Annotated in this window: 46 protein-coding genes; 14 read left to right on the top strand and 32 right to left on the bottom strand. The window is 73.4% G+C overall.

Annotation, left to right across the window (positions count from 1 at the left end; all coding sequences use genetic code 11):
* From kdpB to ACGF0D_RS36095, 7 genes are all read right to left on the bottom strand, one after another.
* Window positions 1–1,489, bottom strand: a 1,489-nt coding sequence (gene kdpB, locus ACGF0D_RS36125) for a potassium-transporting ATPase subunit KdpB (protein ID WP_392923628.1), incomplete at its 3' end; no start/stop codon positions are given.
* A gap of 47 nt (window positions 1,490–1,536) precedes the next feature.
* A complete protein-coding gene (gene kdpA, locus ACGF0D_RS36120; RefSeq protein WP_392923622.1) occupies window positions 1,537–3,201 on the bottom strand; it encodes a potassium-transporting ATPase subunit KdpA in 1,665 nt (554 codons plus the stop codon).
* Window position 3,202: 1 nt separating this feature from the next.
* A complete protein-coding gene (locus ACGF0D_RS36115) occupies window positions 3,203–3,292 on the bottom strand; it encodes a potassium-transporting ATPase subunit F (RefSeq protein WP_392883974.1) in 90 nt (29 codons plus the stop codon).
* Window positions 3,289–3,444 (bottom strand): hypothetical protein, encoded by a 156-nt coding sequence (locus tag ACGF0D_RS36110; RefSeq protein WP_392883976.1) that lies wholly within the window; start codon window positions 3,442–3,444, stop codon window positions 3,289–3,291. The genes ACGF0D_RS36115 and ACGF0D_RS36110 overlap by 4 nt, the downstream gene beginning before the upstream one ends.
* 99 nt (window positions 3,445–3,543) lie before the next feature.
* On the bottom strand, window positions 3,544–3,990 hold the full coding sequence (locus tag ACGF0D_RS36105; RefSeq protein ID WP_392923620.1) for a hypothetical protein: 447 nt from the start codon (window positions 3,988–3,990) through the stop codon (window positions 3,544–3,546).
* Window positions 3,991–4,441: 451 nt separating this feature from the next.
* Complete coding sequence (locus ACGF0D_RS36100) at window positions 4,442–5,263, bottom strand: SDR family NAD(P)-dependent oxidoreductase (RefSeq protein ID WP_392923617.1); 822 nt, start codon at window positions 5,261–5,263, stop codon at window positions 4,442–4,444.
* Between the two features lie 515 nt (window positions 5,264–5,778).
* On the bottom strand, window positions 5,779–8,166 hold the full coding sequence (locus ACGF0D_RS36095; protein ID WP_392923615.1) for a DUF4118 domain-containing protein: 2,388 nt from the start codon (window positions 8,164–8,166) through the stop codon (window positions 5,779–5,781).
* Between the two features lie 627 nt (window positions 8,167–8,793).
* Here ACGF0D_RS36095 and ACGF0D_RS36090 point away from each other — a divergent pair.
* Complete coding sequence (locus tag ACGF0D_RS36090) at window positions 8,794–9,012, top strand: hypothetical protein (protein WP_392883981.1); 219 nt, start codon at window positions 8,794–8,796, stop codon at window positions 9,010–9,012.
* Window positions 9,013–9,179: 167 nt separating this feature from the next.
* On the opposite strand, the gene ACGF0D_RS36085 is transcribed toward ACGF0D_RS36090, so the two are convergent.
* The 3 genes from ACGF0D_RS36085 to ACGF0D_RS36075 form a co-directional block, all read right to left on the bottom strand.
* On the bottom strand, window positions 9,180–10,037 hold the full coding sequence (locus tag ACGF0D_RS36085) for a choice-of-anchor K domain-containing protein (protein ID WP_392923613.1): 858 nt from the start codon (window positions 10,035–10,037) through the stop codon (window positions 9,180–9,182).
* A 681-nt stretch (window positions 10,038–10,718) separates the two neighbouring features.
* The gene (locus ACGF0D_RS36080) at window positions 10,719–11,189 is read right to left on the bottom strand and encodes a helix-turn-helix transcriptional regulator (RefSeq protein ID WP_392923611.1); all 471 of its coding nucleotides are present in this window, start codon (window positions 11,187–11,189) and stop codon (window positions 10,719–10,721) included.
* A gap of 200 nt (window positions 11,190–11,389) precedes the next feature.
* Window positions 11,390–11,974: a DUF6434 domain-containing protein gene (locus tag ACGF0D_RS36075; protein ID WP_392923609.1), complete on the bottom strand. Its 585-nt coding sequence runs from the start codon at window positions 11,972–11,974 to the stop codon at window positions 11,390–11,392.
* A gap of 314 nt (window positions 11,975–12,288) precedes the next feature.
* Here ACGF0D_RS36075 and ACGF0D_RS36070 point away from each other — a divergent pair, with 314 nt between their 5' ends.
* On the top strand, window positions 12,289–13,236 hold the full coding sequence (locus ACGF0D_RS36070; RefSeq protein ID WP_392923606.1) for an SDR family NAD(P)-dependent oxidoreductase: 948 nt from the start codon (window positions 12,289–12,291) through the stop codon (window positions 13,234–13,236).
* A 332-nt stretch (window positions 13,237–13,568) separates the two neighbouring features.
* On the opposite strand, the gene ACGF0D_RS36065 is transcribed toward ACGF0D_RS36070, so the two are convergent.
* Complete coding sequence (locus ACGF0D_RS36065; RefSeq protein WP_392923604.1) at window positions 13,569–14,408, bottom strand: SDR family oxidoreductase; 840 nt, start codon at window positions 14,406–14,408, stop codon at window positions 13,569–13,571.
* Window positions 14,409–14,500: 92 nt separating this feature from the next.
* Between ACGF0D_RS36065 and ACGF0D_RS36060 the strand changes: the two genes are divergently transcribed.
* Window positions 14,501–14,872, top strand: a complete 372-nt coding sequence (locus ACGF0D_RS36060) for a winged helix-turn-helix transcriptional regulator (protein ID WP_392923602.1) — start codon at window positions 14,501–14,503, stop codon at window positions 14,870–14,872.
* A 56-nt stretch (window positions 14,873–14,928) separates the two neighbouring features.
* Here the strand turns inward: ACGF0D_RS36060 and ACGF0D_RS36055 are convergent, their stop codons facing one another.
* The 3 genes from ACGF0D_RS36055 to ACGF0D_RS36045 all read right to left on the bottom strand — a co-directional run bounded on the left by ACGF0D_RS36055 (window position 14,929) and on the right by ACGF0D_RS36045 (window position 18,615).
* Window positions 14,929–16,422 (bottom strand): SDR family oxidoreductase, encoded by a 1,494-nt coding sequence (locus ACGF0D_RS36055; protein WP_392923599.1) that lies wholly within the window; start codon window positions 16,420–16,422, stop codon window positions 14,929–14,931.
* 265 nt (window positions 16,423–16,687) lie between these two features.
* Window positions 16,688–17,551, bottom strand: a complete 864-nt coding sequence (locus ACGF0D_RS36050; RefSeq protein WP_392923626.1) for a serine hydrolase — start codon at window positions 17,549–17,551, stop codon at window positions 16,688–16,690.
* Between the two features lie 116 nt (window positions 17,552–17,667).
* Window positions 17,668–18,615: a LysR family transcriptional regulator gene (locus tag ACGF0D_RS36045; RefSeq protein ID WP_392923596.1), complete on the bottom strand. Its 948-nt coding sequence runs from the start codon at window positions 18,613–18,615 to the stop codon at window positions 17,668–17,670.
* 147 nt (window positions 18,616–18,762) lie between these two features.
* Between ACGF0D_RS36045 and bla the strand changes: the two genes are divergently transcribed.
* From bla to ACGF0D_RS36030, 3 genes are all read left to right on the top strand, one after another.
* A complete protein-coding gene (bla, locus tag ACGF0D_RS36040) occupies window positions 18,763–19,722 on the top strand; it encodes a class A beta-lactamase (RefSeq protein WP_392923593.1) in 960 nt (319 codons plus the stop codon).
* Window positions 19,723–19,754: 32 nt separating this feature from the next.
* Window positions 19,755–20,891 carry an MBL fold metallo-hydrolase gene (locus ACGF0D_RS36035; RefSeq protein WP_392923590.1) on the top strand — a complete coding sequence of 379 codons (1,137 nt, stop codon included), beginning with the start codon at window positions 19,755–19,757 and terminating at the stop codon, window positions 20,889–20,891.
* Window positions 20,892–21,095: 204 nt separating this feature from the next.
* On the top strand, window positions 21,096–21,941 hold the full coding sequence (locus ACGF0D_RS36030) for a hypothetical protein (protein ID WP_392923587.1): 846 nt from the start codon (window positions 21,096–21,098) through the stop codon (window positions 21,939–21,941).
* Between the two features lie 4 nt (window positions 21,942–21,945).
* Here ACGF0D_RS36030 and ACGF0D_RS36025 read toward each other — a convergent pair whose 3' ends face one another.
* On the bottom strand, window positions 21,946–22,656 hold the full coding sequence (locus tag ACGF0D_RS36025; protein WP_392923630.1) for a hypothetical protein: 711 nt from the start codon (window positions 22,654–22,656) through the stop codon (window positions 21,946–21,948).
* A 181-nt stretch (window positions 22,657–22,837) separates the two neighbouring features.
* On the opposite strand from ACGF0D_RS36025, the gene ACGF0D_RS36020 reads away from it, so the two are divergent.
* The gene (locus tag ACGF0D_RS36020) at window positions 22,838–23,338 is read left to right on the top strand and encodes an HIT family protein (RefSeq protein WP_392923625.1); all 501 of its coding nucleotides are present in this window, start codon (window positions 22,838–22,840) and stop codon (window positions 23,336–23,338) included.
* A gap of 60 nt (window positions 23,339–23,398) precedes the next feature.
* Here the strand turns inward: ACGF0D_RS36020 and ACGF0D_RS36015 are convergent, their stop codons facing one another.
* The 5 genes from ACGF0D_RS36015 to ACGF0D_RS35995 all read right to left on the bottom strand — a co-directional run bounded on the left by ACGF0D_RS36015 (window position 23,399) and on the right by ACGF0D_RS35995 (window position 30,633).
* Complete coding sequence (locus ACGF0D_RS36015) at window positions 23,399–24,520, bottom strand: NADAR family protein (RefSeq protein ID WP_392923585.1); 1,122 nt, start codon at window positions 24,518–24,520, stop codon at window positions 23,399–23,401.
* A 92-nt stretch (window positions 24,521–24,612) separates the two neighbouring features.
* On the bottom strand, window positions 24,613–25,464 hold the full coding sequence (locus tag ACGF0D_RS36010) for a HEAT repeat domain-containing protein (RefSeq protein WP_392923583.1): 852 nt from the start codon (window positions 25,462–25,464) through the stop codon (window positions 24,613–24,615).
* Window positions 25,465–25,693: 229 nt separating this feature from the next.
* On the bottom strand, window positions 25,694–26,176 hold the full coding sequence (locus ACGF0D_RS36005; RefSeq protein WP_392923581.1) for a hypothetical protein: 483 nt from the start codon (window positions 26,174–26,176) through the stop codon (window positions 25,694–25,696).
* Between the two features lie 86 nt (window positions 26,177–26,262).
* Entirely contained in the window at window positions 26,263–27,012 is a 750-nt protein-coding gene (locus ACGF0D_RS36000) for a hypothetical protein (RefSeq protein WP_392923578.1), read from the bottom strand.
* Window positions 27,013–27,270: 258 nt separating this feature from the next.
* Window positions 27,271–30,633 (bottom strand): hypothetical protein, encoded by a 3,363-nt coding sequence (locus ACGF0D_RS35995; RefSeq protein WP_392923577.1) that lies wholly within the window; start codon window positions 30,631–30,633, stop codon window positions 27,271–27,273.
* A 188-nt stretch (window positions 30,634–30,821) separates the two neighbouring features.
* Between ACGF0D_RS35995 and ACGF0D_RS35990 the strand changes: the two genes are divergently transcribed.
* The gene (locus tag ACGF0D_RS35990; protein ID WP_392923574.1) at window positions 30,822–31,436 is read left to right on the top strand and encodes a TetR/AcrR family transcriptional regulator; all 615 of its coding nucleotides are present in this window, start codon (window positions 30,822–30,824) and stop codon (window positions 31,434–31,436) included.
* 50 nt (window positions 31,437–31,486) lie between these two features.
* On the opposite strand, the gene ACGF0D_RS35985 is transcribed toward ACGF0D_RS35990, so the two are convergent.
* The 5 genes from ACGF0D_RS35985 to ACGF0D_RS35965 all read right to left on the bottom strand — a co-directional run bounded on the left by ACGF0D_RS35985 (window position 31,487) and on the right by ACGF0D_RS35965 (window position 36,286).
* The gene (locus ACGF0D_RS35985; protein ID WP_392923623.1) at window positions 31,487–31,678 is read right to left on the bottom strand and encodes a ferredoxin; all 192 of its coding nucleotides are present in this window, start codon (window positions 31,676–31,678) and stop codon (window positions 31,487–31,489) included.
* Between the two features lie 35 nt (window positions 31,679–31,713).
* Complete coding sequence (locus tag ACGF0D_RS35980) at window positions 31,714–32,922, bottom strand: cytochrome P450 (protein ID WP_392923571.1); 1,209 nt, start codon at window positions 32,920–32,922, stop codon at window positions 31,714–31,716.
* Window positions 32,923–33,258: 336 nt separating this feature from the next.
* A complete protein-coding gene (locus ACGF0D_RS35975; protein ID WP_392923568.1) occupies window positions 33,259–34,488 on the bottom strand; it encodes a hypothetical protein in 1,230 nt (409 codons plus the stop codon).
* A 404-nt stretch (window positions 34,489–34,892) separates the two neighbouring features.
* Window positions 34,893–35,705 (bottom strand): isocitrate lyase/phosphoenolpyruvate mutase family protein, encoded by an 813-nt coding sequence (locus ACGF0D_RS35970; protein WP_392923565.1) that lies wholly within the window; start codon window positions 35,703–35,705, stop codon window positions 34,893–34,895.
* A 431-nt stretch (window positions 35,706–36,136) separates the two neighbouring features.
* The gene (locus tag ACGF0D_RS35965) at window positions 36,137–36,286 is read right to left on the bottom strand and encodes a hypothetical protein (RefSeq protein WP_392923562.1); all 150 of its coding nucleotides are present in this window, start codon (window positions 36,284–36,286) and stop codon (window positions 36,137–36,139) included.
* A 56-nt stretch (window positions 36,287–36,342) separates the two neighbouring features.
* Here ACGF0D_RS35965 and ACGF0D_RS35960 point away from each other — a divergent pair, with 56 nt between their 5' ends.
* Window positions 36,343–36,714, top strand: coding sequence for a VOC family protein (locus ACGF0D_RS35960; RefSeq protein ID WP_392923560.1), 372 nt, complete (start codon window positions 36,343–36,345; stop codon window positions 36,712–36,714).
* Between the two features lie 6 nt (window positions 36,715–36,720).
* Here ACGF0D_RS35960 and ACGF0D_RS35955 read toward each other — a convergent pair whose 3' ends face one another.
* The 5 genes from ACGF0D_RS35955 to ACGF0D_RS35935 form a co-directional block, all read right to left on the bottom strand.
* Window positions 36,721–37,668 carry a hypothetical protein gene (locus ACGF0D_RS35955; RefSeq protein ID WP_392923557.1) on the bottom strand — a complete coding sequence of 316 codons (948 nt, stop codon included), beginning with the start codon at window positions 37,666–37,668 and terminating at the stop codon, window positions 36,721–36,723.
* Window positions 37,669–37,786: 118 nt separating this feature from the next.
* Window positions 37,787–38,179 carry a hypothetical protein gene (locus ACGF0D_RS35950; RefSeq protein ID WP_392923554.1) on the bottom strand — a complete coding sequence of 131 codons (393 nt, stop codon included), beginning with the start codon at window positions 38,177–38,179 and terminating at the stop codon, window positions 37,787–37,789.
* Between the two features lie 367 nt (window positions 38,180–38,546).
* Complete coding sequence (locus ACGF0D_RS35945) at window positions 38,547–39,749, bottom strand: cytochrome P450 (protein ID WP_392923552.1); 1,203 nt, start codon at window positions 39,747–39,749, stop codon at window positions 38,547–38,549.
* 290 nt (window positions 39,750–40,039) lie between these two features.
* Window positions 40,040–40,456, bottom strand: a complete 417-nt coding sequence (locus tag ACGF0D_RS35940; RefSeq protein ID WP_392923549.1) for a peptidase inhibitor family I36 protein — start codon at window positions 40,454–40,456, stop codon at window positions 40,040–40,042.
* A 288-nt stretch (window positions 40,457–40,744) separates the two neighbouring features.
* Window positions 40,745–41,062: a DUF6191 domain-containing protein gene (locus tag ACGF0D_RS35935; protein ID WP_392923546.1), complete on the bottom strand. Its 318-nt coding sequence runs from the start codon at window positions 41,060–41,062 to the stop codon at window positions 40,745–40,747.
* 223 nt (window positions 41,063–41,285) lie between these two features.
* Between ACGF0D_RS35935 and ACGF0D_RS35930 the strand changes: the two genes are divergently transcribed.
* The 5 genes from ACGF0D_RS35930 (at window position 41,286) to ACGF0D_RS35910 (ending at window position 46,536) form a co-directional block, all read left to right on the top strand.
* Window positions 41,286–41,789, top strand: a complete 504-nt coding sequence (locus ACGF0D_RS35930) for a hypothetical protein (protein WP_392923544.1) — start codon at window positions 41,286–41,288, stop codon at window positions 41,787–41,789.
* Between the two features lie 157 nt (window positions 41,790–41,946).
* A complete protein-coding gene (locus ACGF0D_RS35925) occupies window positions 41,947–42,270 on the top strand; it encodes a hypothetical protein (RefSeq protein ID WP_392923542.1) in 324 nt (107 codons plus the stop codon).
* Window positions 42,271–42,620: 350 nt separating this feature from the next.
* A complete protein-coding gene (locus ACGF0D_RS35920; protein ID WP_392923539.1) occupies window positions 42,621–44,003 on the top strand; it encodes an erythromycin esterase family protein in 1,383 nt (460 codons plus the stop codon).
* Window positions 44,004–44,132: 129 nt separating this feature from the next.
* Window positions 44,133–44,774, top strand: a complete 642-nt coding sequence (locus ACGF0D_RS35915; protein WP_392923537.1) for a dihydrofolate reductase family protein — start codon at window positions 44,133–44,135, stop codon at window positions 44,772–44,774.
* A gap of 298 nt (window positions 44,775–45,072) precedes the next feature.
* Window positions 45,073–46,536: an alpha/beta hydrolase gene (locus ACGF0D_RS35910; RefSeq protein WP_392923535.1), complete on the top strand. Its 1,464-nt coding sequence runs from the start codon at window positions 45,073–45,075 to the stop codon at window positions 46,534–46,536.
* 93 nt (window positions 46,537–46,629) lie between these two features.
* Here the strand turns inward: ACGF0D_RS35910 and ACGF0D_RS35905 are convergent, their stop codons facing one another.
* Entirely contained in the window at window positions 46,630–48,420 is a 1,791-nt protein-coding gene (locus ACGF0D_RS35905; RefSeq protein ID WP_392923532.1) for a hypothetical protein, read from the bottom strand.
* The gene (locus ACGF0D_RS35900) at window positions 48,417–49,481 is read right to left on the bottom strand and encodes an ATP-binding protein (RefSeq protein WP_392923530.1); all 1,065 of its coding nucleotides are present in this window, start codon (window positions 49,479–49,481) and stop codon (window positions 48,417–48,419) included. The genes ACGF0D_RS35905 and ACGF0D_RS35900 overlap by 4 nt, the downstream gene beginning before the upstream one ends.
* Window positions 49,482–49,745: the final 264 nt, after the last annotated feature.

Below are 49,745 nucleotides of genomic sequence, written 5' to 3'. Positions count from 1 at the left end.
CCTCGGGCGTGGCCTCGGCGAGGAAGTCGTCCACGCCGGCCTCCTCCGCGATCGCCTTGGCGGTCAGCGGGTTGTCGCCCGTGATCATGACGGTCCTGATTCCCATCGCCCGGAGATCCTCGAACCGCTCCCGGATGCCGTGCTTGACCACGTCCTTGAGGTGGATCACCCCCAGGACACCAGCCGGCCCGGCACCGTGCTGCTCCGCGACCACCAGCGGGGTGCCGCCCGAGGCGGAGATCCCCTCGACCAGCGGGCCGAGTTCACCGCCCTCCGCGCCGCCGTTCTCGACCACCCATCGGACAACGGCACCGGCCGCGCCCTTGCGGATCCGCCGCACGCCGCCGTCCTCGTGGAGGTCGGCACCGCTCATCCGGGTCTGCGCGGAGAACTCGATCCACTCGGCCTGCCCGATCTCGCGCTGGGTCCGCGCCCGCAGGCCGTACTTCTCCTTGGCGAGGACGACGACGGAGCGGCCCTCCGGTGTCTCGTCGGCGAGGCTGGAGAGCTGCGCGGCGTCGGCCAGGCGACCGATGCCCACGCCTCCGACCGGGGTGAACCCGGCCGCCTGCCGGTTGCCGAAGGTGATCGTTCCGGTCTTGTCCAGCAGCAGCGTCGACACGTCGCCCGCCGCCTCCACCGCGCGCCCGGACATCGCCAGCACGTTGCGCTGCACCAGACGGTCCATGCCGGCGATGCCGATCGCGGAGAGCAGCGCGCCGATCGTGGTGGGGATCAGCGCCACCAGCAGGGCCACCAGCACCACGATGCCCTGCTCGGCTCCCGCGTAGGCGGCCATCGGCTGGAGCGTGACGACGGCCAGCAGGAAGACGATGGTCAGCGAGGCCAGCAGGATGTCGAGCGCGATCTCGTTCGGCGTCTTCTGCCGGGCGGCGCCCTCGACCAGGGCGATCATCCGGTCGATGAAGGTCTCGCCGGGCTTGGAGGTGATCCTGACGACGATCCGGTCGGACAGCACCTTGGTGCCGCCGGTGACGGCGGAGCGGTCCCCGCCGGACTCGCGGATCACCGGTGCCGACTCGCCCGTGATGGCGGACTCGTCCACCGTGGCGGCGCCTTCGACCACGTCCCCGTCGCCGGGGATCTGCTCCCCGGCTTCGACGACCACGTGGTCGCCGAGCCTCAGCTCGGCCGCCGGTACGGTCTCCTCCGCGACGTCCGTCAGGCCTGGACGCCACGGCCTGGTGATCCGCCGGGCGACGGCCTCGGTCCTGGCCCGGCGCAGGGTGTCCGCCTGGGCCTTGCCCCGGCCCTCGGCCACGGCCTCGGCCAGGTTGGCGAACAGTACTGTGAGCCAGAGCCAGACGGTGATCAGCCAGGCGAACACGCCGGGGTGACGGATCGCCGAGTAGGTGGTCAGCAGCGATCCGACCTCGACCACGAACATGACCGGGTTGCGGGCCAGGACGCGTGGGTCGAGCTTGCGCAGGGCGTCGGGCAGGGCGCGGAGCAGCTGCCCGGGCTCCATCAGCCCGCCGGCGACGCGGTGGGCCTGCTGTACGGGCGCCGGCGCCGTCACCGGTGCAGTCCTTCCGCCAGCGGACCGAGCGCCAGCGCCGGGAAGTAGGTGAGCCCGACGACGATCAGCACGACGCCGGAGAGCATCCCGACGAACAGCGGCCGGTGCGTGGGCAGCGTCCCGGCGGTCGCGGGCACCGGGCTCTGCGCCGCCAGCGATCCGGCCAGGGCCAGCACGAAGACCATCGGCAGCAGGCGGCCGAACAGCATGGCGAGGCCGAGCGCGGTGTTCCACCAGGTACTGGTGGCGGTCAGGCCGGCGAAGGCGGAGCCGTTGTTGTTGGCCGCCGAGGTGAAGGCGTACAGCACCTCGGAGAAGCCGTGCGGGCCGCTGTTGAGCATCGCGGCCCGCTCCGCCGTGAACGTCATCGCCGTCCCCGTACCGACGAGCACGATCGCCGGGGTGGTGAGGATGTACAGGGAGGCGAACTTCATCTCCCGGCCGCCGAGCTTCTTGCCCAGGTACTCGGGGGTGCGGCCGACCATCAGACCGGCCACGAACACGGCGACCACGGCGAGGACCAGCATGCCGTAGAGGCCCGATCCGGTGCCGCCGGGGGCGATCTCGCCCAGCATCATGTCGAAGAGCAGCACGCCTCCGCCGAGCGGCGAGTAGGAGTCGTGGACGGAGTTCACCGCCCCGGTCGAGGTCAGGGTGGTGGACGCCCCGAAGAGGGTGGAGGCGGAGATCCCGAAGCGGACCTCCTTGCCCTCCATCGCAGCCCCGGCCGCCCGCAGTGCGCTGCCGTGGTGCTGCCACTCGAAGAGCGCCAGCAGCGCCGCGGACGCGGTCCAGAAGAGCACCATCACCGCGACGATGGCGTGGCCCTGACGCCGGTCGCCGACCATCGTCCCGAAGGTACGGGGCAGCGAGAAGGCGATCACCAGCAGCAGGTAGAGCTCCAGCCAGTTGGTCAGCGGGTCGGGGTTCTCGAACGGGTGCGCCGAGTTGGCGTTGAAGAAGCCGCCGCCGTTGGTGCCCAGCTCCTTGATCACCTCCTGGGTGGCCACCGGCCCGCCCGGGATGGCCTGGGTGCCGCCGCCCAGCGTGGTGACCTCGTCGGCCGCGTGCAGGTTCTCGACCATCCCGCAGGCCACGAAGACCACGGCGAACACCACCGAGACCGGTAGCAGCAGCCGCAGCGTCACCCGGGTCACGTCCACCCAGAAGTTGCCCACCCGGTCCGTCCGGCTGCGCCCGAAGCCGCGGATCAGCGCGGCTGCCACGGCGATGCCCACCGCCGCGGACAGGAAGTTCTGCACCGCCAGGCCGGCCATCTGCACCAGGTGACCCATCGTCGACTCGCCCGCGTACGACTGCCAGTTGGTGTTGGTGACGAAGGAGACCGCGGTGTTCCACGCCGTCGCCGCGGGCACCGCCGGAAAGCCGAGCGAGAGCCACAGGTGGTTCTGCACGCGCTGGAAGGCGTAGAGGAACAGCAGCGAGACCGCCGAGAAGGCGAGCACGCCGCGCAGGTACGCCGTCCAGGTCTGCTCGGCGTCCGCGTCGACCCCGATCAGCCGGTAGGCGCCGCGCTCGACCCGTAGGTGCCGCCGGCTCGTCAGCAGGTGCGCCAGGTAGTCGCCGAGCGGGCGGTGGGACAGCGCGAGCGCCGCCACCAGGGCCAGGGCCTGGAGGAGACCCGCGAGCGCGGGATCCACGTCAGAACCGCTCGGGGAAGACCAGCGCCAGGACCAGGTAGACGACGATCACCCCGGCGACGGCCAACCCGAGGACGTTGTCGGCCGTCACAGCCGCTCGACCCCCTTCGCCACCAGCGCCAGCAGCGCGAACGCGAGGATCGTCACGCCGATGAAGGCGAGGTCAGCCATGTCGAGTACCCTCCGCAACCGATCGGCCACCCATCCGGTGAACCGATTCTCGACCGGGGCGCCCCACAGCACCGACCTCGCCTAGGCCATCAGGGGTCCGTGTGGACGACAGGGGCTTCGGGGTGCGGTCGAGGCGGGTGGTCGCTCACCCCTGCTTCCCGGGTCGGGAAGTCAGGCGAATTCGCGCGGGCGCGGCCGCACGCCCGGCACGGTCAGGGCGAGCAGACCGCCGGCCAGGATCCCCCACCGGTCGTCGGCCAGGGCGTGGCGCTGGTCGGCGTGGCCGCGCTCCACCACGGAGGCATCGGCCTGGGTCACGCCGTCGACGGCGGGCAGCAGCCGCTGGCGCAGGAGGTCGGTTGCACCACCTGTGGGGCGGCCTCGTGACCGATCACGTCCGTGCCGTTCCGGGCCCCGCCCAGGGCGTGTACCGGTCACCGTGCCGGCGGCCGGCAGCACGACCGGACAGAGTCCGGTCAGCCCGCGCACCAGACGCGGGGTGTTCCACCAGGCCCGGCTGAACCAGGAGCGGTCGAACCGGTGGCGGGAGGCGCGCGGCGCGGATGGTGGCAGGGCGGCTTCCTGGCGCACCGTCTCCGGTGTGACCGTGTTCCCCACGACCGCCGTACTGCCCGACGTACCCGTTGGCATCGCCGCGCGCCCCCTCCCCCTGTTTTCACTGGCCGCCGAACCTTCCCCGGACGAACCGGCCGGGGGTCGGGATTCGGCAAACGGTCCGCCGTTGGGCCCATGCCCGGGCGGCGAATCGTTTCCTCGCAGATGACGCTAGGTGCGCTCCGGCGCTCCGCCGCCCGCCCTGACGCACCCTTGACGCCTCCGAGGCCCGTCTTGACGGGGCATTGGCGCGGGATCGGTCCGGCCGCACCGCCCGACGAGGGCCTCGGCGGGCGGGGTGGTGCACCCGGTGCCGGTGGCACGCGGCACCGGGTGGGTCCGTCCGGCTACTGCCCGGCCTTGCGGCCGTGGTTCGCCTTCTTCTTCCGGCGGGCCTTCTTCTTGCGGGCACGCTTGGACAACGCGGTTCCTCCGCTCTCTCGGGTCGTACGGGTCAGGCGGCCTGGGCGACCAGCTGGTCGGCGAGCTTGGCCAGCCGCTTCAGCGAGCGCTCCTCCTGGGCGGCCGCCGCCGTCTGCGCGACCGAACCGCCGTCGTAGTAGGCGCCGTTGGCCACGACCGTCTCCGGCAGGCAGAGCCGCACGACGGCCGCCGCCCCCTCCGCGGCCGGCGCGCCGGCGCGCCCGTAGAGCGGCAGCAGCGCGGTGGCGCACTGGCCCGGGTTGAGGCTGACGGCGGTGATGCCGGAGCCGGCCGGGGCCATCTCGGCGGTCGCCATGGTGAGCGCGAGCTGCGACTGCGCGTACGCGGCGACCCGCGAGTACTTCTTCGTCCGGTGCGGGTCCGACCAGTTCATCGAGGCGGTGCGGTGCAGCGAGGAGGAGACGTTGACGATCCGGGCGTCGCCGGCCGCCGAGAGCGGTGCGCGCAGCAGCTTCGCCAGCAGGTGCGCGGCCAGGAAGTTGACCTGGAGCGAGACCTCGTTGCCGTCCTCGGTGAGGGTGCAGCGCTCGGGGGCCACCGCGGCGGCGTTGTTCACCAGCAGGTCCAGCGCCGAGTAGTGCTTGACGACCGTGCCGGCCAGCACCGCGACCTCCGCGAGGTGCGTGAAGTCGGCGGCCAGCTCGACGAGTTGGTCCCGCCGAACACCCGCGTCGACCAGCCGGGCGACGGCCGCCTCGGCCTCACCGGTGGTGCGCGCGTGCACGAGCACGGTCGCGCCGTGGCCGGCGAGCAGTCGGGCGGTCTCCCAGCCGATGCCGGACGAGGCGCCGGTGACGAGGGCGATGCGGGCGGACAGAACAGCGTCGGACATGACCCATCCAAGGGTGGAAGGGCACCGGCGGGGTGCGGAGGAGGTACGGCACGGAGCCGTACGCCTCCGGGGCCGCCGGTGCGAAAAGGGGGTTGATGCGATGGACCGCCGTCCGTTCCCCTGCCCTCGGAGCCCTCCGGAGCAGGGGAACGGACGGCGGTGACCCGCACGGGCACGACGAACGGCACCCGGCCCGTGCGCGCGGCCGGCGGAGAGCGGGAAGGGGCTCGGCCTACCGGACGACGATGGCGACCGCGACAGCGACGATCCGCGGCCGACTATGCGGCGGGCGGTCGTGGTGACGTGTCGAGCGGTGCATGCCCCCCATCAAAGCCCTCCCCGAGGCCCGGAGCAAGCTGCTCCACCCTCCCTGACGAACCCCTGACGGTCTCCTGACGCCCCGCCGACGACGCCCTGCCGACGACTCCTCGACGACGCAGCGGCTCCGGACCCACCGAAGCTGACGTATCGGGTGGGCCCGGCCCTCTCCCGCTGACACCGGTGCTCGACAGGCATCACGCCACCGCGCGGGCCAGGCTGATCACGTACGCGGTACCACCACCGGCCGCCTCTTCGACGGCCAGCTCACCGTTCATCGCCTCCACGAAGCCCCGCACCACCGCCGGACCCGTGGGCTCCGCGGCACCGGCCTCGCGGCCGTGGACGGTCACCCGGACGTCCACTCGCCCGGCCACCACGCCGGCGTCCACCACGGCCACCGCCGTCCCACCGGAGACCAGGACGTCCGCGATCGCCCGCTCCAGCAACCCCGGGTCCGCGAGCACCCGCGGCAGAGCCGCTCCGAGGTCGACGCGGACGCCGGGCAGCCCGTCGGCGGCGGCCCGCACCACCTCGGCCAGCACCGTCGGCCTCAGCACCACGGGCATCACCCCGGCTCGCAGCCGGCTCAGGTCCAGCAGGTTGGCGACCAGCCGCTCCATCCGTTCCACCTCGGCACCGATCCGCTCCCCGGCTTGCTCCGGCAGCCGCCCGGCCTCCCGACGCACCGTCGCCAGCGGCGCCCGCAGGTCCTTCCCGAGGGCCTCCAGCAGCGCGGTGTGCATCGCGTCGGTGTGCGCGAGCACCTCCGCCGCCGCCGCCTGCGCGGCCAGCCGTTCCCGTTCCCGGGCCAGCCTCAACTGCGTGACGTACGGCCCGAGCAGCCGGGTGTCCTCCTCGGTGAGCGGTGCGCCGCGCAGCGCGAGCACCGCGCCGTCGCCCAAGCCGACGGAGAACGACGCCTCGTCGGGCTCCGACGGCGCCTCCACCCCGGCCGAGGCCGCCGGTTGCCAGAGCGCATCCCCCGTACGCAGCAGCACGGCGGCACCGTCCAGACCGAACACCTGCCGCAGCTCCGCCACCAGATCGGACAGCACCCGCGGCCCGGACTCCACCGTCTCCCCCGCCAGCCGACCGAGCACCGCTGCCTCCGCCCGTGCCCGGTCCGCCTGCTGCGAACGGCGCGTCAGACCGTCGATCAGGTGCGAGATCACTCCGGCCACCGCGAGGAACACCAGCAGCGCCGCGGCGTCCGCGCCCCGTTCCACCGTCAGGCTGTGCCGCGGCGCGGTGAAGAACCAGTCCGCCGCCAGCGCCCCGGCGGCCGTGCTGCCCGCCGCCGGCAGCAGCCCGCCCAGCCGGGCGGTTCCGGCCACCACCAACAACAGGCACAGCAGCACCCCGGACAGCCCGAGCGAGTGCCGCGACGGGGACAACGCCCACGTCAGCGCGACCGCCCCCACCGGCCCCAGCAGCCACGCCAGGCGGCGCCGCCGGACCGGGAGCAGCGCCGGGCGCCGGCGCCGCGGCGAGGGCGGCACGGTCAGCAGCCCCGGCTCCGGCGGCGGCAGCACGTGCACGTCGATCGGACCGGCCAGCCGGATCACCCGGTTGATCACCGAACCGGAGAGCAGCTCGCGCAACCTGCTGCGGCTGGTCGGCCCCAGCAGGATCTGCGTGGCGCTCTCCGAGCGGGCGAAGTCCACCAGCGCCCGGGCCACGTCGCCGCCGCTCACCTCGACGTAGCCGCCGCGCAGCTCCCGGAGCAGGTCCCGCTGCGCCGCCAGCCCCGGCGGCTCGTGCTCGGCCGTGCCGTCGTCCAGCCGGACGTGCACGCCGAGCAGGTCCCCGTGCACCCGGGTCGCCGTACGGGCTCCCCGACGGATCAGGTGCTCGCCCTGCGCGGCACCGTTCAGGGCGACAAGGATCCGCTCCTTGGTCTCCCACGGCGCCCGGATGCCGTGTCGGGCCCGGTAGTCGGCCAGCTCCTCCTCCACCCGGTCGGCGAGCCAGAGCAGCGCCAGCTCCCGCAGCGCGCCGAGGTTGCCGGCCCGGAAGTAGTGGTCCAACGCCACGTCGATCCGGTCCGGCGGATAGACCTCCCCGTGCGCCATCCGCGCCCGCAGCGCCTGCGGGCTCAGATCGACCAGCTCGATCCGGTCGGCCGCGCGCACCACCTCGTCCGGGATCGTCTCCCGCTGGGCGACGCCGGTGATCTGCTCGACGACGTCGTTGAGGCTCTCCAGGTGCTGGATGTTGAGCGTGGTCGCCACGTCGATCCCCGCGTCCAGCAGCTCCCGCACGTCCTGCCAGCGCTTCCCGTGCCGCCCGCCGGGCGCGTCGGTGTGCGCGAGCTCGTCCACCAGCGCGAGCGCCGGGCGGCGCGCCAACAGCGCGTCCACGTCCAGCTCCGTCAGCTCCACCCCGCGGTACGGGACCGGCTTGCGGGGCAGCACCGGCAGGTCCCCCAACTGCTCCTCGGTCCCGCGCCGACCGTACGTCTCGACCAGACCGACCACCACGTCCAGCCCCTCGTCGCGCAGCCGGCGCCCTTCCCGGAGCATGGCGTACGTCTTCCCCACCCCCGGCGCCGCGCCCAGGAACACCCGCAGTTTCCCGGCCACTGCCGCCGCCCCACCGCCTCTCTCCGCCTCCGGTTCCACGCCCCGCCCTACCCGACGCGGACGCGCGGGCGCCAGGAGCGATCCGGCTCGGCCTCACACAGCCCCGCGCGGGTGACCGGAGCGACCACGGACACGCCCTCCGGCTGCCATGCCCGAAACCTCGTCCGCCGCGTCGACGCGGCGGCACCCGACGAACTCACCCTGTGCCCCTGTCCGCGTCCTCGGCCGGCGCCACCGCGGCGCAGGCCGCAAGGCTATGCGACCAGCCGCCGCGCTCCCGGCAACCGCCGGCGCGGATTCGCCCCGTCGGCCCAGCGGCCCCGGCAGGCAGCCACGCGGCGCGGCCGTGTGTCCGGTGTCGGCCCCGTCAAGAAGGCGTCAGCACGGCGTGCGACGCCGCCAAGCCCGCTCCGACGACCAGCCGCCGACCGCCCGTCCTGCGGCCGACCTGAATCGCGCTACCTGCCGACGGCCGGGGCGCCATCTTCAGCTCCGTGTCGGACGACCACGGCGAAGGTCCGCTGATGGCGGCCCTGGACAGCCCGTACCTCGCGGCGCTGCCCGCAGTGGCTGCCGGTGAACAGGTGAACGAGGGTGACCGGGCAAGGTGGGGTTCGTTGGCCGGACATGACCAACACCAGGCGCATCGCCGCCTTCACCGTCCTGGCCGCCGCCGTCCTCTCCCTGGGTACCGGTCCGGCCTCCGCCACCGGACAGGCCCGGCACCTCACGCCCGCCGTCACCGTCGAGCAGTGCGAGGAGGGCGGCGGCTGGGTGGCCGCCGACCTCCGCACCCGCCAACTGTTCTGCACCGACGGGGAATTCAAGGACCACCTCGTGATCTGAACGCGACGCCCCGAGGTGGCGCCAGGGCGGTGGCGTCACCTCGGGTGGCGGAGAAGCGGGCACCAGCGCTTCGGTTGGTGCCTCATCGCGCCTCTCCCCCAGCGCGGACCGGCCGAGGCGTCCGGGCCCCGCCGTTGGCCGGCCCCGGCCCGGCCGGGGCCGGCAGTTCAGTCCGCCTCGGTGCCGTAGCTGTAGTAGTAGACGGCTTCGCCATCGGCGTCGAAGAGGTGCGCGGTGTCCCCCTTGTCGGCCCAGATGGCGCGTCCGCTGCCGAAGGAGTAGCCGCCCCACTCGGCGTGGACTTCGTTGGTGTAGATCCGGATCCGTTGGCCGGCCTTGAGCGTGGTGCCGGGCGGGAAGGTGAAGTTCTGGCCGGGGTCGTCCGCGTGGAGGTTCCAGCCGGAGATGTCCGCGTGCGCCGTGCCCTGGTTGACGATCTCGACGTACTCGTCGGCCTGGGTGTACTTGACCTTGCCCTTCTGGCAGACGTCGGTGATGACCACCTCCGGGACGCCTACGCGGGAGAGCACGGCGACGATGTCGGCGCTGTTGGAGCCGTTCTCGGGGCTGAGGAACTTGTTGACGATCTCGCCGCTCCGCTTGAAGCCGGTGATCACGGCGGCGTACTCCTCGCCGTCGATGGTCACGCTCTCCGGGGACACCCGCGTGGGCAGATCGACCTCGTCGTCGGGCGTGGGGCCGTCGTTGGGCGTCTCGAAGTGGTGGAACCTGAAGCTGAACTCGCGGTCCTTGTCGTCCTCCTCGAACCGGATGCGCACCACGAGATCGACGTCGAACTGGTCGACGCCGCCGCCCAGGATGGGGAAGTTCCGGTGGGTGAAGGTGCCCAGGGTCGCCTCCGAACCGTCGGCCTTCATCTCGACCGTGCCGCCGGAGAACGAGTAACCGCTCTTGCCGCCCTCGACGGGTGTGCCCCAGGTGACGTGGCCGGTGTCGAGGCCCGAGACGTTGGGCGGGGTCGGGTTGATGGCGGTCCAGGTTCCCGACGTCGTGACTTTGGACATGCTCGGACAACTCCTCGCTCTGATGGGCACGCCGCACGAACGAACGGCTGAGTGCGTTTCGTCGGCGGCCGGCGCTGCGGCCGGCCTTGAGGGGCCTTCGCCGACCGACGCCCCCACTCTCCCAACAGCTCAGGCGAATCCTGGGCAAGGATGCCCACGCACCACTCGTCCGGGTGACGGGGCACTTGTCCGTGGAGCAGCCTCTCGCCCCCGCGCGCACCGCCGTCCCGCATCACGGTCGCGTCGCCGTCAGGGGCGGGTTCGATGTGCGGGACGGCGCGCTCCGTGTGGGCGTGCCGGGCCCACCAGGAGCGGGCGGTGTCGCGTCGGGCACGCCGGTACGGGTTCGAGGGACCGCCCTCCCTCTCCGACTATCCGCCCAGCCCCTCCCCGACCTCGCGGATGCCGGCCCCTGCGGTGCCGCGCCTGAGCGTTTCGAGCCCGAAGGCTGCCACGGGTCCGTGCGCACCGGGCCGGAGGTCGGCGTCCGGGGCGGCTGCGTGGACGGTGCCCCAGGCGAGCAGGGAGGCGGTCGTCGTGGCGACCAGGGTCGCGCGGGTTCCCGCGCTGTCCGGCCTGGCAGCCGACGGCGGCACGGCCGACGGCAACGTCCGCCCGTAAGCCGGGCACGCCCGGGGACATGGAGACGCACCAGTACCGGGATGCCGACGTCGGCGAGGGCTACCGACTCAGCGCGGGGTACCGCTTGCGGTACTCGCGCGGGCCGACGCCCTTCCACTGCCGGAACGCCTGGGAGAAGCTGGACACCTCGGCGTAGCCGAGCCTGCGCGCGATCTGCTCGACGGGCATGCCGGCGGTGATCAGCAGTTCCTCCGCGAGGTGCTCGCGGACCTCCGCGAGCAGGGCCCGGTAGGAGGTGCCCTCGGCGGCGAGCCGGTGGCGCAGCGTACGGCTGCCGACGTGGAGGAGCCGGGCGACCTCGTCGGCGTCAGGCGGGTCGACCAGCCGGGAGACCAGAACGTCCCGGACCTGCCCTGCCAGCCCCGTCCGGGCCCGCCGCCGGGCCAGCAGTTCCCGGCACTGGTCCAGTACGAGGGCCGCCGTGTGCTCGTTGGCCTGGGGAAGCGGTACGTCCAGCACGGCCGGATCGAGCGTGATCACGGTCTCCTCGGCGCCGAAGCCTCCTGACACCCCCGCTCCGGCCGCCGTCGGCGCGCCTCGGCGTCTTGATCGAGGGCCGCTCGCCCACCTGTGCGCGGCAGCCCCCTCCTCACCAGGTCACGGACGCGATCCCGGTGCGGCGGCGCTGCGGGCCGGTCGGATCCACACCCGACCGGCCCGTTCCCCGCCGGTGCGGATGCGGAACTCGAGTCGCCGGCGCTCGACCGGTGTCAGCCGCCGGCGGGGTGCTTGGGGAGGGCGCGGTGGGCGTACCAGGCGTCGCGGGCCTGGGCTCGGGTGCCGGCCGGGTTCGCACGGTGCCAGGCGCTGGTGAAGCGGTTGAACTCGAACTGCTCCCCGATCTCGCGGGGCCGGACCGTCTCCGGGCGGGTGGCGTGCCAGTGGGCGACGGCATCGGCCAGGGTCCGGCCGGCGCTCCGGGCGATGAAGTCGCGCATGAAGGCGTCGAAGTGGAAGCCGGGGCCGATCGTCTCGACGAAGTACCTCCGGAGGACCTGGCTGCACCGCTGGCCCGGCGGGATCACCGTGTCGCCGTCGACGGGCGCGGCCAACTGCGCGGTCGCCGGGGAACGGCGGGCCGGGGCGGCCGGTGGCGGCGTACCGTCCAGCGCCGCGGCGAGCCGGGCGGTGAGCGCTGCCTTGCCGCCGTGCCGCGCGACGCCCATCGATCGGGCGAGAGCCGTCAGCTCGTCCAGTGTCCAGTACCAGCGCAGCAGTTCGGAGCCAGTGAGGCCGGCCGTCAGTGGGGGCCTGGACTCGGTGGCTGCCGTGCCGGTGTTCCGGTTCTCGATCACGGCTGTGATTCTGCCGGATCGTGTTCCAGGGGTTCGTCCCGGCCTTGTTCCCCCCTCTCCCCCACTCCGCTGCCCCGGAGTGACGGCATCGGCGCTGCGGGCCGCCGAAACCCGAGTACCGGACCGACCGGCTGTCAGCAGGGGAACAGCCGACTGCCGGTGACCTGTGAGCGGAGCCTGCGAGCGTACGGACCGCGCGAACCGCGCCGGCCGCACCGCGCCGCACCAACCGCACCGGCCGCACCGCGCTGAACCACGCTGAACCACGCTGAACCACGCTGAACCGAACGATGCCGAACCACCGGGAGCCCGCCATGCCCTCCGTATCCGAGACCCCGCCGTGGAACGTCCACCGGCTGCCCCGCGCCGAGGGGCGGCGCTTCCTGGTCACCGGCGGCAACGCGGGCATCGGGTACTTCGTCGCCGAGCAGCTCGCCGCCACCGGGGCCACGGTCGTGCTGGGCAGCCGCGACCCGGCGAAGGCGCGGGCGGCGATCGCCTCCATCGGCTCGCGCGTCCCCGGCGCCGATGTGCGGCACCTGCCCCTGGACCTGGCCGACCTCGCCTCGCTCCGCGCGTCCGTGGACGCGCTCGGGCCGGACCGGCTCGACGCCGTCGTCCACAACGCCGGCGTGGCGCTCGACCACCCACCGCGCCGCGGGACCGCCGACGGGCACGAGCTGATGCTCGCCACCAACCACCTCGGCCACTTCGCCCTGACCCACCACCTGGCACCCCTGCTCGCGGCCACCCCCGGAAGCCGGGTCGTCACCACTGGCAGCTTCGCCGCCAAGTCCGAGCACCTGGATCTCGACGACCTCCAGAGCACCCGCGACTACCGGCCCAAGCGCGCCTACGCACGCTCCAAGCTCGCCCAGATGCTCTTCGCTCTCGAACTCGACCGCCGCCTGCGCGCCGCCCGCAGCACCACGCTGAGCGTCCTCGTCCACCCCGGCGGCGCACTCGACGCCCTCACCCCCTCGCGCCCGCGCGTCCACGTCCGCACCACCGGCGCACGGCTGCGCCACCTGCCGCTCGGCCTCGTCGTGCAGGGCAAGGACGCCGCCGCGTGGCCCGCCGTCCGGGCCGTGCTCGACCCGGGCGTTCGCGGCGGCCAGATGTGGAGCCCCCGCGCGTTCGGACTGCGCGGCACCCCGCGAACCGAACCCCTGTGGGACCACCTCAAGGACACCGCCACCGCCGCCCGGCTGTGGGCGGCCAGCCGCGAACTGACCGGCACCGATCCGTCGTTCGCCGGATAGCCGGCCGGGTGGTCGACGTCCGGCTCGCCCAGCGCCGCCGGAGCTGACGCCCGTTCCCCGGGGGTGCCGACGCACGAGCGCCGGCACCCCGCCGGGCGGGGCGACCGCGTCGGCCCGCCCGGCGCGGTCAAGGGCGCACCGCTCTCGGTCCGGAAGCCGCCGGACGACCGCTGGGCCCTCGCCGAGGCCTTCGAGTCCCACGAGCGCCTCGGCAAGGAACGCCTGACCGCCGGCATCTCCGCGTTCACGGCTCTGACGGGCCGTCCCCCGCGTGTGGCTTCCGTCCGACACCGGACAGTCGGGCTCCCGGGGTGCCTCAGTCGAGTCGTGCCTCAGCGGAAGGCCGCGATGTTGCGGGTGACCCAGTCGTCGAAGGGGCGGGGCGCACGACCGAGGACCCGTTCCGCGTCCGGGCTGATCCGCAGTTCGGCCGGGTTCGGGGCGGAGATGATGTCCAGGGTGTCGTCGGCGAGTTCCACCGGTACGAATCGGGTCATCTCGGCCTTGGCCTCGTCGCGGGTGAGCTCGTGGAACCGTACGGGCGAACCGAGCGCGGCGGCGATCGCCTCCGCCTGCTGACGCGGCGTGACCGCCTCCGGCCCGGTCAACTCGTACACCCCGCCGCTGTGCCGGTCGTCCAGCAGGCAGGCCGCCGCGACCTCGCCGATGTCCGCCGGGTCGATGACCGGCACCCCCACGTCGCCGAAGGGCGCGGCGACCGTCCCTCGCGTGCGGACGGACTCCGCCCAGGCCAGGGCGTTGGAGGCGAAGCCGCCCGGTCGCAGGACGGTCCAGTCCAGGCCGGACCCCCGCAACGCGTCCTCGACCGCGCGCATCGCGACCCGCGACCGGCCGAGCGGCCGGGTCGCCACGCCCTGCGAGGACAGCAGGACGACCCGGCGGACCCCACTGGCCGCGGCCAGGCCGATGAGGTCGGCGGGCCTGGCTCCGAGGGCGTGCAGATCGCCGGACAGCAGGAGGAACAAGGCCTCCGCCCCGTCCAACGCAGGTGTGAGGCTTGTCGGTTCGGCCAGGTCGGCGGCCACGTGCCGGACTCCGTCCGGCATCGCCGCAGCGTGCCGCGACACTGCCGTCACCTGCCGGCCGGCCTCGGCCAGGGCCTGCGTCAGAGGTCGGCCCACGTTCCCGGTAGCCCCGGTCACCACGATCATGTTCAGCTCCAAGTCGGTTGTGCGCTGCGGTCGTTGACACTAGGAGCCGGGCTTGCGTTTCGTAAGGACATACCCGGAGGTAAGCTCCGGACATGACGGAAGGTGCGCAGCCCGCGCAGGCCGAGACGGGTAGCCGGTATGAGGTGTTTCACACCGCCTGCCCCGCGCGCGACGTGGTCGACCACGTCACCAGCAGGTGGGGCATCTGGGTGCTGATCTCCTTGCGGAGCAACGACCTTCGGTTCTACGAGCTGCGCGACAGCATCCGGGGCATCAGCGAGAAGATGCTCGCCCAGACCCTGCGCGCGCTGGTCCAGGACGGCCTGGTCTGGCGGAAGGTGGAGCCGACGACGCCGCCCCAGGTCACCTACGGGCTGTCCGAGTTCGGTCGGGACGTCAGCGAGCCGCTGACGGACCTGTTCGACCGGATCACCCGGCGGCTACCGCCGCGCGGCTCGGGATAGTGCGGTGGTGGTCGGCCTCGACGGCGGACCCGGCGTGGCCGGGTGGCCTGGCGGTGTCACCGCTCCTGGCGGGCGCGTTCGGTGATGTTGCGGGCCATTCCCCCGAACACCACCGTGTGGAACGGCGCGACCGACCACCAGTAGGCGTGGCCGGCCAGGCCGTGCGGGTGGAAGAGCGCCCGCTGGCGGTAGCGCGTGCGGTGCTCACCGTCCGGTGTGACGGACAGTTCGAGCCAGGCCAGGCCGGGCAGCCGCATCTCGGCGCGCAACCGGAGCAGCCGGCCCGGCTGGATCTCCTCGACCCGCCAGAAGTCGAGGGAGTCGCCGACCCGCAGCCGGGCGGGGTCGCGCCGGCCCCGGCGCAGGCCGACGCCGCCGGCCAGCCGGTCGAGCCGGCCGCGCAGGGCCCAGGCGAGCGGGAAGGAGTACCACCCGTTGTCGCCGCCGATGCCTTCGATCACCCGCCAGACGGCGGCGGGTGACGCGGTCACGGTGCGTTCCCGGAGGTCCTGGTAGAGGCTGCCGCCGGCCCAGTCGGGGTCGGTGGGCAGCGGGTCGCTGGGGGCGCCGGGCAGGGAGGCCGAGGACCAGCGGGTGGCGACGTCGGCGTCCTTGATCCGGCGCAGGGCGAGGGCCACGGCCTGGTCGAAACCGGTCAGGCCCTCCGGCGGGTCGGGCACCCACCGGGCGATGTCGTGTTCGCCGCAGACGACCTCGTGGCGCAGGGACTCGACGAGCGGACGGGCGATGGAGTTCGGCACCGGGGTCACGAGGCCGACCCAGTGGCTGGAGAGGCGGGGGGTGAGGACCGGCACGGGGACGATGAGGCGCGGTCGCAGTCCGGCGATCCGAGCGTAGCGGTGCATCATCTGCGCGTACGTCAGGATGTCGGGGCCGCCGATGTCGAAGGTGCGGTTCACTCCGGGTGGCAGACCGGCGGCGCCGGCCAGGTAGCGCAGGACGTCCCGGACGGCGATCGGCTGGATCCGGGTGGAGACCCACCGCGGTGTGACCATCGCGGGCAGGCGTTCGGTGAGGTGGCGGAGCATCTCGAACGAGGCGCTGCCGGAGCCGATGATCACGGCCGCACGCAGTTCGGCCGTGGGCACACCGCTGCCGCGCAGGATCCGACCGACCTCGGCGCGGGACCGCAGATGGGGCGAGAGGTCCGCTTCGGGCACCCCGGCGGGGACGAGACCGCCCAGGTAGACGATCCGGGTGACGCCCGCGGCCGCGGCGGCGGCTCCGAAGGCACGGGCCGCCGCCCGGTCGGTGGCTTCGAAGGCCGGTCCGGTGCCGAGGGAGTGCACCAGGTAGTAGGCCACGTCGACGCCGTCGAAAGCCGCTGCGAGGGTCTCGGGCCGGCTCACGTCGCCGGGGGCGATGTCGACGTCCGCCCGCCACGGCTGGTCCCGCAGCCGGGCGGGGTTGCGCACCAGGCAGCGGACGCGGTGTCCCCGGGCGAGCAGCTCGGGCACCAGGCGGCCGCCGATGTAGCCGCTCGCACCGGTCACCAGGCAGTGCCTCGCTGCGGCCCGCTCTGTGTCCATCTCGACTCCTCGTCCGAAGGCCGGCCCGGCCCGCCGGGTCCTGCGGTGGACCGGAGCAGCGGGATCAGGATCACGCATCCTCGTCGGAGCCCGCGACCCGGTTGGCACCGTCGAAGCGTGCCGCGGCGGACTTCGAGGACTCGGCGGCCAAGGCCACGGCGTGGCGTGGCGTGGCCGGTCCTGGTGCCTTCCGGTGCCGGGCACGGGTGTTTCGGCGGGCCGCGGATCACCGGTGAGCCGCCCGTGCCCGGCACCACCGCCGCGGTCAGTCCGTCGCGCCGGTTGCCGCCCGTGCCCGGAGGGCATCGACGGCGAGGCGGGCGGTGGTTCCGATGGCGGCGTCGGCGGCGGGCAGCGTGATGGCGGTGGAGGCGGCGCGGGTGAAGACGGCGAGCGCGTAGCGGCCGCCGTCGGGGTACTCGACGACACCGACCTCGTGGCGCAGCGTGGGGAGGGTGCCGGTCTTGCCGTGGACGCGGACGTCGTCGTAGGGGAAGCCGGAGGCCAGGCGGTGCGGCCAGACCTGGAGGCCGAGGAGGCGTCGCAGGGCGGCGCCGTGGTCGCCGGGGCAGGCGTCGCCGTGCCAGAGGGCGGCGAGCAGGGTGGTCATGTCGCGGGGAGTGCTGTGGTTGGTGAAGGCGGGGTCGAGGACCCTGAGGCGGGCGACGACCGCGGGGTCGACCGGGGAGTCCGAGCCGGTGTCCTCGGCGAGGGCGGCGATGAGGTCGCGGAGCTTGTGGACGGCGACGGTGCGGCTCAGGCCGAGGTCGGCCATGGTGCGGTTGACGGTGTCGAGGCCGATCTCGTCCCACAGGGTGTCGGCGGCGGTGTTGTCGCTGACGGCCGCGGTGAGGTAGGCGAGGTCGCGCAGGGAGAGGCGGGCCGGGTCGAGCATGGCGCCGAGGCCGGTCCTCCCGGGGGTGCGGCCGGCTGCGGGCACGTCGACCTGCCGGGTCAGGTCGATCCGTCCGGCGGCGGCCTCGCGGTACAGCGTCACGAGCAGGCAGACCTTGTGGACGCTGGCGGTGCTGACGGCGGTGTCCGCGCCGAGGGCGATCTCGGCGCCGGTGTCGAGGTCGCGCGCGTGCAGCCAGCCGGTGACGCCCGCGTCGGCGAAGGCCGCGGCGATGCGGGTGCGCGCGGCCCGGCTGTGCGGGGTCCGGTCGGCTCGGGTCCGGTCGGCGGCCGTGCGGTCGGCTCGGGTCCGGTCGGCGGCCGTGCGGTCGGCTGCGGTGCGGTCGCTGGTCACAGCGGGAACTCCATTGCGGGCCGGGGGTAGAGCGGGCGGTTGGGCGGCTGGGGCAGCAGGCCGCCGGGTCCGGTCAGCGCCTCGTGGGCGGCCTGGGCGAACAGCCGGACGGCGGGCCCGCCCCGCCCGGCCGGCCAGGCCGTGGAGGTCCGCCAGGCCAGCGGGGTGCCGGTGAGCGGACGCCAGACCGTACCCGGTGGTGGTGTGGTGCGCGGCACCAGGGCGATGGCGCTGCCGGTCAGCACGAGCGCGCCCGCGACGTCCGGTCCCGGCGGATCGACGACGGCCTCGGGGGTGCAGCCGTGCCTGGTCAGCGTGGTGAGGACCTCGTCGTACAGGGCCGGGGCCGCGGCGCGTGGGAAGAGGACCAGGCGCAGGCCGGTCAGTTCGGCCACCGCGAGCTCCGGGCGGTCGGCGTACGGACCGCGGGCGGCGAGCAGGACACCGAGCGGCTGGTGCAGGACGGGCCCGAAGGCCAGTCCGTCGGCCGGGCAGGGGTGACGGACGACGGCGACGTCGACGGTGTGCTGGGCGAGTTCGCGCACCACGGCCGCGACCGGCAGTTCCCGCAGTTCGAGCCGGGTGCCCGGGGAGGCGGTCTCGAAGCCGGTGAGCAGCGCGGCCAGGGCGGCCGGCCCGAGTTCGGGCGGGACGGCCGCGCGCAGGGTACCGGCCCGTCCGCTGCGCAGGTCGGCGGCGGTGGCGAGGAGGCGGGCGGCGCTGTCCAGCGTCTCCTCGGCCTCGGCGAGCAGCAACCGGCCCGCCGGGGTGAGGTCGACGCCGCGCGGGCCGCGGTCGAACAGGGTCACACCGAGTTCGCGTTCGAGGCGCTGGATCCGCTGGGAGAGCGAGGGCTGGGCGATCCGCAGGCGCTCGGCGGCGCGGCCGAAGTGCCGTTCCTCGGCGACGGCGCGGAAGTGGCGGAGGTGCCCCAGCAGGTCCATGGCCAGTAATCATACGTGTTTTCTTATCGTCCGCTTCACGATTGCGGTCTTGGACTGGGAGGTCGGCGGCCTGTTTAGCTGAGCGCGACGGCGCGACCGCAACCCTGACCGCGACCGCGACCGCACGAACCAGCTGGGAGACCACCGATGACGCACGCCCTCCACCGCCCCCGCACCGCGCTGCCCGCGGTGGCCCTGCTCGTGGCCGCGCTGGTCGGCGGGTGCGGGCGGGCGGGCAGCGCCTCGACGGCGTCGGCCCCCGGCGCGACGGTGGCGAGCGCAGCGGCCCCGAGCGCGGCGATGGCGAGCGCGCCCGCGACCGGCTCGGCGGACGCCTCCTTCGCCGCACTGGAGCAGCAGTTCAGCGCCCGGCTCGGCGTGTTCGCGGTGGACACCGGCAGCGGCCGGGAGGTCATCCACCGGGCCGACGAGCGGTTCGCGTTCGCGTCCACGATCAAGTCGCTCGCCGCCGGGGCCCTGCTGCGGAAGGCGTCCGACGCGGACCTGGACAAGGTCGTCCCCTACCGCCAGGAGGACGTGCTGTCGTGGGCACCGGTCACCTCGCAGCACGTGGCGACCGGCATGAAGCTGCGCGACCTGGCCGCCGCCTCCATCCAGTACAGCGACAACACCGCGGCCAACCTCGTCATCGCCGAGCTCGGCGGCCCGGCCGCCGTCCAGCGGTCCCTGCGCGACCTGGGCGACTCGACCACCAACGTCGACCGCACCGAACCCACCCTCAACGAGGCGACCCCGGGCGACACCCGCGACACCAGCACGCCGCGCGTCCTCGCCGCCGACCTGCGCCGCTACGTGCTCGGCGACGCCCTCCCGGAGGACCGGCGCGGGCTGCTGACGGACTGGCTGGTCGGCAACACGACCGGCGGCCCGTACGTCCGCGCGGGGGTGCCCGCCGACTGGAGGATCGGCGACAAGACCGGCAACGCGGGCTACGGCACCCGCAACGACATCGCCGTGGCGTGGCCGTCGGGCGGGCGCAGCCCGATCGTGATCGTCGTCCTGTCCGACCGCGGCAAGGCGGGCGCCACCTCCGACGACGCCCTGATCGCCCAGGCGACGAAGACCGTGGTCAGCGCCCTCGGCTGACCCTCCCCGACCGACCAGGAGCCCCGACCGCGATGATCCGCCCCACCCGCCGGACCGCCACGGAAGCCGACTTCACCCGGCGCCGCCTCGCCCAGCTCGCCGTCCTCGGTCTCACCGACGAAGCCCCGCCGGCCGCCCCGCCGGGCCCGGCCTCGGCCGCCACGCCCGCTCCCCCGAAGACACCCGCGCCCGCTCCCCCGAAAGCACCGCCCGCCGCCCGCGCGCACTACGACCGCGCCCGCCGCCTCGCCGCCGACGACCCCGTGCTGCGGGCCCTGGTGACAGCGCTGACACCCGGCTCCGGTCTCCCCCCGCTGCCGCTGCCCGCGCCCGAGCCCGTCAAGCTGTTCGACAACCTCGTGCTACTGAGCGCGGGCCGGGTCTCGGCGACGGCGGTGCTGACGGACGACGGCATCGTGCTGATCGACGCACTCACCTCACCCTCCGACACCGAGGACGTGATCATCCCCGGGCTGCGGGCGGTCGGCGCCGACCCGGCGGCGATCCGGCACGTCGTCGTGACCCACGGCCACGCGGACCACTTCGGTGGCGCACAGGCCCTCGCCGACCGCTACGGCGCCCGCGTGCACATGTCCCCGGCCGACTGGGACCTGCTCACCCGTACCCGCCCCTGCGACGCCCCCGTCCGCGACCTCGACATCACGGACGGCGCCCAGCTCACCCTCGGCGGTACGACGATCGAGCTGCACCACACCCCGGGCCACACCCCCGGCACCGTCTCCCCGGTCATACCGGTCCGGGCGGGACGCCGGCACCACAGCGCGATGCTGTGGGGCGGCCTCAACCCGCCCTCCACGGTGCTGGAACTGCGCACCTACCTCGCCTCCGTCCGCTCCTTCCGGGCCGTCATGCGCCGCACGAACGTGGAGGTCGAGCTCTCCAACCACCCGAACGACCACGACCTCGAACGAGTCGAACACCTGCGGCACCAACCGCCCGGCGCCGCGAACCCCTTCCTCCTCGGCGGCCCCCGCACGCAGCGGTACACGGCCGTCATGGACGCGATGCTGCGCGGCCGCATCGCCGAAGCGGAGGCTGCGGAAGCGGCGGAAGCGGCCGGGACAGGAGCCGGCCCCCGCGTCCCCGCTCCGGGTCGGCCCGCGCGTGACGCCCGCACCGGCGTCGGGCCGTCCGTGACCGAAGCATGAGGTGTCTCGTTGTGGGGGCATGAAACTGGATGACCGGTGACCTAGCGTCCCTCTCGTGCCAGGGGCGCGGCTCGCCGTGTCCGCCGGCCGGCGGCGCGCGCCGGGGCCGCCCGCGGTACCGACGACACCGCGGCCGCCCCCGAACCCGCGGCCAAGCCGCCGGACGACCGGAGCAGGGCGTTCCTGGAGAAGGCCGCCTACGTCGTGGCCCCGGGATCGGTCGTCGTGGGCCTGCTGTACTACATCGGCAGGACCTACACGACGTCGTACTACGGCCACCTCGGCGTCCCGACGAGCGACCTGGAGCTGTCGCGTGAGAGCTACCTGACCGTCAGCCCCACCGCCCTGTTCCTCCCGCTCTGGGCGCTGCTGTGGTGCGCGCTCCTCGTCCTGGCGTTCTTCGCCCTGGTCGAACACTGGCTGGCGCGTCCGCGGGAAAAGCCGCTGCGGCAACGAGCCGCTGTCGCGTTCGGACTCGCCGGCGGCCTGCTGCTCCTCACGGGATTCCTCGTCTTCACCCAGCCACCCTGGTGGCTCGACAGCGTCCTGTCACTTCTGAAGGCCGGCTGGCCGCGCACGGTCATTCCTCCGCTGGTGGTGGCGCTCGGCGCCGCGCTGGCGCTGTTCTCGCTGCGCCTCTACCGGGCCGGCCTCCGGGAGCGGGGCAATCCGCTGGCCGGCGGGCGGATCCCGCTGCTCGCCGGCGCGGTGCTCATCGGGCTGCTGACGATGAGCCTGTTCTTCTCCCTGGCGCACTACGCGGACGAAGCCGGGGACGGCCAGGCCATTCGCGACTCGGAAGCCGGATTCGCGGGACGGGTCAGCGTCCTGATCTACTCCCGTTCCCTCATCACCCACGATGCCAGCGGCATCGACTTCAGGGACCTCGGCGATTCGGGCGGGCCGTACCGCTACCAGTACCGGGGGTTCATGCTGCTCGCCAAGTCCAGCGCCCGCTACTACCTCGTCTCGTACGACCGCCGCCAGCCCGAGGACGTGACCGTGATCCTGCGGGACGACGACGACATCCGCATCGAGACGCTCGGCTGACGCCTCAGCTCCCCGTTGCTCCGGCCGAGGGCGACGTGGCCCGGGGCGACGTAACCGGGGGCGACGCGGCCGAGGGCGACGCGGCCGAGGATGTGGTCTCGGGCGTGGGCGAGTTCCCCGAAGGTGACGGTGAAGGTGACGGTGAAGGTGCGCCCGGCTCCAGCCCCTCACCGACCAGCTCGACGCGGTAGACCGCGTCGGTCGCCGAGGTGTAGACGGTGAGTTCGGCGCTCTGCGTGCCGACGGTCGCCGGAAGGAACGCGACCGTCAGAGTGCAGGTGTCCCCGGAGTGAAGAGTCCTTCCGGTACACGGGTTGTCGACCACCGAGAAGCTTCCTGCCGCCAGATGCACGGACCCGATCGTCGTGCCGGCGGCGGAGGCGGCGACAGCGTCGGTGCCGCTTTCGGGGGTGCTGGGACGTCCGGCGAGCACCACGGGTTCGGCGGTCTGCCCGCCGAGCTGCGTGGCCGGGAGTTGCGCCTTGGTCACCGCCGGGGCGGCCTTGCTGCCGGGAAAGAGCGTGGCGATCGCGTTCGGACTCGGATTCGAGCCGGACGACGCTGTCGGCGCGGGCGTCTCCGCGGTCGACCCTGTCGACGCGGGCGTCGTGCCGGAGGACGAGCCACCGCCACACCCCGTTGCCAGCGCCAGCAGCACAACCGGCGCGGCCACCCGAACCAGCCGCCCCACACCAACATTCCGTCCGGCAGTCACGATCGCCTCCGCGTCCGCGAGAAAAAAGTCGTGGCCGAACCCTTGCGTACTGGCGCGCCAGGACGGCCTCAGCTCGCGTCCACGCCACGAGTCGTCACTCGTACGAGCGGCGAGGGGGACCCGTTCGGAGTCGCCGGGCATCGGGAGCGACCGACGGCGCGCGTGTATAGGCTGCGCTGTCATGGGTGGCGATTGGCGGGACGACAGGATCGGCAGTGCCCTGGGAGGCGTGAACCCCACTGTGCTCCGGCGGCTCGACGCCGGCTTCGCGGTGATCGGTGACGTGCAGTTCCTGCCCGGGTACTCGGTTCTCCTGGTGGACGAGCCCGATGTGCGGCGCCTGTCCGATCTTCCCCGGGGCAAGCGGATGGCCTTCCTGGCGGACATGGACCGGCTGGGTGAGGCCGTGGAGCGGGCCTGCCGGCGTCTGGACCCGGAGTTCCGGCGCGTGAACCTGGAGATCCTCGGAAACACCGACGACTTCCTCCACGCACATGTCTGGCCCCGGTTCGAGTGGGAGAGCCCGGATCTCGTCGGCCACCCGGTGTGGCGGTATCCCGCGGAGAACTGGCACGATCCCGCGAGCGCGCTCGGACCGGAGCATGACGCCCTGCGCGAGGCGATCGGCCACGAACTCGATGTGCTGTCCGCACCGGACGCCGGAGCGGCCGGCGCGGGCTGAGACACGTCGGGGAGGGGCGACCTGACGGTCGACGGAGGACAGCCTGCTCGCCCGGTCCCGTCACAGGGCCGAGATCCCGGCCCTCCGCGCGTGCAGCTCGGAACGGACGAGTTCGAGGAGACGGCCCGCCCAGTTGCGCCCTTGGCCGGCGTTGTCGCCCCAGAAGGCCGACTGCACGTCGTCGTAGATCACCGTGGCGTCGTCCGTCGCCAACAGGATCTCGGCCAGCTCGGGGTGCTGGTCGTACTTGGCCCGCAGCAGCCGTGTCATGACGGCGGTCCGGGCCTGCTCCCAGCCGTCGCGGCGGGGCGCCTCGGCCGCGAGCTTGCGCGCCGCAGTGGCGGTTTCGGCCGTCGCGATCGCGCTACGGACCTCGGGTTCGACGACCGACAGGGCCCAGTAGGCATGGGCGACGGAGGGGTAGCCGGCCCCGCCCACCGTGATCGGGGCGGGGTAGTCGTTGCGCAGGCCGAGCTTGCCGGGATCGTCCACCGGCTTGTTCGGGTACGAGTGGTAGAGCTGGACCGCCGGGGCGTGCGACGCCACCGGTCCGTCCGCGGGGACGCGCTTGGGCCGCTCGGCCCTCCAGCGGGTTCGCTCCTCGAAGTACGCGAGGGCGCTGTCGTAGTCCTTCTGCGTGACCGTTCCGTCGAACGGCAGGTAGGTCCGGGCTCCGGGCCCGGCCACCAGGATCCGCAGCGGCCGGTCCTTGCTGTCCATGTCGCCCAGCGCGTAGCGGCGCTGCGACTCCGGGACGGCCAGGAAGGCGGCCCGGGCCACGGCCCGGTTCTCCTCGGTCCGGTCGGCGAGGAACACGTCGACGGCGGCCAGGCAACGGCCGGTCGAGTCGGGCCGGCCGTTCAACTGGTCGATGGTGTCGCGGACTTCGGCGACCAGCAGGTCAGGTGTGAGCCAGCTCTCCGGCTCGCTGAACTTCCAGTGCGCCAGGTCGTGCGCGGACGCCTCCCCGCCCTCCGGGAAGGTGGTCGCCACCCAGCCGGAGCGCAGCTTCTCCTCGAACTCCTCGACGGTGACCAGTTCCCAGCAGTCGACGATCCCGTCGGCGTAGATGAAGAGGTCGGTGAGGAAGTAGTGGCCGCCGTTACGGATGAAGGCGTGCCGCCAGGTTCCGGGTATGCGGACGCCGTCCGCGATGCGATGGGTGATCCGGTTGCCGATCATCCTGGGATTGTGTCGCAGCGGCCGCCGAGGAGCCCGCGATTTTCTCCGACGCCTTCGAACGTGACTGGGCTGCGGACGAAGGACAGGAAGGCTCACGTGGTGGTCGGAAATCCCAGGACCGTGCGCGCGGCCTCACGGACGTCGTTGTCTTCGTCCCCGGCAAGCCGCTCGAGTGCGGTGCGTACCGCCGGGCCAGGCCGGTGGGCCAACGACCATGCGACCCAGAATCGGACCCAGTGGTCGGTGTCCTCGGCGCGGGTCACCAGCAGGTCGGTGACGGTCTGGTCGTGCGCCGGCCCGAGAGCCTGCACGGCGGCTCGCCGTACCTCGGGGACCGCATCACAGGCGCCAGCCATCAGAAGGACCCGGGCGCGTGGAAGGTCCCCCACGCCGAAGATGCTTCCGAGGGTGCTCATCACGTCGGCACGCACTCCCGAGTCCGGGTCGGACGCCGCATCGGCGACGAGTTCGAAGTACTTGGCCCCACCGAAGTCGGTGACGCTCAGGCCCCAGATACCTACTCGCCTCGTCCCGGGGTCACGCGAGGCGACGCAGCCGAGCAACAGATGATGCGCCGTCTCGGGCCAGGCTGAGAGCAGTCCGAGAAGGTCGAGCTGCAGGGTGTCTCGATCATCGTTGCGATCACTCACGCTCGCACGCAGCAAGGTCGGCAGGGCCGCCTCGCCGCAGGCACCTGCCAGGGCATGGGCGATCTGGTCCCGGGCGAACGAGTCGTTCGCCTCGACATAGTCGGCGAGTCGACGCTCCAGCTCAAGCCGGAGGAAAGCGGCTGCTGGCGTCCGCAGCCGCTCAACCAGAGGCTCGAACCGGCGGTGTGCACCATGCCCGCGCTCAATGCCGCCAGCCAGCCCTACGTCCAGCTCACTCAACGCACCCAGCAGCTCCGCACGCCCTGCCGCCACGGATTCGTCACTTCCTGGCATATCCGCACTCTACGCACATGTGCCGTCAGCACCGAACGGCAGGCGCAGCTTCTCGAAAGGACCAACGGGTGATCAGGCTTTCGGCAGTGCCGGTGGCGTCTCGAAGGCGCCGATCGCCGCCGCTCTGCGGAGAGGTACGGGAGAGCCGGGCACTTGGAAGGCGTACGTCGGCACCCCTTCGAGACCTCTACGACCACGGTGGCGGCCGGGTAGCCGCCAAGGACACCGCTCACGTACCTGCTTCTGCGATCCGGTGCACCATGTGGTCCTCCTGGAACCAGAGGTTCAGCAGCTGGTGCACCGCATCCGGGCTCCCGGCTTGGTCTCCGCGGCCCCAGCCCCAGCCGCCGCCCTGGGCGGGCGGTGTGCCGCCGGTCATCGCGGCCAGACGGATCAGCGCCCTCTCGGTGGCGGCCGCTTCCGGTTTCCCGAAGGCCCACATGAACACCTGCGGGTCCGCAGCGGCCGCCAGGACGGCAGAGAGCCCACAACCGGCTGAGTACCACAGGGTGTTGCCACGTCGACGCGCGTCCTTGAACTGCTCGGTCCACGTCCGTTCGTTGCTCGTTCGCCTGGCCACGTTGCCCGACTTGCCGATGTACAGCACCGGGTGCTCGACCGTCGCCGCGTCGAACCAGACGTAGATGCCCGATCCGATTACCTTGCCCGGGCTCTCCGGCCCTATCGCGGCGCGCACCATGTCGATGTTCATGTGTCCTCCCCTGCTTCACGAACGAAGCGCGCCGACTGTACCGGGTTCGCTCCGGCGCGTGGCAGCTCGGCCGGATCGCGGACGCTTCAGTCCTCTTCGTCGTATTGGGCGGCGTCCATCTCCGCTTCGAAGGCGTCCTGCTGGGCCTGTCGCATCGGGGATACGAGCAACATGATCGCGACGATACTGTGACCGGTGTTGAGGTGCTCCAGGGGAAGACGGTGCAGCACAGCGTGCCGTGAGAGGGTCTCGGGGATCGGGTTGCTCCTCTCCGGGAAGTACTGGGTGAACAGCGGCTCGATCGGCGCGAGGGCGAGCTGGGTGTCGACCATCCACGGTCGTTTGCGCAGCGGCCGGCCGGCAGCTGCGGTCAAGCCCTCGTACTTCTGCGAGCGGTCGACCTTGGCCACGGCGAACATGACGTCTTCTGCTGCCGCCAGAGCCAGGCACGCCGCTGCTTGTCGGTGTCCGTCGTCCCGGGCCGCCAGGACGTGGCGGCCGACTTCCGGACCCGTCTCGGCCCATGAGGACGTGCACTCGTCCAACAGCGTATGGCAGTGGGCGCGGATCTCGTCCTCGGCTGCTTCCAGGACGGACAGTTTGGCCGCATGGCTGGACCCGGCATCCACGAGATCGCGTAGCACCCGCGCCGGAGGCGTCCATGCCACCGGGATGCCGTGCGTGATGGCAAGGTGGTGGAGCTGCTCCGCCGTGGCCCCTGTCCCCCACCAATTCTCGTAGCGCAGCGCCGTGTAGAAGAACGGCATGTGCGCAGGTCCGTCCTTGCGCTCGTCGTAGGCATCCCAGATCAGCGCAGCGGCGTGGAGCTCTGCCATGGAGGCCGTGTTCCTGCCGGTAAGTGGTCGGTGAAAGTCACCCTCATATCCTGCCTGACCGTTCGTAGGGAGCCTCGGTGAAGCGCGTCGTTCTGACATCAGCCGTGAACGGGCCGTACGTGCCTTCACCGTGCTTCGAGGAACCGGGCCGTGGTGGTCGCCCGGCCCCGGCGGTCGAGCCGCCGGGGCCGGGGCGCCACTACTTGGGAGGAGCCCCGTCGCAGGTGGTGGCCGTACGTCGGGCGGGCCGGCCGGCGGTCACTCCCGGTGGATGACGGCCGCGAGGGCGCGCTCGCGGACGTCCGCCGAGGGGTGGCCGCGCAGTTCGCGCAGCAGGGCCCGCCATTCCCGGGGCCAGCCGAGGCGGTCCCCGAACGCCTCGGTCAGCGCCGTTGCGAACAGTCCGGCGGCCGGGTCGGTGTCGTCGCGGCGGGCGGTGTGCGCCAGCGCGTCGAATGTCCCGGGCGGCGGCAGCGGGCCGGAGGCGTGTTCCTGCAGCAGCGTCAGCGCGGTGAGCGCGGCGGCCGCCGGGCGGCCGCGGTGGGCGTCGGCGAGGGCGCCGAGCGCGTCTGCCAGTGCCTGGGGGCCGGCCGCCGGGTCCACCAGGCGGCGCAGCGCGGCCGCTCGGACGCCCGCCAGGTCGGGTTCGGCCGCGAGCAGGTCGGCGGTGCCGGCGAGCAGTGGCCGGTAGTGGTCGTCGGAGGGGAGGTCGGCGAGGTGGGTGAGCCTCCGGCGGGCCGGGAGGTCCCGGTCGTCGGCGGCGTGGAGGTCGTCCGTCCGTGTGGCGGCGGCGAGTTCGGTGAGGGTGCGGTGCAGCAGGCTGCCGGGGGCGGCGCCACCGAGCGGGTGCGGCAGGCCGGAGGCGGCGAGCGCGCGGACGGCGCCCGCGGCCTGCTGCCAGCCGCCGCGGTTCGCCGGGTCGGTGACGGCCCGTCGGGCCACGTCGGCGGTCTCCGGGGCCCAGACGGCCCACCGCGGCAGCGCGGCGAGGGCCGGTGCCGCGACCTCCGGGTCGGCCGCGGCGGCGACGGAGGCCACCAGGCGGGCGTAGCGGGCGCGGTGGGCCTCGGGCAGGTGCGCCGGGTCGGCCCGCAGGACGGCGCGGCGCACGGGCGGCGGGGCCTGTTCGGCGGCTTCGGCGAGCAGGTCCCAGACCGGTTCGGCGTCCAGCAGACCGGCCGCGAAGGCGACCGCCGCGGCGCGTACGTCGTGGTGCTGGCCCTCGACGCGGCAGGCGGCCACCAGCAGGTCTGAGGCGGTCCGCGGCGGCAGGTGCTCGGCGGCCAGCCGCACCGCCTCCTTGCGGCTGGTCACCTTGCTGCCGTGGGTTCCGGACAGCAGGGCGCCGAGTTGCTCGGCGAGCTCGTGGGGCGGGGCGAACCGGGCGGCCCGGGTGGCCGCGTACACCGCGACCCGGGCGCGGTCGCCGCCCGCGTGGGCGAGCAGGTCGCGCAGCGCGTCGGCGGGCCGGTCCGTCCAGACCAGTGCGGCGAGCGCCGCCTCGGCGAGCACCACCTCGGCGGAGTCCAGCTGGGCGCGGACGACCGCCTCGCCGTACTCGGGTATCGCGGCGGCGGCGCGGACGGCCGCGGCCCGTGCGTGCAGCGGCAGCGTCGGGTCGCCGGCCGCCGTGGCGGCGAGCCGGGCGGTGGCCCGCCACTGGCGCGGGGTCCAGCGGCTCGCCGACCAGGTGGGGGGCAGGACCGCCCGCTGCGGGCGCTTCAGGAACCTCCCGTACGGCGGTTCGGGGGCGAGGAGCGGGTCGAGGAGGTCGGTGCGCTGTTCGACCAGCACCTCGCACACCGGCGACAGGACGGCGGCGGAGGGCTCGAGTTCGAGGATCTCGGCGACCCGGGCGCCGCGGGTGCGCGGGTCGTCCAGCCACAGGCCGGCGGCCTTCGTGAACGCGGCGTCCGACCCGAACTGGAGGGCGTGCAGGAGGAGTTCCTGCAGCTCGGGGATGCCCCGGGCGCGGCGGCCGAGCGAGCGGGTCAGGGTGAACAGCAGCCAGTACTCCGCGGTGTCGGCCATGGTGTCCAGCCACGGCCGCAGGGTCGCGAACACGGAGTGTTCCTGGCCCCGCCGCAGCCGGTGCTCCAGTGGGCCGAGTTCGACCGTGCCGCTCTGCCCGGCGATCCGCCGCAGGCTCCGCAGTGCCCAGTCGACCAGTTCGGCCCCGTCGGCGAGGGCGTGCTCGCGCAGTACCTCGGCGACCAGCCGCTGCAGGGCGGCCCGGGTGGCGTACGAGCAGTCGCGGGCGTCGACCGCGTCCTGCACGGCGGCGTCGAGGTGGGGCACCGCCGCCGGGGTCAGCAACCGGGCGGGCACCTGGACCAGTGCGGTCAGCGCCGCGCAGCGCACCGGGTCCTGCTCGTTGCGCAGCCGCGGGAGCAGTGCGAGCGCGTCCTGGACGGCGGCCCGGTCGTCGGAGGCGGCCGCGTTGGCGAGCAGGCCCGTCCAGGCGGCGGCGCGGTCGTCTGCGTCCGGGCGGGACAGGGCCGCCCGCAGCTGCGGCTGGGCCTCCTCGGTGGGCAGGTAGGCCAGGACGGGGGCGATCCGGGCCCAGGGGCGGCCCTCGGCGAGGCGTGCGGCGGCCTGCCGCCGCGCCTCGGCGTGGCGGCGGGCATGCGGGAACAGCGGTAGCAGAGCGGGCAGTTCGCCCTCCCGCGGCAGGGCGCCGTCGTACACGAGGTCGAGGAACGCGTCGCGCCGGCCCGGCGGAAGGGTGCGCAGCAGGGCGACGAAGCAGCGGGGCGCGGCCAGCCAGTGGCGGCCGAGGGCGGGCAGCGAGGGCGGGTCCGCGCGCACCAGTCGGCGCAGTGTGCCGCTCGTGGGCGGTGCGGTGTACGGCCCGAGCGCGCCGCGCCGCGGGTCGGCGAGGATGCGGACGGTGCGTTCGGCGTCCGCGGCGGCCAGTGCCGGCAGGTGGTGGCGGCGCAGCGGGAGGTCCGGGCCGAACCGTTCCAGGAGGCCGAGGACCCGTTCGGGGCGGGTTCGCGCGGCCGTGCCGAGGATGTCGGCGAGCGCGGGCCACTGACCGAGCCGCAGTGTCTCGGGGCGCTCGGCGAGCACCTGCTCCAGGTGGTCGAGGACCTCGTCGGGGAAGCGTGCGGCCAGCTGTGCGAGCGGCGCGGCGTGCGCGAGGTCGGGCAGCGCCCGGGCGACGAACGCGGGGCTGCAGGCGGAGAGCAGCCGGGCGGCCTCGGCGTCGCCCCACTCGGCGCGCAGACGGCCCACCAGCCGCTCGGCGAGCCGGTGCCGGCGGCCCTGCCGCACCACCCGGGCCAGCTGCCGGCGCAGGGCGCAGGAGGCTCCGGTGAAGGCCGCCTCGATCGCCTCGTCCGGGATGCCGTGGGTGCGGGCGGCGCGCAGGGCGTACCCGCGGACCACCGGGTCGGGGTCGGTCAGCCGCTCGGCGAGGTAGCCGGTGGCGCGGCCGGCCGACGCGGCGAGCGCGGCCAGCCGCCGGCCGTACACGCCGGAGCGTTCCAGGTCGGACAGCAGCCCGGGGAGCTCGCCGTCGGAGGCGAGCTGCCGGGCCGTGCGGGCGACGAGCTCTTGGCGCTCCGCGTGGGAGAGCGGGTCGAGGTCGGCGAGGAACTGATCGGCTTCGTGCGGCATGCGGTCAGTGTGGCTGGTCGGGGCTGGTGTCTCCCAATGGATTTCCGCTTCCGTGGTCGGACGTGGCCGCGGGGCCGGTTCGCCCGGCGGCCCGGCGGCTCGACGGCTGAACTGCCCGGCGGCTCGACGGCTGAACTGCCCGGCGGCTCGACGGGAGCCGACCGGCGGCCCTTGGATAGGGTGCGGGGATGGTCCCCGACGCTCCCCGGCTGCTGCGCGCCGACGCCGCCCGCAACGCTGAGAAGATCATCCGGGCTGCCCGGGAGGTCTTCACCGAACAGGGCCCCGAAGCCCACCTCGACGAGGTGGCGCGCCGGGCCGGTGTCGGGCCCGCGACGCTCTTCCGCCGCTTCCCCGACAAGGCCGCGCTCCTGCGGGCCGTGCTGGACCAGCGCTTCGGCGAGAACGTGCGGCCCGTCATCCAGGCCGCCGCCCACGACCCCGACCCCGCGTCCGGGCTGGCCCGGGTGCTGGCGGCGGCCCTGGAATCGGTGGCCGGCGACTTCAACGTCCTGGCCGCCGCCCGGGCCGCCGGCGTCCTGACCCCGGCGACCGGCGAGGAGTTCTTCGCCGCCCTCGACGACCTGCTGGCGCGCGGTCAGGGCGCGGGCGCGATCCGCGCCGACCTCGTGCCCGACGACCTGCACCGCATCGTCGTCATGCTGGTCTCGGTGCTGTGGACGATCGACCCGGGCGAGGACGGCTGGCGCCGGTACCTGGCCCTGGTCCTCGACGGCCTCTCCCCCGCCGGGGCCCGTCCGCTGCCCTGTCCCGCCCCCGCGCTGCGCCCCCGCACGCCCTGACGCCGAGGCAGGTGCCGGCCGCCCCGCCGGGCGGCCGGCACCGCCGCCGGTCAGCCCGCCGGATGCCACCGGAGCGCCGTGACCGGGCACCTGGCGGCCGCCTCGCGGGCCTGTTCCGCCGCCGGCCCGACGGGCTCGGCGGCCAGCACGACGACCTGCCCGGCCTCGTCCTGGTCGAACACCGACGGCGCGGTCACCGCACACTGCCCCGACGACACGCACCGCGAGGCGTCCGCCGTCACCCGCGCGGCCGGCCGCTCTCGCGGCTGATCCCCGTTCACCACAGGACCGGCACCTCGCCGATGCCGCCCGCCAGCCGTTCGGAGTGGTCGCGCAGGCTGCGCGCGTCCACCGCGAGCCGCAGGCCGGGGAAGCGCCGGAACAGCCCGGTCAGCGCGATCTGCATCTCGGTACGGGCCAGCGCGTTGCCGATGCAGTAGTGGCCGCCGTACCCGAAGGCGAGGTGCGCGTTGGGGGAACGCGACGGGTCGAAGGCGTCCGGCTCCTCGAACACCCGCCCGTCCCGGTTCGCGGAGTTGATCGACACCAGCACCGCCTCGCCCCGCGCGATCGCCGCCCCGCCGACGGTGACGCCCTCGCGGGCGTAGCGGGTCAGGCCCAGGGCGCCGGGCGCGGCCATCCGCAGGACCTCCTCCACCGTGGCGCGGGCCGACCCGTCGGGGTCGGCGGCGAAGCGGTCGCGGCGGCCGGTGTCGCTGAGCAGGAACAGGACCCCCAGGTCGATCCGGGTCGACGTGGTCTCGTGGCCCGCGAACAGCAGCCCCACCGCCAGGCGGGTCATCTCCTCCTCGGTGAACGAGGGGTCCTGCGCCTGCACGGCCAGGATGTCGCTGATCACGTCCTGCCCCGGGTGCCGGCGCTTCTCCTCGGCGATCGCGGCCACGTAGGCCTCGAACTCGGCCATGGCGGCGGCCCCGTCGGCGCCGCCGTACAGCGCGGCGATCCGCTCCGACCAGCCGCGCAACAGGCCCCGGTCCTCCACCGGCACGCCCAGCAGCTCGCAGATCACCATGACCGGCAGCGGGAACGACAGGTGGTCGTGCAGGTTGACGGCGCGTTGCGGATCCCGGGAACGCTCCCTCTCCATCGTGTCCAGGCAGGATGCGGCGAGTTCCGCGATCCTCTCGCCCATCCGGCGCATCCGCGGCGCGCTGAACGCGGGCGCCAGCATCCGGCGCATCCGCGTGTGCTCGCGGTCCTCCTCCTCGGGCGTGGGGGCAGGGCGGGTGTGCAGCGCCGAGGCGGAGATCCGCGGGGCGCCCTCGACGTCGGGGCGCAGCCGGGAGAACCGGGTGTCGCTCAGGATCTCCCGGGCTTCCTCGTAGCGGGTCACCAGCCAGGCCGGGTCGCCGGCGGGTGTCGTCACCCGCGTGATCGGGCCTTCCTCGCGCAGGCGCGCGAACAGCGGCGCCAGGTCCAGGGCGTTGGGGCGCTCGAAGGGTAACTGCGGTGCGGGGGCGGTCATGGTCTCTCCTCACCGGCCGAAGGGCCACAAGAGCAGCGAACGCTGAGCGGAACCGCTCTCCCCTGCGGGTCCGGGGCCAGGACGAGCGACGTGGCGATCCGGCCGACAAGTGAGAGTCAGCTCTCTCTTGGTTGGAGAGTAACACCGTCGGCACGCACAGTCAGGTGGCTCTGCCCTTCCGTCAGGTGTCGGACGTCCCAGTGGGTGATCAGGCAGGTGGCGAAGCCGGGGATGGCCTCGTGGATGTCGCCGCGTCTCCCGATCGCGCCACGAGGAAGGGCCCGGCCTCCCGAGCAGTAGGAGACCGGGTTCCTCGGCTCGGCGGGCCCTGCGGCGTCAGCGGGCGTCGCGCAGGAAGACGGACCGCTGGACGGACTGGTGGCCGTTGGACTCCGCGCTCACCCGGATGTCCACGTCGGCGCCGTACCTCGGGGCCTGCTTGAGCGTGGCACGGAAGGTGTACTCGACCGTGTTGCCGTCGCGGACGCCCGGCACGTTCGGGTCGACCGTGACCAGGCCGCAGTCGTTCTTCAGCTCGACCGGCTTCCATACGTCACCGACCAGGGCCTCCACCGTGACGTCGTCCGGGGTCAGCCACTCGGAGCTCGACACGGCCACCCGGGGGCGCAGGCCCGCGGTGCCGTCCGGTGAGGAGACCCGGAAGCTGAACGGGATCGGCCCCGTGGTGATCACGCCCTTGGCCGGCGGCATCACCGAGAGCATCTGCGGGCTGTGGCTGTCGACGACCTCGGCGTTCAGCTCGGCCTTCGCCATGTCGAGGTAGTTCTTGGAGTACGGCACGGGGGCGTCCGCCTCGATCGTGATCCGCCCCGGACGGTTGGCCAGGGACAGCCGCATCCGGTACTCGATGGTCCGGCTCTCACCGGCGGCCAGGGTGAAGGCCGCGTCGTCGGCCGTGCCCGCGTAGTCCATCCCGCCGCCCATGCTGAGGTGGTCCAACGTCTTCCAGCCCGAGGCGTCCTTGCGCTCCAGGGTGCCCTCCGCCATCGCGAGCATCATGGTGCAGGGCGCGCCCTCGTACTGCTGGGTCGCCACCACCGGGGCCACGCCGCGGGTGCCGGTGGCGTCGTTGTTCTTCCAGGTAACAGTGAAGGACACCAGGTCGTTCAGCCCGATCTGCCCGCCCTCGCTCAGACCGCCGAAGGTGATGCCGATGCCACTTCCGCCGGACTGGACGGCGGGCCTCGGCGCGGCGGGCTCGGCCGGGGCCTTCGCAGCGGGCTTCGCAGCGGCCTTGGCGGCGGGCTCGGCCGGGAGCTTGGCGGCGGGCTTCGCGGCGGCCTTGACACCGCTCTTGGCTCCCGCGGCCGCGGGGGCCTGCGCGGCCGGGGTGCCGACGGCGGGCTCGGCAGCGGGCGGGGCCGTTTCGGTGGCCGGCGCGGTCGGGGTGGCGCCCGCGTCGGGGGTGGCCGAGGGGGCGGTGGAGGGAGCGGAGGCGGCGACGGACGCCCCACCGTTGGTCGGGCCGCAGGCCGCGACACCGACGGCGGCGACGACAGCCAGCGGGGCGATCTTCGCAATGCGGGCGATAACGGACGCGTTCATGTGACAGTCCCCCCAAGGACAAAGGTGGTGGTGATGGCGATCGATGAGCAGGCGCCTGATGTCGCGCCCGGAGGAGCCGGCCCGAGCTCCCGGCTCCCCCGGCCCGCTCTCCCTGCCTCTCACCCTGATAGACGTCCATCCCGTCGGGGGGTTGCAGACGGGTTCGAAGAATTTCTCGCGCCCGGCCCGGCCCTCGGACCGAGCGCGTCCGACGCCCCGGCTCACGACCGGACAGGTGGTCGTGGTCGGGTCGTCGATCGCTCCGTGGAAGGCGTTCCACGGGCGGGGGCCGCGGACCGTGCGGGGCCCGGCCGGCGCACCGCGTCCGGCGCACCCGACGGCGGGCTCCGGGCCACCGTCGGGCGCGCGGCCGGGTGTGGTCGGCCCGTCAGCTCGTCAACTCATCAGCTCGTCGCAGTGAACAGGCTGTTGAGCTCCGGGTAGTCGATGGCCCGCCGGAGGGAGTCGTAGCCTCCGGCGCGGTGAAGTTCGAGCGCCGCCTGCCGTGCCACGGCGTAGGCGGCCTGCGCCACACCGGAGCCCAGGCTGACCCGGGCCACGCCCAGAGCGCCCAGCTCGTCCACCGGCACGGTCCCCGGCCCCGCCATGATGTTGAGGGGGACGGTCAGACCTGCGGCTAGGTCCTTGATGACTCCGGGGTCCGTGACGCCGGGGACGAAGATCCCGTCGGCGCCGGCGTCGACGTAGGAGCGCGCCCGTTCCAGCGTGTCCTGCAGCCGGGCGGCGGGGTCACCCAGCCCGAGCAGGTAGGTGTCGACGCGGGCGTTGACGAACAGGTCGACGCCCGCCCGCTGCGCCGCGCCGCGGGCGGCCGCAATCCGGTCGACGAGAGTGCTCGGCCGGCGGGTGCCGTCCTCGATGTTGACGCCCACCGCGCCCGCTTCCAGCACGCGCGTGACGGTCTCCGCGACCTCGACGGGGCTCTGCCCGTAGCCGCCCTCGATGTCGGCGGTCACCGGGACGCTGACCGCCGCCGCGATGCGGGCGATGACCTCCAGGACCAGGCTCCGGGACACTCGATCCCCGTCCGGGGAGCCGAGCGACCAGGCCACCCCGGCGCTGGTGGTGGCGACCGCAGGCGCTCCCGCAGCTTCCATGACGCGGGCGCTGGCGACGTCCCAGGCATTCGCGAGGGCGAGCGGGCGGGCAGGGGTGTGGAGGGAATGGAAGACCGATGACTTGCTCGTACTGGACATGCCCCCAAGAACACCAGCAGGTCAGATCGTTGTCCGGCGGGAAACCGACACGGACGTGCGTGGCCCGGGACCACGTCCGACCGACGGGCTCGGAACGGAACCACCACCGGGCCGATCCCGCCAGGCCGTGGCCGCCGTGGTCCTCCGGCTCCGTCAGCAGCCGGAGGACCAGGTGCCGGACCTACTCGGATTCGACCCCCCCCGGTCGACCGCGCGATGCTATTCGCCGACCCGCAACTCACCTGACTGCTGCAACCGAAGCCGGTACAGCGTCCACGCGGGCGGTCCGACAGGGCGCAGCGACCGAAGCACCCGACTCGCCCGGCGGATTGCGACGCCTCCTCGCTGCCGCGACAGTTCACGATCCGGCTGGACCCGCGGGCGAATCCGCACCTTCGTCTCCTCGTTGATCTCCGTGCCGGCCACTGCGTTCAACGAGAGAGCACTTCAATCACCGAGAGGTCGAGCTCGGCGCACCATTCCGGCCGACTCGGCGGGTCGAACCACTCACTGCACAGCCGCTCGGACGTATACGAGTCCAGCAACGTACGCCGTTCGAACTCCGCCTCGAGCTTGGCCACGATCCGACCGCGTCAGTAGCACTCTCAGTGTCAGAGGTGCGCAGTACGGTCCTGCCATGGCAGCCAAAATCGATCTGACCCTCGAATGCGCGAACGCACAGCTCCTCGCGGATTTCTGGAAGACGGCACTGGGCTATGTCGACGAGCCGCCGCCTGCTCCCTTCAAGACCCGCGAGGAGTGGCTCGCGCAGTTCGACCTGCCGGAGGGCGGCTCTGAGGACGACGGGGCGTGGCTCTGCGATCCCGATGGCGTCGGCCCCCGCCTCTCCATCCTCAAGGTTTCTGAACCGAAGACGGCGAAGAACCGGCTTCATATCGACGTTCGGGTACCGGGCCACGGCAGTCCCGAGGGGCCCGACTTCCTGCGGTACCGGCCGACCGGGCCGGGCGCCGGCACCGGCGCCGGCACCGGGGGCCGACGGCAGTGACGGAGCTCAGGACTCGGCTTCCAACGCCCGGAGTCGGGCCTCGGCGTCGGCGACGACCCGTCCCGACTCCTCCGTCAGTCGTCCGTCCGCGTCGGTGATCGGGCAGTTCATGACCCTGACGGCGAGTCCGTCGAGGTCGAGCATCGCCGCCACCTCCGCGCGCCGACGGGAGTCGTATCGGGCGAAGTCGTCGCACTCCTCGACCAGTGCGGTGAACGACGGGAGCCGCCTGACCAGCTCGGCCCTCAGGTTCTGCAGGACGAACTGCATGTCCTTGCCGCGCTCGTACAGCGCGGGCGCCTCGTCCTGCCTCGTCCTCGCCTTCGCCTCGCGGCGGTCCAGGTCTCGCGCCTTCCTCCGCCGGGCGTCTTCGAACGCCTGGCTCTGCAACCTCGCGACAACCTCCCGCGTGAGGTCGGCCGAGGTTTTTCCGATCTCGGTCAGGACCCTTTGCCCGGCCGCCTTCCCGCCTCCGCCCGCGACAACGCGACCGAACCACGCTTCAACGGCGTTGCGTTCCGCCGCCCCGTACAGCGTCCTGATCGCCGTGCCGGTGGAGGCGGACCCGAAGGCTCGCACCGCGCCATAGGAGCCTGCCTTGACCGCGTGACCGACGACGAGCGGAACGACGACCTGGAGCGCGCCGCCTGCCAGAAGGACGACGACGGGAGGCACGGTGATCCTGCGCAGCCGCGGAGGTTCGACGCCCGCCTCACCGCCGACGGCCAGCCTCTCGATCGTGGCCGGTTCGACCGGATCGATCTGCTTGAGGCGATGGAAGACGTCACGGAAGGGGACGAGGGCCTCGTCGTGGAGACGCCGCCGCGCCTCCTGCACGGCAGCGTTGTCCCTGGCGGCCCGCCGGTCGAGTTCCTCCTCGCGCTCGAGCAATCGCTTGTGCCTCTGCCGGTTCGTGTTCACGAGCCTGACGCTGTCGACCACGTCGATGGCCACGGTGCCCCCTGATCCTCGGTGCGGAGATCGTAGGGCCGCAGCAGGCCGCTTCGCCGCATTGTGATTGGCCCTGATCGAAGGTGTGCGGGACGGGTTCAGGGCTGCTCCTTCGTGTTCCCTACCAGTACGTGGCCGGTCCCGAGAGGACCCAGCCGGCGTCGGTGGGCTTGACCCAGAAGCCCAGGGCCACCTCGATCAGCTGCGCCCGGTAGGTGATCTCGACGTTGACATGGCTTCCGGTGTCGCCCCAGTGGAAGTCCGCGAGATCGAGTTCGCCGAGCCAGGACAGGTCCTGCTCCCACTCGGCGGCAGCGGCGCTGCCGCCCGCCTCGCCCGCGTCGGCGCTCGCCTCGACGGAGCCGGTCCACAGCGATCTGAGCACATGCGGGACCGAGTAGTGATCGATGAGCTTCTCGGCCTCAGGGATCCTCCCGGCTCGGAGGAGGCTGAAGTAGCGGCGAACGACCGCTTCGACGTCGGTCCTGGCAGGGCGTTCCGTCCAGATCTCCACCGCGGGATCATACGAGCGCGGTGACGTCACCGAGCAGTGTTGCCCCGAACCTCGCGGGCAGTGGGTGCGTGGCGCTCGCGTCGCGGGCAGGCAGCGCGGGCGGGGCGGCGTGTGAGCGCAGCTCCGCCTGTCAGACGCGGGAGGAGACGGGCCGTCGCGATGGGGAGGCGACGGCCCGGGGGGCAGGCCCGGGACCTCGAGCGGTTCGGGTGGGGCCGAGGCCCTCGTGGACGGCGGTCATGACCCGCTCCGGTGCGTCGGACGCGGTGAGGTCGGCGGCGGCGCGGCGGTGGGCGAGCGGCTCCGCACTCGTGGGTGTCGCGATCGGTCCCGGCGGCACCGCGACCGGCGCGCCCACGGGAGCACGTCAGCCTGCGGCGTCGCTCGCGTCGTGGAAGCGCACCGGCAGGCTCGTCAGTCCCCTCAGCATGGTGCTCGGCCGCCGGACGAGGCCTGCCGGGTCGGCGTCGAGGGCGAGGCGAGGGCGACGCCCGATCAGGGTGCGCAGGGCGATGGCGGCTTCGACCCGGGCGAGGGGGGCGCCGAGGCAGTGGTGGATGCCATGGCCGAACGCGAGGTGGCCGGCGGGCTTGCGGTGGATGTCGAACCTGTCCGGGTCGGGGAAGTGGCGCGGGTCGCGTGAGGCCGCGGCCAGGGAGACGAGGACGCTGTCGCCTGCCGGGATGGTGGTGTCGCCGATCCGTACCGGTTCGGTGGCGTAGCGGAAGGCCGCGGACTCCACCGGGCCGTCGTGCCGGAGGGTCTCCTCGATCGCGCTGTCGACGAGGCCGGGATCGGCGCGCAGGGCGGCGAGCTGCTCGGGGTGGGCGAGCAGGGAGAGGACCGTCCCCGAGATGAGGTTCGCGGTGGTCTCGTGCCCCGCGACGAGGAGGAGGAAGGCCATTCCGAGCAGTTCCTCGGCGGAGAGCCCGTCGGCGGTCGGGGTGACGAGCGCGCTGAGCAGGTCCTGGCGCGGGCTGGTCCGGCGTTCCTCGATGAGGGCCGTGAGGTGGCCGGTCATGGCGCCGGCCGCCGCACCGGCGGCCTGTGGGGAGCTGGGCGCGACCAGTTCGGTGGACCAGGCGTGGAAGTCGGCGCGGTCCGCCGCCGGTACGCCGAGCAGTTCGCAGATGACGGTCATCGGCAGCGGCAGGGCGTAGGAGGCGACGAGGTCGACGGAACCCGCGTCGGACAGGGCGTCGAGCAGGCTGTCGGCGATCTCCTGAACGCGGGGGCGCAGCGCCCGGATCCGACCGGCGGTGAACTTGCCGGCGACCAGTTCGCGGAGCCGGGTGTGCTGGGGTGGGTCGCTCTGGAGCATGTTGACCCCAAGGGCGTGGCCGCCGTCGTCGGTCCATGCGGAGGAGTGCCGGATGTCGTTGCTCAGCCGGGGATCGGTGAGGGCGGTGCGGGCCTCGTCACGGGTGACGACGAGCCATGCTTCGCCGGATCCCGGGACGAGTACCCGGTGGACCGGCCCTTTCTCGCGCAGTGCCGCGTAGGCGGGGTACGGGTCGATGGTGACGTCGAGGCCCGCGGGAGACAGTTCCTGAAGCGTCGGAGCCGGCATGTTCTTTCCCCCCTGGAAAACGGGGAGCAATCCCCGGTGATGGCCCGACCCTACCAAACCGGGGACGCTTCCCCACTTTGGCCGTGCCGCCGGGCTCGCCGACCAGGGCGTGGTGCGCTCGGGCGTCCGCCTCCCCTCCGACGCCGCCGTGGAAGTGGCTGTCGGTCACCACATGGAAAGGCAAGCCCCGGATCCCGTCCTCGGCAGCGGTCGCGGCGAAGCGACGACACTCCCCCGCGGCTGCTCCTGCCGCGCCGGCCGCGGGACGGTGCGGCAGGAGCAGCGGATACCTAGGAGAGGAACCTCAGAGAGGACACCTTGTCGTTCCAGGAACCGGCGAGGTTTCCGGAGCCCTGCGACCGGATCGACAACTGGCCGCCTCCGTAGTCCGCGTTCTCGTGGAGCACCACCGGCTGGCTGGTGTTGTCGTAGTAGGAACTGGCCTTGTCGTTGAATCCATAGGTGCCCAGCGAGGACACGCTCGAGCGGGTGACCAGGATCTGGGCGCTGCCGCCCGCGTTGTAGCCGTCGTTCTCGTAGAGGCAGAACCGGCCCGTCGGACAGCCGCTCCTGCCCTGCCCGGACGTGAGGTAGGTGTCCGCGGCCCGGTCCTGCGACCGCACCGTCGGGGCGGCGTGCGCCGGCACCAACAGCAGTCCGGTTGCCAGGGCCGCCACACCGGCGGCGAGTCGTGCTCGCGTCTTCATGGGGACTCCTCGAAGCTCGTGGCTCGTACACGGATCGTGCGCAGTGAATATTGCCGCTTCGCCGGCGAACCATGAGCTGATGTCACCTGGACAGCGCAGGCTGCCGGACATCCGTGCGATGCCGCCCCGCACGGACACCGACCCGCCACCTCCCGGGACAGCCCGGCCACAACGACCGACGCGACCGAGGCGCGCCTGGCGCAGGGCCGCGCGACCGAACCCTCCGAGCACATCCTCGACGCACTCGCCCGGATCCGCGCGCCACCCCGTCGACGCCCTGTGCCCCTGTCAGGAGGCCTTCGGCAGCCGGATCACCGCCGAACCGCGCGCCAGGTCCACCCCGGTGCGATTCGGCGGAGCGCCGTCCTCGTCCTCGTCGCGCAGCATCAACGCCGACTGCCGCTCCTTGAGTTCGTGCTGCTTGCCTGCCGAGAAGCTGGCGTGCAACTGCTCGAAGCCGGTCGCGGAGACCTGCCCCTGCCGGGCGCCGGTCCGCCAGGGCAGCAACCCGGCCCGGCCGGCCCGCAACAGCACCTGGTCGACCAGCGCGAGCGCGGTGAGCAGCAGCACCAGCCCCGGCAGCGTCATGAAGATGAGAAACCCCATCCGGCCAGTATCGTCGGCCGATCCACGGTCGCACAGAGGCCGGCCCGCGCGGCCTTCGGGCGGAGCGGGATCCCGCAGCACGCCCCGCCATCATGACGAACCGTCAATCCAACCTCCCTGTAGGGCCGGGGCGAGGCAGGCGCAGGGTGCGCGGTGTGAACGAACTGATCTTCCGGGGAAAGACAGGTTCGGCCCCGACGCGGCCGATGTCGCGCTCCTGCTCGTGGTCGTCACGGCCGAACTCCTCGCCGACCGCATGAAGTTCCACTTCGGCCCCGGCCCCATGATCCTGGTCGTCGGCGGGACGGTGCTGCTGGTCGCCGCGAGTCGCCTCATCGTCATGCGGTACCTGGTCCGGGTCGACGCCGACGGGGTCACCATCAGTTGGGGGCTCGGCCGTGGCCGCACGTACTCCTGGCAAGAGATCTCCTGGATCGACGCGTCGGAGATCCAGGGCCGCGGCACGACCACACGCGTGGCGCGGATCCACACCACCGACGGCCGGCGCCACTGGCTTTCGACGCTGGTGACCAGCGGCTTCAACCCGTTGGAGGACTTCGACGGCGACTTCCGGCGGGTCGTCGGCCGGTGGAAGCACAGCACCAGTGCGAGCCGGCGCGTCCGGCCGGAGAAGCAGTTCCGGGACCGGATCACCCCCACGAAGTTCGCCGTGGTGGGCACCGTGGTCTTCGCCGTCGTCCTCTTCGTCGTCACCGTGGTGCTGTAGCTGTAGCTGTAGCTGTGGTCGGCTGGACGCGTCGGCCCGGATCCGGCGGCGGGCGTGTGCCGGTATCGGCCTCGGCGGCGGACCCGGCGGTCGTCCAGCCGTGCTCGACACGTGTCCGTCGCCGGCGCCCGAGGATGTCGTTCGAGAGGATGTACCGGTGGCGAACCTGACCCGGATCTGGACGACGACCCGCACCAACTTCCGCGCGGCCGACCCGGTCGAGCGGTGGACCGCGCGAGCGGCCTGGGCGGTGTTGACCGCGACGGCCTGGCTTGCGGTGATGTTCACGACAGTCTGGGGGGCCATGGTCGCCGGGGTTCCCACCGGCATCGTCGGGTGGCCGGCGATCGTCCTCTCGCTCGCGGTCCCCGCCGTCTCGTTCGTCGCCGTCACCTCCGAACCCGGTGGGCGCCCTGGTGCGCCGGCGTTGACGGTTCTCCTCCTGGCGGCGGCCGCCGTGCTGCTCATCGCCCTCATCTGAGTCGTGACGCAAGGCGACGGCGGTCCGCTTGCACGCCGACCTCGGCGACGGACGACTGGCGTTCACCGCGGGGGCGGCCTGGCTGGTACCGAAGTCGCCGTCGCGGCAGTGCTGTTGGAGGCATCGCACGATTCGGACCGAGGGTGACCCCGGGTCCGGGCGGGCGCGCCGCGCGCCGTAACGGCCGGCGGGCCGCCGTCGGCCGGGGGGCCGGCCACCGAATCCGAACGGGGGGTTACCCCCAGCGAAGACGGCGGTCCTCCCCAGCGCGCCGCGGGCCCGCCGACACGAGGATCGACTCACCGGACGCCGAGGTCGTCGGCGTACCGCCTAAGTGAGGAGTGATCGGAATGATGACGGACGACAAGCGGATCGGACGGCGGGGACTGCTGACGGCGGCGGTGGCCACCGCGGCGCTGCTGGTCCCGGTGGCGGCGGTCGCCGCGCCGGTGGACCCCAACGCCACCGGCGCGGCCACGGACCCGGGGACGGTGCAGCGCTCCGCCGTGGTGCGCGCGCTGGACAGCGTCGCCCGGCCGCTGCGGACGACGGAACCCGGCGGCCGTACCACCGACCTGCGTGCCCTGGGCTCGATGATCGGCGACGCCGAGGTGGTCGGCCTCGGCGAGGCCACCCACGGCTCGCACGAGTTCTTCGCGATGAAGCAGCGGGTGTTCCGCTACCTCGTCGAGGAGAAGGGCTTCACCACCTTCGCCCTGGAGACGAGTTGGAGCAGCGGCCTGCAGATCGACGAGTACGTCCAGGGCGGTCCGGGTGACGCGCGGCAGGTCGTCAAGGACGCCCTGGGCGAAAGCCCGTGGGAGCGTGAGGAGTTCGCCGACCTGATCGCCTGGATGCGGGCCCACAACCGAAGCCACCCGGAGCACCCGGTCCACTTCGTCGGTGACGACCTCGGCCTCCCGAGGCTCGGCGACCGGATGTTCGAGCGGGTCACCTCCTATGTGCGCGGGGCCCGCCCCGACGTCCTCCCGCAGCTCGACGAGCTCTACGCGGGCCTGCGGCCGTTCGACGACGCGTTCGCCTACCTGCAGAAGCCGCCCGCCGAGCGCCGCGACAACGCCGCCAAGGCACAACGGGCGCTCGACCTTGTCACCGCGAGCGGTACCGGCGCCTCCGACGGCGACGCCCACGCGTGGGCGGTTCAGCACGCCCGGAACATCGCCGAGACCTTCGCCTTCGCCGCCCTGGACCTCGCCGACCCGGCCTCCGTCTCCGCCTCCGAGCAGCTGCGCGACCGGGCCATGGCGGACAACACCGCGTGGTGGCAGCGCCGCACCGGCGGCAAGGTGCTGCTGTCGGCGCACAACGGGCACACCGGCTACCTGGCCACCGACACCTTCCTGTACCCCCGGCCGCAGGGCTCCCAGCTGCGCGACACCTACGGCCGCGGCTACGTGGCCATCGGCTTCACCTTCGACAGCGGCTCCTTCCTCACCAACGACGAGGCGCTGACCCGCGACTGGAAGACCGTCACCGTCCCGGCGGCCACGCCGGACATGAACGAGTACACCCTCGACCAGGTCCGCTACCGGGACTACTACGTCGACCTGCGCACCGCACCCCGGGCGGCCCGCGACTGGCTGGACGTCAGCCGCCCCACCTACGACGCGGGCTCGGTCTACGTCAGCGACCCGATGCCGCGGCTCGCGATCGGCCGGGCCTACGACGTCCTCATCCACCTGAACCAGGTCACCCAGGCACGCAAGCTCTGATCGCGCGCCCATGCCGCCGCCGGGGCAGGCGGCGGGTGCGGAAGACCGGGGTTCGGCGCGGCGATGAGTTTTTCGGCCCCCGCGGGTCTACAACCTCGACGGGAACGACCACCTCATCGGGAGACAGACATGGGCCTCATCCACATCGAACTGTTCGCGACCCTCGACCTCGTCGGGCAGGCGCCCGGCGGGCCCGACGAGGACCCGGTGGGGTTCCCGTTCGGCGGCTGGCAGGCACCCCTGCTGAGCGAGGTCACCGGGGCGCAGATCCTTTCCGCGTACGAGGGCACGGACGCCCTGCTGCTCGGCCGGCGGACGTACGACATCTTCGCCTCCTACTGGCCGCACCAGAAGGACGGCGAGATCGCCGAACTCTTCAACCGCGTCCCGAAGTACGTGGCCTCCCACAGCACGCCCGACCTCCCGTGGGCGGGATCCACCCTGCTGGGACCGGATCTGGCCGCCGCGGTGCGCGAGGTCCGCGACCGGCACGAGCACGTGAAGGTCGTCGGGAGCCTGGACCTGGTGCAGACCCTCCTGCGGGAGAAGCTCTTCGACCGGCTCGACCTGTGGGTGCACCCGATCACGCTCGGCGTCGGGAAGAAGGTGTTCGACGGCGGCGCGGTGCCCACGAACCTCACGCTCCTCGAACCGCCGGTGGCCGCTCCGCAGGGCACCGTCTTCCTGCGCTACGGGCTCGCGGACGGCACGCCCAGGACGGGCGACATGAGCGCCCCCGACCGCGGTCTCGGGCACGACGACGGCCGCTGATCCGCTGACCGCCGTCACCCGGCGATGAGGAAGTCGTCCTGGTCTCGCACGCGCCCATCGCTGACCCTCCCGCTGCGGGAGGGTGACCGCACCCACCCGCGGGCTGCCGGCAGCGGGCCGGCGGCCCCGCCACCCTGACCCGTTGAGGCCGGGGCATGGGACTTCGGCACGACGTCAGCGCGGAGGCGTACGCCGCAGGTTGGATCTCGAGCCCATCCCCGCGCCGTACCTGGCGCGGGTGCGGCGGAACGGAGACTGGAGGCAATTCCGAGGTACCGATTCTGCACAGAGGACTGACATGGTTCTGCGAGACGGACGGACGATTTCCGTGCTGACGGTCGGCGCGGTGACGACCGTGTTGACGGCGCTCACCCCCGTGACGGCGTTCGCGGCGGGCGATCCGCTCCAGCGCTACGCACAGCAGCAACTCCGTTGGGAGCGTTGCGATGTGGACCACCCGGCGACGTTCGAGTGCGCGAAGGTCAAGGTGCCGCTGGACTACCGCGACCCCGGCGGCCGGACGATCGACATCGCGATCTCGCGGGTCAGGGCGGGCAGCGCGAGGCAGCGGCACGGCGTGCTGCTGATCAACCCCGGGGGACCGGGCGGCCCGGGGCTGACCATGCCCGTCGAGATGGAGCCGCTGCTGCCGGCGGAGGTACGGGACAGGTTCGACCTGATCGGGTTCGACCCGCGCGGAGTCGGGCAGAGCTCGCCGATCGGCTGCGACCTGACGCCCGACCAGCGGACCTTCCAACACCCGTACGTCCCGGGGACGTTCGCTAAGGACGTGGCCTGGGCCCGGACGGTGGCCGACAAGTGCTGGGCCAAGGCGGGGGACGTGCTGCCGCACATCACCACCCGCAACACGGCGCGGGACATGGACGTCGTCCGGGCGGCGCTGGGCGAGCGGAGGATCTCCTACTTCGGGCACTCGTACGGCACCTACCTGGGCGCCGTCTACACGCAGATGTTCCCCCAGCGCTCGGACCGGTTCGTGCTCGACAGCGCGCTCGACCCGGCGCTCGCGTGGCGGGGGACGCTCCGGGAGGCGGCGCCGGGGGCCGAACTGGCCTTCACCCGATGGACCGAGTGGGCCGCCGCCCGCGACGCCGACTACGGGCTGGGTGCCACCGCGGCGGAGGTCCGCAGGACGTACTGGGACCTGGTCGCCCACGCCGACCGCACGCCCGTCCCGACGGAGAACGGGGCGCTCGACGGCGACGCCATCCGCACCGGGTACGCCGCGTTCGTCCACGTCGAGGCCGTCACCCCCTGGATCGTCGCACTGAAGGCCGCCGCCGCGGGCGGGCCCGCCGCACCGGCGGTGCCGTCGGTCGTCCCGACGGACAACACGACCGCCGCCGTCTGGGCCGTGTTCTGCGGCGACTCCCGCAACTGGCCGCGCGACCCCGAGCAGTACCGCCGGGACGCGGTCCGCGACCGGGCCGCGTACCCGCTGGCCGGGGACCTGGGGGCCAACATCCAGCCGTGCGCGTTCTGGAAGTCGGCGGGCGAGCCGGCCACCGTGGTGAACAACGACGTCAACGCGCTCATCGTGCAGAACCAGTGGGACCCGCAGGCGACGCCGGCCATGGCCCAGGGCATGCGGCGGGCACTGCACGGCGCGCGGATGGTCACGGTGGCCGGCGGCGAGGGCCACGGCGTGGTGGTGGCCGGCCCGTCCTGCGCGGACGGCAGCGTCACCCGCTACCTGACCACGGGCCGACTGCCCGCCAAGGACCTGACCTGCGGCGGTTAGGCCGCTTCCGCCGGGCGGCGCGCGTCCCCGCGACCGGGGCCGGGGCGGGGCGGGGCGCGGGAACCGGTCGGCCGACCGCACGGGCCGGGGCGCTCAGCTCATCCGGAAGACCGGTCCGCGCGGCGTGAACGGCAGCGCGGCGCCGCGCGGGACGAGGAAGGCGTGCTCACGACGCAGCCGCAGCACGTCGCACTCGCCGTCGGTGATCACCAGGACGGGTGCCCCGGGCGGGAAGTCCTCGGCCCGTTCCAGCAGGTCGATGCCCGGCTGGAGGACGGTGCCGCCGCGTCCGTGCACCCGCAGGCGCCCGGCGATCTCCTCGACCGGGAGGTACCCGGCGTCGTGCGGGGCGGCGTCGCAGTGCACCACCCGGGCGGCCGGGACGTCCCGGGCGGCCGCGTAGGAGGCGATCGCGCCGAGCGCCTTGCCGAGCAGTGTCCGGTCCATCGAGCCCGAGGTGTCCAGGACGACCCCGAAGGTGCAGCGCGGCACCTCCTCCTCGGGGTGGTGGCGGCCAGCCCGGGGGATGTCCGGGGTGGCGGACTGCCGACGGGCGGGGCGGGCGTAGCTGCGCACCGGTTCCGGCCTCGGCACGAACTCGTCGAACCAGCGGGCCAGTCGGGCGTCCCAGGGCAGCGGCGGGTGGGCGAGCGCACGGATCTCCTCGACCAGCCCGGCCGGCAGCAGGCCGCGTCCGCGCCGGTGCAGTTCGAAGCCCTGCTGGAGGCCACGCCGGTAGAAGTCGTCGAGGTCCACGTAGTCCCGGGGCGGCCCGAGCGGCTCGCCGAGGACGTCCGGGCGGTTCTTCCCGGCCAGGGTGGCGAGCCGGCGGATCCGGCGCTGGTCGCGGGCGATCCGGTCGTACACCTCCTCGGCCGACAGGCCCTTCAGCCGCGGGTCGTGCAGCAGCCCGTCGGGCATCTCGCCGACACCCATCTCCAGCAGCCAGCCGTTGATGACGTAGTCGGCGGCGACGTTGAACAGGAACGGGTCCCGTCCGCCGCGGCGCTCGCCGTGCCGCAGGGCGGCGTGCAGGATCTCGTGGCCGAGGATGAACCGCCACTCCTCGTCGGTGTGGTGGCGCAGCGGGTTGACGTAGATCTCGGCGGCCTCGGCGTTGACGGCGGCGACGGCGATGTCGTGGGCGCGGGCGAGTTCGGCGTCGGCGACGACGGTGAGGCCGGCCGCGATGCCGCCGAGCAGGGGGTACGAGGAGACGAACCAGTTGAGTGCCCGGTTCCAGGACCGCTCGGGCAGGCGTTCGCCGGTCTCGGCGTCGATCCGGCCGCCGGCCCGGTCCATCGCGGCGGACATGGTGCGGGTGAGTGCGGCCGCGAACGCCGTCGGCCAGTCCTCGCGGGCCTGGCCGTGGCCGCGCCACTCGACGAGCAGCTGGTCGCGTTCGGCGGTGCCGGCCGTCCCGGCGGTGGTGGGCGGCAGGCCGTCGCGGCGCCAGCGGGCGGCCAGTTCCTCCTCGTCGCCGCCCGGGTACTCCTGCGGGAGGGCGACCGGGGCGCGGCCGACCGGGAAGGTGGCGAGGAAGCGGTTGACCACCGCGCAGCGGGCGGCGGCCAGGTGGGCGTCGGGCTGGATCCGGGTGCCGCGGGCGCCCGGGAGGTGGCCGAAGCCCAGGTGCAGCAGGCAGTGCGCCAGCACCCAGGCCCACTCCTCGGGTTCGGCCCGGCGGCGCGGATTGACGTGCAGGGTGCCGTTGGAGTCGGCCACCGCCCAGCCGTCCGGCGGGGCCACGGTGCAGTCCTCACTACGGCAGACGTCGGCGCGCAGGGCGGCGAGGGCCGGGTTGCGGCGCAGCACGTGGAGGCCCTCGGCGAAGGCCTCCGCACCCGGATCCGGCTTCTTCCGCTCGGCCGGGGCGTGCTTCACCGGCGGGCCTCGACCAGGCGGGGCATGTCCCGGGCGGCCTCGATCAGGAACCAGGAGGGCAGCACCGGGTTGCCGTCCTGGCCGTCGGCTATCACCGTCTGGGCGACCTCCACCGAGATCTCGGCCAGCTGCACCAGCAGCGACTTGGCCCGGAAGGCGGTCTGCCGCTGCGCCCCGGAGGCGTGCTCCTTGCGGGCGGGCAGTTCCTTGACGAGCCGGCCGCGGAAAGCGTCGGCCAGGTAGTAGAGCAGGTCGCGGTCCTCCAGCCGGTGCGGCCAACGGGCGTCGCCCTTGAGGATCGCCTCCAGGCCGTAGGAGTTGCGGACGATCTTCGCGTAGCCGCAGAAGGCGACCGCGTGCTGTGCGGTGAGCAGCCCGTGGGCGACGACCTTGAGCGTCCCCTCGTCCAGGGTGGGGCCGAAGGATTGCAGCGCGTCGGAGAGCATGTGCCAGGCCCGCGGCGTGGAGAACGGCTCCTCGGTCTTGGGCGGGGCGGACCACAGGTGGTCGGGTCGGTCGGTGAGGTGGTCGACGATCCAGGGGTGGATGCCGGCCCCGGCCGCCCAGCGCAGCCAGTCCTCGGCGCTGGCCCGGAGATGGACGTGGACCATGCGGTTGACCAGCGCGGATGCCATCGGACGGGCGAGCGCGCCGTCGGTGGCGCGGTTCCCTGCGCCGATCACGATCGAGCCGGGCGGCAGCTCGTACGAGCCGATCCGGCGGTCCAGGATCAGCGAGTAGAAGGCCTTCTGGACGTCCGGCGAGGCCGCGTTGAGTTCGTCCAGGAACAGGCAGTACGGCTCGTCGCGGGCGATCTGCTCGGGCGGGCAGAACCGGGAGCGGCCCTCGGGAGTGAGCTGCGGGACACCGATCAGGTCCTCCGGGGCGAGCTGGGTGCCGACCAGGCTCACGCACTCCAGGCCGAGCGACTCGGCGAACGCCCTGACCAGGGAGGACTTCCCGATCCCGGGGGCGCCCCAGAGGAACACCGGGCGGACGGTGGCCAGGCCGAGCAGCAGCTCGGGGATCTGGGCGGGCGAGACGCTGACTGCTCCCTGCACGGGGCTCCTTCGCGGCGACGGTGCGTGACCGGCCCAGTGTGCGGCGCGCCCTGGCCGGGCGCACCCGGTTTTTCCGGGAGTACGGCGGACGCGGTGCCCGGCGGTCCCACCGGCCGCCCCGGGGACGGGGTGAGGGCCCGTGCTGCGCGGTTGCGCGGCGCGGGCCCTCGTGGGTCACTCCGGTGGTCCCTGTCCGGCTCCCGGGGTGTGGGGGAGGCCGATGGGTCGGCTTAGTACCAGTGGTGGGACTGCCAGAAGTTCCAG

Origin of the sequence: Kitasatospora sp. NPDC048298 (genome assembly GCF_043201465.1) — a bacterium.
In the GTDB taxonomy this organism is placed as follows: Bacteria; Actinomycetota; Actinomycetes; order Streptomycetales; family Streptomycetaceae; genus Kitasatospora.
This window is presented reverse-complemented; position numbering and strand designations above follow the sequence as displayed.

What these genes read in the sequence shown, in the direction of transcription:
- ACGF0D_RS36015 (WP_392923585.1), bottom strand. Translation starts at nt 24,520, where the DNA reads ATGATCGGCAACCGGATCACCCATCGCATCGCGGACGGCGTCCGCATA.
- ACGF0D_RS36005 (WP_392923581.1), bottom strand. Translation starts at nt 26,176, where the DNA reads ATGAACATCGACATGGTGCGCGCCGCGATAGGGCCGGAGAGCCCGGGC.
- ACGF0D_RS35940 (WP_392923549.1), bottom strand. Translation starts at nt 40,456, where the DNA reads ATGAAGACGCGAGCACGACTCGCCGCCGGTGTGGCGGCCCTGGCAACC.
- ACGF0D_RS35935 (WP_392923546.1), bottom strand. Translation starts at nt 41,062, where the DNA reads ATGGGGTTTCTCATCTTCATGACGCTGCCGGGGCTGGTGCTGCTGCTC.
- ACGF0D_RS36065 (WP_392923604.1), bottom strand. Translation starts at nt 14,408, where the DNA reads ATGATCGTGGTGACCGGGGCTACCGGGAACGTGGGCCGACCTCTGACG.
- ACGF0D_RS35915 (WP_392923537.1), top strand. Translation starts at nt 44,133, where the DNA reads ATGGGCCTCATCCACATCGAACTGTTCGCGACCCTCGACCTCGTCGGG.
- ACGF0D_RS35995 (WP_392923577.1), bottom strand. Translation starts at nt 30,633, where the DNA reads ATGCCGCACGAAGCCGATCAGTTCCTCGCCGACCTCGACCCGCTCTCC.
- ACGF0D_RS35945 (WP_392923552.1), bottom strand. Translation starts at nt 39,749, where the DNA reads ATGCCGGCTCCGACGCTTCAGGAACTGTCTCCCGCGGGCCTCGACGTC.
- ACGF0D_RS36070 (WP_392923606.1), top strand. Translation starts at nt 12,289, where the DNA reads ATGCCCTCCGTATCCGAGACCCCGCCGTGGAACGTCCACCGGCTGCCC.
- bla (WP_392923593.1), top strand. Translation starts at nt 18,763, where the DNA reads ATGACGCACGCCCTCCACCGCCCCCGCACCGCGCTGCCCGCGGTGGCC.
- ACGF0D_RS36020 (WP_392923625.1), top strand. Translation starts at nt 22,838, where the DNA reads ATGGGTGGCGATTGGCGGGACGACAGGATCGGCAGTGCCCTGGGAGGC.
- ACGF0D_RS36055 (WP_392923599.1), bottom strand. Translation starts at nt 16,422, where the DNA reads ATGGACACAGAGCGGGCCGCAGCGAGGCACTGCCTGGTGACCGGTGCG.
- ACGF0D_RS35970 (WP_392923565.1), bottom strand. Translation starts at nt 35,705, where the DNA reads ATGTCCAGTACGAGCAAGTCATCGGTCTTCCATTCCCTCCACACCCCT.
- ACGF0D_RS36100 (WP_392923617.1), bottom strand. Translation starts at nt 5,263, where the DNA reads ATGTCCGACGCTGTTCTGTCCGCCCGCATCGCCCTCGTCACCGGCGCC.
- ACGF0D_RS35920 (WP_392923539.1), top strand. Translation starts at nt 42,621, where the DNA reads ATGATGACGGACGACAAGCGGATCGGACGGCGGGGACTGCTGACGGCG.
- ACGF0D_RS36010 (WP_392923583.1), bottom strand. Translation starts at nt 25,464, where the DNA reads ATGCCAGGAAGTGACGAATCCGTGGCGGCAGGGCGTGCGGAGCTGCTG.
- ACGF0D_RS36085 (WP_392923613.1), bottom strand. Translation starts at nt 10,037, where the DNA reads ATGTCCAAAGTCACGACGTCGGGAACCTGGACCGCCATCAACCCGACC.
- ACGF0D_RS36060 (WP_392923602.1), top strand. Translation starts at nt 14,501, where the DNA reads ATGACGGAAGGTGCGCAGCCCGCGCAGGCCGAGACGGGTAGCCGGTAT.
- ACGF0D_RS35990 (WP_392923574.1), top strand. Translation starts at nt 30,822, where the DNA reads ATGGTCCCCGACGCTCCCCGGCTGCTGCGCGCCGACGCCGCCCGCAAC.
- ACGF0D_RS36000 (WP_392923578.1), bottom strand. Translation starts at nt 27,012, where the DNA reads ATGGCAGAGCTCCACGCCGCTGCGCTGATCTGGGATGCCTACGACGAG.
- ACGF0D_RS36090 (WP_392883981.1), top strand. Translation starts at nt 8,794, where the DNA reads ATGACCAACACCAGGCGCATCGCCGCCTTCACCGTCCTGGCCGCCGCC.
- ACGF0D_RS35910 (WP_392923535.1), top strand. Translation starts at nt 45,073, where the DNA reads ATGGTTCTGCGAGACGGACGGACGATTTCCGTGCTGACGGTCGGCGCG.
- ACGF0D_RS35975 (WP_392923568.1), bottom strand. Translation starts at nt 34,488, where the DNA reads ATGAACGCGTCCGTTATCGCCCGCATTGCGAAGATCGCCCCGCTGGCT.
- ACGF0D_RS36035 (WP_392923590.1), top strand. Translation starts at nt 19,755, where the DNA reads ATGATCCGCCCCACCCGCCGGACCGCCACGGAAGCCGACTTCACCCGG.
- ACGF0D_RS35960 (WP_392923560.1), top strand. Translation starts at nt 36,343, where the DNA reads ATGGCAGCCAAAATCGATCTGACCCTCGAATGCGCGAACGCACAGCTC.
- ACGF0D_RS36045 (WP_392923596.1), bottom strand. Translation starts at nt 18,615, where the DNA reads ATGGACCTGCTGGGGCACCTCCGCCACTTCCGCGCCGTCGCCGAGGAA.
- ACGF0D_RS35980 (WP_392923571.1), bottom strand. Translation starts at nt 32,922, where the DNA reads ATGACCGCCCCCGCACCGCAGTTACCCTTCGAGCGCCCCAACGCCCTG.